Origin of the sequence: Achromobacter sp. Root565, assembly GCF_001427425.1 — a bacterium.
Taxonomy (GTDB): domain Bacteria; phylum Pseudomonadota; class Gammaproteobacteria; order Burkholderiales; family Burkholderiaceae_B; genus Achromobacter; species Achromobacter spanius_D.
In genome coordinates this window covers 1-57,671 of record NZ_LMGO01000006.1, presented here as the reverse complement: position 1 = coordinate 57,671, position 57,671 = coordinate 1, and the positions used below count along the sequence as shown (strand labels likewise).

Sequence of the window (57,671 nt, the reverse complement as noted above, 5' to 3'; positions counted from 1 at the left end):
GCGCTCGCCGGCATTGATGGTGTTGGCAACCAGGCGCAGCACCGCAGGGTGCAGCGGATCGTACAGCGACGCCACGTCGTGGTCGCCACGATCGATGGCCAGTGTGTACTGGATCAGGTCGTTGGTGCCAATGGACAGGAAGTCCAGCGCCTGGGCAAAGGGTTCGATCGCGATGGCGATGGCGGGGACTTCGACCATCGCGCCCACCTCCATGTGAGGCGCATAGGCCTGGCCACGGGCGTCGAGTTCGCGGCGGGCGGCCTCGATGGCGGCCTTGGTCGCCACGACCTCGTGCATGTGCGCGATCATCGGGATCAGCAGGCGCACCGGTCCATGGGCGGACGCCCTGAGGATGGCCCGCAACTGAGTCGCGAACATCTCGGGGCGCGCCAGGCAATAGCGGATGGCGCGCTGCCCCAGGGCGGGATTGGTGGCCACGGTGGCCTCGCCGTCCAGCGTCTTGTCCGAGCCGATGTCCAGCGTGCGGATCGTGACCGGGCGGCCTGCCATCACTTTGACGACCGAGGCATAGGCCTCGTACTGCTCTTCTTCGCCTGGCAGATCTGGCCGGCCCATGAAGAGGAATTCGCTACGGAACAGCCCGATGCCGTGCGCGCCGGATGCCAGCGCCAGCGCGGCTTCGTCCGGCAGCTCGATATTGGCGTGCAGAACGATGTCGATCCCGTCCAGCGTGACGGAGGGTTCGTCGCGCAGAAGGCCGAGCTCGGCGCGCTCGTCGGCGTAAGCGGCCTGGCGGCGGCGGTATTCCTGGAGGATGCGGTCGGACGGGTTGACCACTACGGCGCCGACCGAACCATCGATGATCAGCATGTCGCCGTCACGGACCAGTTCGCGCACGTTGCCCATTGCCACCACCGCGGGCACGCCCATGCTGCGCGCCACGATCGCGGTGTGCGAGGTGGGGCCGCCCAGGTCGGTGACGAAGGCGGCGAAACGTCCGCCGCGCAGCCGCAGCATGTCGGCGGGAGAGATATCGTGCGCCACCACGACCAGGGCGTCGTCGCCGCCCATGTGGGACATATCGGGCAGGATCGCCGACGTGCCGGCCAGGACGTGCAGTACGCGCTCGATCACCTGGCGCACGTCCGCCCCGCGCTCGCGCAGGTATTCGTCTTCCATGGCGTCGAACTGCTGCCCCAGGATCTGGCCCTGCGTCGTCAGCGCCCATTCGGCGTTGTAGTGGCGCTCGGCGATCAGGGCGAGCGTCTGCTCGGCCAGGAGCGGATCGCCCAGAAGCAGGCTGTGCACGTTCAGCATTGCGCCCAGCTCGCGCGGCGCGTCGGCCGGCAGCGTGTCGGCCAGTTGCAGGAGTTCCTGCTGGGCCGAAGCCAGGGCTTGGGTCAGACGGTCGGTCTCGGCGGGCACGTCTTCCGGCGAGATCCGGTAGTGCGCCACTTCAAGGGCTGCGGCCCCCATGACGACGGCGCGGCCGATGGCGTAGCCCTTGGCGACGCCCTTGCCGTACAGACATACAACGGGGCTGGCAGAGCCAGCCCCGTCGGGCGCGCCGAACGCGGGCGCGGGCGAACCGGCCCGTGCCGGGCCGGCTGCTTCAGAAGAATGTCTATTCCTGCTCACCGAATTTGCTGTCGAACAGAGTTTCGATTTCGGAAAGCGCTTGCTCGGCATCGCTGCCGGAGGCTTCCAGCTTGACGGTGACGCCCAGCCCGGCTGCCAGCATCATGACGCCCATGATGCTCTTGGCGTTCACGCGCTGCGCACCGCGCGAAATGAAGATCTCGCTGGCGAACTTGCTGGCAAGCTGCGTCAGCTTGGCGGCGGCCCGCGCGTGCAATCCCAGTTTGTTGCTGATGACAATGTCAGTAGTAGGCATAGGAAAGATGGTGACCGCGGGCTATGCCGCAGTGTTGATCGCAGCCAATCGTCGAACCGATCCTCGGCTTGAAATAATAGCCGACATAATAGGGCAATTTTCTGCCCGTCAGTCTACCCGCAAGACGCCCTGCACCCCGCCGGCAAGCGCCTTTTCGCGGGTTTCCGCCAACGGCAGGTTGCGGTAGGTCAACGCGCGCAGCAGCATCGGGGTGTTGAGTCCCGCGAGCACACAGCACTGGATGCCTTGGGCCTGGGCGTCGGCGACCGCGCGCTTGGAAATATTGGCGGGCGTGGCGCCGATCAGGTCGGTCAGCACCAGAACGCCCGCGCCGTGGTCCTGCTCGAGGATGTCTTTCAGGACGTCCGGCGCCAAGTCGTCCGGCAGATCTTCGGGCAGGATGTCGTGGATCGCCAGCATGCCGTCCAGATCGCCCATGACGTGGCTCGCGCATTCGCGCATTGCCGCGCCCAGGGGCGCGTGCACGACGATCACAATACCCGTGGTCATGTCGGTTCCGAAAAATCAGGCAGCAACGGAGGCGGAGCCGGCGGCCTTGGCCGCCACAGCCTTTTCGAGCGCCTGCACGAACATGCCGGCCACGTCGAAGCCGGTCTGTTCGGCGATTTCCACGAAACAGGTGGGGCTGGTGACGTTGACTTCGGTGACGAAGTCGCCAATGACGTCCAGGCCAACCAGCAGCAGGCCGCGGGCGGCCAGCTTGGGCGCCACGGCTTCGGCGATCTCGCGGTCGCGGGCGGACAACTCCTGCGCGACGCCACGGCCGCCAGCGGCCAGGTTGCCGCGCGTTTCGCCGGCCAGGGGGATGCGGGCCAGGGAATACGGCACGGGTTCGCCGCCGATCAGCAGAATGCGCTTGTCGCCCTCGACGATGTCAGGGATGAAACGCTGCGCCATGATGGTGCGCGCGCCGTTGTCGGTGAGCGTTTCCAGGATGGCGTTCAGGTTGGGATCCTTGGGCTGCAGGCGGAACACGCCCGTGCCGCCCATGCCGTCCAGCGGCTTGACGATGACGTCCTGGTGCTTGTCATGGAACGCCTTGAGACGGGCCATGTTGCGAGTGACCAGCGTGGGCGCGGTGAACTCGCTGATTTCGGTGATCGCCAGCTTTTCCGGGTGGTTCCGGATGGCCGCGCCGCCGTTGAACACGCAGGCGCCCTGCGCCTCGGCGTATTCGAGCAGGTGCGTGGAATACACGTATTCCATGTCGAACGGGGGGTCCTTGCGCATCACGACCGCGCCAAAATCCGCCAGTGGCAGATCCTGGGAGGCGGAATCGCGCCACCAGTCGTGGCCGTGCAGGTCGGCATCGGCGACCAGCTCGATCGGGGTGGTCTGCGCCTTGACGACGCCCGCCTCGATGTAGAGGTCGCCCTGCATGGCCACGCTGAGCGTGTGCCCGCGCGCCACGAGGGCACGCATCATGGCGACCGAACTATCCTTGTACGCCTTGAGCAGCGGCAAGGGATCCAAAACGAACAAAACGTGCATCGCGACACCCTGAACGGACGCCGCCTCCCCTGCTGGGAAGGCGGCTATGCTTTGTGACATCGTAGCGTAGAGCCGGCCAATAAGCGAACCCGCCGGTCACGAGACGGACACGGCGGGTTGCAGGAAGCAAGGCTAAGCCTTGCCTGAACCGGATACGGCGGGCGCTCAGGCTGCCGATTCGGGCTTGCCTGCGGGCACAGCCTTTTTCTTCGGCGCCAGCACCATGACCATCTGACGGCCTTCGAGCTTGGGCATGGCTTCGACCTGGGCAAGCTCCAGGAGGTCGTCGCGCACGCGCTCGAGAACGCGCATGCCAAGTTCCTGGTGAGCCATTTCGCGGCCACGGAAACGCAACGTCACCTTGGCCTTGTCGCCTTCCTCGAGGAAGCGGCGCAGGTTGCGCAGCTTGACCTGATAGTCGCCCTCGTCGGTCGCCGGACGGAATTTGACTTCCTTGACCTGGATGACCTTCTGCTTGGAGCGGGCCTCGGCTTGGCGCTTTTGCTCTTGGTACTTGAACTTGCCGTAGTCCATCAAACGGCAGACCGGGGGCTCGGCGTTCGGCGCGATTTCCACCAGATCCACGTCGTTTTGCTCGGAAAGACGGAACGCGTCGGCAATCTTGACGATGCCCAGCTGTTCTCCCTCCAGACCTATCAGGCGCACCTCGGGGACGCGGATTTCACCGTTGATGCGATTGGCTTTTTCAGTGGCGATGTTGAAAGCTCCTAGAAATGTTAAGCAGCGCTGCTATCAGGTTGATTGACGTCGCGACGGGTGGCAACGTCTTCGGACAACCGGGAGACAAAGTCGTCGAAGGGGATGGCGCCAAGGTCCAGGCCGCCCAGTCCACGTACGGCGACAGTGCCGTTTTGCTTTTCCTTGTCGCCGACGACAAGAATGTACGGCACCTTTTGCAGGCTGTGTTCCCGAATTTTACGAGTGATTTTTTCACCGCGCAAATCGGACTCTACTCTAAAGCCTTGTTTTTTCAGGCTTTGCGTAATTTGGGCTGCATAATCGGCCGAAGGTTCGGAAATGCAGCATACAACTGCTTGCACCGGAGCGAGCCAAGGCGGCATGGCGCCGGCGTGGTTTTCGATCAACATGCCGATGAAGCGCTCGAGCGAACCGAGGATCGCACGGTGCAGCATGACCGGCGGACGGCGCTGGTCGTTCGGGTCCACGTACTCGGCGCCCAGGCGCACGGGCATCGAGAAATCGACCTGGATCGTGCCGCACTGCCAGTGACGGCCGATGGCGTCCTTCAGCGTGTATTCGACCTTCGGGCCGTAGAAGGCGCCCTCGCCCGGCGAGATTTCAAATTCGCAACCCGTGCGGCGCAGGCTTTCCATCAGGGCGGCTTCGGCCGTGTCCCAGACTTCGTCCGTGCCGATACGCTTTTCAGGACGCGTGGCGACCTTGTACAGGACTTCGGTAAAGCCGAAGTCGCGGTAGACCTTCTGCAGCAGGGCCGTGAAATCGGCGCATTCGTCCTGGAGCTGTTCTTCGGTACAGAAGATGTGGCCGTCGTCCTGCGTGAAGCCGCGCACGCGCATCATGCCATGCAGCGAGCCGGAGGGCTCGTTGCGGTGGCACTGGCCGAATTCGCCGTAGCGCAGGGGCAGTTCGCGGTAGGAGTGCAGGCCGGCATTGAAGATCTGCACGTGGCCCGGGCAGTTCATGGGCTTCAAGCCATAGACGCGGTTTTCGGACTCGGTCGTGAACATGTTTTCACGGTAGTTGTCCCAGTGGCCGGTCTTCTTCCAGAGCGAAATGTCCAGGATCTGCGGCGCCTTCACTTCCTGGTAGCCGTTGTCGCGGTACACGCTGCGCATGTATTGCTCGACCTGCTGCCACAGGGCCCAGCCCTTGGGATGCCAGAAGATCAGGCCCGGGGCCTCGTCCTGGAAGTGGAACAGGTCGAGTTCGCGGCCGATCTTGCGGTGGTCGCGGCGCTCGGCCTCTTCGAGCATGTGCAGGTAGGCTTCCTGTTCTTCCTTGGTTGCCCAGGCGGTGCCGTAGATGCGCTGAAGCATCTCGTTCTTGCTGTCGCCGCGCCAGTAGGCGCCGGCCACCTTCATCAGCTTGAAGACCTTGAGCTTGCCCGTGGACGGCACGTGCGGGCCGCGGCACAGGTCGATGAACTCGCCTTCGCGGTACAGGCTGAGCGGCTCGTTGGACGGGATCGAGGCGATGATTTCCGCCTTGTACTTTTCGCCGATGCCCTTGAAGAATTCGACGGCGTCGTCGCGCGACCATTCTTCGCGCGTGACGACTTCGTCTTTCTTGGCCAGTTCGGCCATCTTCTTTTCGATGGCGGCCAGGTCTTCCGGCGTGAAGGGGCGCTTGTACGAGAAGTCGTAGTAGAACCCGTTGTCGATCACGGGGCCGATGGTGACCTGGGCGTCGGGGAAGAGCTCCTTGACGGCGTAGGCCAGCAGGTGGGCTGTCGAATGGCGGATCAGATCCAGGCCGTCAGCGTCCTTGGCCGTCACGATTGCCAGACGGGCGTCTTCCACGATGCGGAAACTGGTGTCGACGAGCTTGGAATCCGAGCCGTCGAACGTCACGCGGCCGCCCAGCGCAGCCTTCGCCAGGCCCGTACCGATCGATTGCGCCACTTCGGCGACCGTTACCGGTCCCGGAAATTGGCGCTGCGAACCATCGGGCAATGTGATCTGTACCATCGGGAGTGCTTCCTGGGGTTCTTGGAACTGAAAAACGAAAACAGAAACGAAAAACGCGGCCTGGTAGCCGCGTTCATTTGATTGTCTTGATGAGTCCTACCGCTGACCTGACACGGTGAAACCCGACGCACGAAAAAACTAACGCGACATGGGGCGAAAGTTCCGGGTCGTAGTTCGTGCGGGCGGGAAAAACATGTTTGGGCCTGTTGGTGCGCGCAATGCGAGGCGCGAATCAAGGTGCAGCAAAACAAATGCAGCCGAAATAGCTGCATGGATCGTTGCCGATTGTAGCACCGTTTGCGCGCTGCCCGTGGTGAAAACGCCACGGAGGATTGCAGGGAGCCCCGGGGGGCCACGGTGAGATGTTTAGCGCTGGTGGATCGGTCTGATTTTGGCCGGTTTTGCGACCCAAACGCGCGCCGAACACGTAATCTGCCCACGAATTTCAGGGCCGCGCACGGAAATGCGCCAGCGACCGCCGCCTCGTGGCTGCGCGGATCGCCCTGGACCCCAATCCGATCGTGGAGCAACGATGAATCGCGTTTCAGAGACTGCAAGCCAGATGACCGGCGGCTCGCTTCACGGCCCGCTTATCGCGCCGGCGGACGGCTTTGAAATCCAAAAGCACCTGTTGTTGTCGCGGCCGCCACCGGTTATCCGCGTCGCGGTCCTGGACGACCATCCTGTGGTTGCGCTGGGCATTGGCGCGTTCCTGGAAAGCCGCCCGGGCTTTCATGTGGTTCACCGCGAAACCTCGGCGCGCGCGCTGCTCGAAAAATTGGCGAAGCATCCCTGCGATGTCGCGCTGATCGACTTCTATCTGCCGCTGGAACCCGTCGATGGCGTCAATTACCTGCGGCGGGTGCGCCGCTATCACCCCAACATGGCGGTCATCACGTTTTCGGCCGGCAACCGCCAGGAGACCGAGTACGCGGCCTATCGGGCCGGCGCTGCAGGCTACCTGGCAAAGCAATGGGGTCTGGTCCTGCTGCCGGACATGATCCGCGGCGTCGTCGAGGCCAAAACGCCTTTCCTGACGGTGGAGGACGGAGAAATCCGCGGCATGGAGCCGACGGCCCCGCACGCGCTGCTGACGACGTCGGAAGTGGAAGTGCTGCGTCACATCAGACAAGGCCTGTCGGTGACGCAGATCGCGGGGCGGCTGGTGCGCAGCAAGAAGACAGTCAGCACGCACAAGCGCCGCGCCATGCGCAAGCTGGGGCTGTCCGATGACTTGTCGCTGGCGCTGTACCTGCGCGACAAATTTGCGGAATGAATGCGCGGCCCCAAAGGGCCGCGCGAGCGATCAGATGATGCGGGAGTACGTGGCGGTGGGAATGGCCGAGCGCAGGTATTTGTCGAAGGCCATGGCCACGGCCCGCACGAAGTACCAGCCCAGGCCCGTGACCCGCAGTTCGCCCAGATGCAGATTCACCAGGCCCAGTTCGGCCAGGCTGGCCACTTGCGAGAGTTCGCGGCTGAAGTAGTCGCCGAACCGCAGGCCATGCTTGGCCTCGATGCGGGCGAAGTCCACGCGGCCCTGGCACATGATGTCCATGATGACTTCGCGGCGGACCAGATCGTCGGGGCTAAGCGCCAGACCGCGCTCGACGGCGAACTTTCCGGATTCGATGGCCGCATAGTATTCGTCGAGAATCTTGGCGTTCTGGCTGTAGGTGTCGCCAATGCGGCCGATGGCCGACACGCCCAGGGCGATGAGGTCGCGGTCCGGCTGCGTGCTGTAGCCCTGGAAATTGCGGTGCAGCTCGCCGCGCTGCTTGGCAATGGCCAGCGCGTCGGAGTTCAGCGCGAAGTGGTCCATGCCGATATACGTGTAGCCCTGCCCCAGGAAGCCCTGGATGGCGGAACTGAGCAGGCCGACGCGCGTGGCGCGGTCTGGCAGGTCGGCTTCTTGAATGCGGCGCTGCGGCTTGAAGCGCTCGGGCAAATGCGCGTAGGCATAGAGCGCGATGCGGTCGGGGCGCAGTGAGATGACTTGCTCGATGGTCCGGGCGAAAGATTCGGTGGTTTGCAGCGGCAGGCCGTAGATGAGGTCCACGTTGACCGACGCATAGCCCAACGCGCGCGCGCTATGCATCAACGCGGCAACGTCTTCGTACGATTGGACCCGATGCACCGCGACCTGCACCCGTTCGTCGAAATCCTGCACGCCGAAGCTCAGGCGGTTAAAGCCCAATTGCTGCAGGAAAGCCAGGCGCTCGGGCGTTGCGGTGCGGGGATCGACTTCGACGGAAATCTCGGCATCGGGCTCGAAGCGGAAGGCGCCGCGCAGGTCGCCCATCAGCCGCGCCAGTTCTTCGTTGGACAGGAACGTGGGGGTGCCGCCCCCGAAATGCAACTGTGACACCGGCACGCCGGGCCCGAGCTCCTGCACATGCAGGGCGATTTCTTGAGACAGGGCATCCAGGTAGCGAGCGGCGCGGTCGTGGTGGCGCGTCACTACCTTGTTACAGGCGCAGTAATAACAAACCGATTCGCAGAAGGGAATGTGTACGTAAAGCGACAGCGGCTCGGCCGGACTGGTTGCGCGCCGCTGCTGCAGGGCGAGGCGGTAGTCCTGCTCGCTGAAGCTGCCGTGATAACGGTCTGCGGTGGGATACGAGGTGTATCGCGGCCCGTTCTTGTCCAACCGGGCCAGCAATTGGGGAGGAAAAAACGGCTCGGCGGTGGCGGGCGCCGGCGATTCCGAAGATTGAGGGCGTAGAGCGGCTTGCATAACCCGGATTATTCGCCTGCCCCGCCCCCGGCACATTGATCTTGCGCAAACGGCGAGCACCGCGTCTGCCGAGGGGCAAAGACTTCCCATACGTGCCTGCCGCAGACCCCGCCCCGTAAAATGCCGCGATTCCCGCAGCAAACAAGGATCATGCAATGGAAACCGAACTGGAAGGCCGCCTGCTGGCCATGCGCCAGGCGCTGGCGATCGCGATCGCCCTGTCCACCCGCAGCAGCCCCCAGGCCACCGACATGGCGCTGGAACTTCTGGGCGACCTGAAGACCAATCTGGACAACACGCCGGCGGACAGTCCATTCGGCAAGCCGGAATGGGTGGTGGGCGCCCACGACGAACTCGACGGCATCGCCCGGCTGGTGCGCGCATTCACGCAAACGCCCGAGCCGGACGACGCCGCCTGACTGGCCTGACCACCAGACGAACAGCGGGGGTATCCCTCACATCGTTTTCCCTGAAAGCGGCGGTTTTCCCTTTTGTTTCAAAGGCGAGGTGCCTATATTGGTGGCCTGACCACCAGGCCAACCCTTTGTGCAGACCGCCCGATGAGCACCTTCCAAGCCGTCGCTGTCACCCGCCTGTATCGCATGATCGCCGACCAGATCGCGGGACGCATCCGGGCCGGAGACTTCCCGCGCGGCCGGCGGTTGCCGTCGGAACGGGATCTGGCCGAACAATTGCAGGTCAGCCGCGCGTCGATCCGTGAAGCGCTGATCGCCCTTGAGATCGAGGGCTACGTTGAAGTCCGCGTCGGCACCGGCGTATTCGTGGCCGACAAGGAAGGCGGCGGCGCCGCGTGGGCGGCCGGGCCGAACGCCAGTGCGGCGCAAAGCGCCGCCGACGACATCGGGCCGTTCGACCTGCTTGAGGCCCGCCTCATCATCGAACCCGAATGCGCCGGCATGGCCGCCCAGCACGCCACGCCCGCCCAACTTGCGGCGATCGTCGAGGCGCATGAGGGCATGTCCCTGACGGATTCGCCGGGACGGCACGACCGCGAGTTCCACGGCACGATCGCCGCCGCCTGCGGCAACGCCGCGCTGGCCGCCGCGGTGGGCCATCTGTGGAACCTGACCCAGTCCAGCTCGGTGTACCGCCGGATGCAGGACTACTTCGTCGACGCCAAGGTGTGGGCCGTTGCCCACGCCGAACATCAGCGCATCCTGACCGCGATCGTGGCGCACGACCCCATCCGGGCGCGCCACGCCATGCACGCACACCTGCTTGGCATCCTGGCGCGCCTGCGCGAGGACTTTGGCGACGTTTCCAACCCCCGAGGCGACCTATGACGACACCCACCCTGTCCATCAACGGCAACCGGCTATGGCAGTCCCTGATGGATCTTGCGCAGATCGGCGCGACGGCCAAGGGCGGCAACTGCCGCCTGGCGCTCACCGCGCTCGATGGCCAGGGGCGTGATCTGGTGACCGGCTGGATGCGCGATGCCGGCATGACGGTGCGCGTGGACCAGGTGGGCAACATCTTTGCCCGGCGCGCGGGCCGCGACGACAGCCTGCCGCCCGTCATGACGGGCAGCCACATCGACACGCAGCCCACGGGCGGCAAGTTCGACGGCTGTTACGGGGTGCTGGCCGGGCTTGAAGTCATCCGCACCCTGAACGACGCGGGCGTGCAGACCGAAGCCCCGCTGGAAGTGGCCATCTGGACCAACGAGGAAGGCTCGCGCTTCGTGCCCGTCATGATGGGTTCGGGCGTATTCGCCGGCAAATTTCCGCTGGAGACGGCGCTGTCGGCCCGCGACGCTCAGGGCATCAGCGTGCGCGACGAGCTTGCCGCCATCGGGTATGCGGGCGCCGATCCCGTGGGCGGCCGCCCGGTCGATGCGTACTTCGAGGCGCATATCGAACAGGGCCCGATCCTCGAGCACGAGGAAAAGACCGTCGGCGTGGTGACGGGGTCGCTGGGCCTGCGCTGGTACGACGTCACGGTGACCGGCATGGAAATGCACGCCGGTCCGACGCCCATGGCGATCCGCCGCGACGCCCTCTTTGCCACCAGCTTTTTGCTCCAGGCTGTCGTGAACATTGCCAACTCCCACCAGCCGCACGGACGCGGGACCGTGGGCGAGATCCACGCCCATCCGGGCTCGCGCAACGTGATCCCGGGCCAGGTGCGATTCACCACCGACCTGCGCCACGAAGACGAGGCGACTTTGACCCGCATGGACCAGGATTGGCGGCGCGTCTGCGACGACATCGCCGTCGCGCACGGCGTGCACGTCGACGTGAAGGACGTGCAGTATTTCCCGCCGACGCCGTTCGATACGGATCTGGTCGACAAGGTGCGCAAGGGCGCCGCGAACCGTGGCCTGCCCGCCATGAACATCGTCACTGGCGCGGGACACGACGCCGTCTACATGGCCGCCGTCGCGCCCACCGCGATGATCTTCGTGCCGTGCAAGGACGGCATCAGCCACAACGAAATCGAAGACGCCCGGCCCGAGCATCTGGAGGCCGGTTGCAACGTCTTGCTCGACGCCATGGTGGCGCGAGCCAATGGCGCCAGTTAGCGCCCTGAATGATTTGACCAAGCCGTAGCCAGCACGCCTGATTCGTCCAACAAAAATGCAAAGGGGAAAAACTTGCAGCCGGACACTCACCGCACCGCCGCCGACCACGCCGCCCTCGCCGCTCTGGCGAAGCACCACTAATTTCTCCGCATTGGTGCGCGGCGCCTTAACCAGCACCTGAACGAAGCATTGTTGCAGCAGCTCCACCCGCAGTACCCGAGAAACGCAGGTGGCATGAGGTTTGCTTGATTCGGCACGGCATTCGCCGCGTCCGAGCGGCCGCCTGTCCGACCCTTTCCAGCCCGGAGGCTCGCAGTGAAATCGAAAAACTGGTTTTCCCTAAGCATCGGCGCAATGGTCCTTGCGGCCGCGCTGCCCGCCACGCAAGCGTTGGCCCAGACCAAGGGCGGCACGCTGAACATGATCGTCCAGCCCGAACCGCCGGTCATCGTGACGGCCATCAATCAGCAGGGGCCGACGCAATTCGTCGCGGGCAAGATCTACGAAAGCCTGCTGACCTACTCCACCGACTTGAAGCCGCAGCCTGGCCTGGCCAAGTCCTGGGAAGCCGCCGCGGATGGGCTGACCTACACCTTCCATCTGCAGGACAACGTGAAGTGGCACGACGGCAAGCCCTTCACGTCCGAAGACGTCGTGTTCTCGCTGGCGGAAATGCTGCCAAAGACCCATGCCCGCGCCCGCGTCATCCTGAACAAGTTCGTCGATTCCGTGCAGGCGCCGGACGCCAAGACCGTGGTCATCAAGCTGAAGACGCCGTTCCCGGCCTTCATGCTGATGTTCGAACCCGGCTTTGCGCCGATGATGCCCAAGCATCTGTATGCCGGCACGGACTACATGACCAACCCCGCCAATCAGAAGCCCGTGGGCACGGGCCCGTTCGTCTTCAAGGAATGGAAGCGCGGCGAATACATCAAGCTGGCGCGCAATCCGGACTACTGGAAGCCGGGCAAGCCCTACCTGGATGAACTGGTGTTCAACGTGATTCCCGATGCGGCCTCGCGTGCCGTGGCGTTTGAGCGCGGCAGCGTGGACGTGCTGCGCGGCGGCGACGTGGACAACGTCGACATCAAGCGCCTGCGCGGCCTGCCCAACGTGGAATACACCACTGCGGGCTGGGAGATGTTCTCGCCGCAGGCCTACCTGATCTTCAACATGCGCAAGCCGCCCTTCGACAATCTGAAGGTGCGCCAGGCGGTCATGGCGGCGATGAACCGCAACATGGTGGTCAACAACATCTTCTTCGGCCTGGGCAAGGTGTCGACCAGCCCGTTCGTGACGACCGAGATGTTCTACGACAAGAACATGCCGCCGATGCCGTTCGACATGAAGAAGGCGCGCGCGCTCATCAAGGAATCGGGCATCAAGCCGGGCGACTACACGATCCGCCAGCTGAGCTTCCCGTACGGCTCGACCTGGGACCGGCTGGGCGAATACACCAAGCAGGCGCTGGAGCAGCTGGGCTTCAAGGTGAACGTGGAATCGACCGACGCGGGCGGCTGGGCCAGCCGCACCGGCAACTGGGACTTCGACCTGACGACCACCTTCACCTACCAGTACGGCGATCCCGCGCTGGGCGTGCAGCGGCTGTACATCTCGTCGAACATCGTCAAGGGATCGCCCTTTGCCAACGTGCAGGGATACAGCAACCCCGAGACCGACAAGATGTGGGAGGCCGCCGCCTCCGAGGTCGATCCGGCCAAGCGCCAGGAGCTCTACACCAAGATCCAGACGACGCTCGTCAACGAAGTCGCCAATGGATTCCTGGTCGACATGGAGTTTCCCACCCTGTCTCGCGCAAACGTGAAGAACCTGGTCAAGACCGCCATCGGTCTGAACGAGTCGTTCGACGACGTCTACATCGAGAAGAAGTAAGCGCTGCCAAGGCGCTGCCGCAGGTTCGTCCGCGGCAGCGCCCGGCTGCGCGATGGGCCCGCTTGCCGCCGGCAAAGCCCGTCCTGAAAGGACCCGAGCATGAGATTCCTGTCTTTCCTGCTTTCCCGCATCGGCAAGGCCCTGGTGGTGGTGCTGGGCGTGGTGATCATCAATTTCTTCCTGATACGGCTGGCGCCCGGCGACCCCGCCGCCGTGCTCGCCGGCCAGGCCGGCGCGGGCGATGCCGCCTACGTGGACCAGCTGCGTGTCGCTTTCGGGCTGGACAAGCCGATCCTGACGCAGCTCCTGCTTTATCTGAAGGGCGTGGTGCAGCTGGACCTGGGCTTTTCGTACCGCAACCACGTGCCGGTGCTGGACCTGATCGTCGAGCGGCTGCCCGCCACCTTTCTCCTGATGTCGTGCGCCTTTGTGTTTTCCATCGTGCTGGGCGTGCTGCTGGGCGTGGTGGCTGCCAAGGCGCGCTACCGCAACAAGCGCCGCTGGATCGACAGCTCGGTGATGACCGGCGCCCTGCTCCTGTACGCCACGCCGCTCTTCTGGCTGTCGCTGATGGGCATCCTGCTGTTTTCGGTGGTGCTGGGCTGGCTGCCGGCGTTCGGCATGGAAACCGTGGGCGCCAACCTGACCGGCTGGGCGCGCGCGGGCGACATCGCCCTGCATCTCATCCTGCCGACGGTGACGCTGGGCTGCTTCTTCATGGCCGTCTATGTGCGGCTGACCCGCGCGTCGATGCTGGAGGTGATCGGCATGGACTTCGTGAAGACGGCCCGCGCCAAGGGCGTGAGCCCCAGCCGCGTGATCCGCGCGCACGTGCTGCGCAACGCGCTGCTGCCGGTCATCACGTTTGCCGGCATCCAGCTTGGGCAGATGGCGGGCGGCGCGGTCCTGACCGAAACCGTCTTCGCGTGGCCCGGCATCGGCCGTTTGATGTTCGACGCGCTGCTGCAACGCGACTACCAGCTCCTCTTGGGCATCTTCCTGGTCACGTCCATCATGGTCGTCGTCTTCAACCTGTTGACCGACGTGCTGTACCGCCTGATCGATCCGCGCATCGGCGCGGGTGCGCAGCAAGGAGCCTCCGCATGAAGTCATTTGCCCAACGCTACATGCGCAATTACGGAGCGGTGGCCGGCCTGGTCATCATGCTGATCGTGGTGGCCGTAGCCCTGGCGGCCCCCCTGCTGTACGAGGAATCGCCCTGGATGATGGTGGCCGATCCGCTGATCCCGCCGTTCACCAATGCGGACTATCCGTTCGGCACGGACATGCTGGGCCGCGACATTACCGCGGGCCTGGTGTGGGGCGCGCGCGTGTCGCTGATGGTGGGCCTGCTGTCGACCGCGGTGGCGCTGCTGTTCGGCATCCTGGTGGGTTCGGTGGCCGGCTATTGCGGCGGCCGCGTGGACGACGCGCTGATGCGCTTCACCGAATTCTTCCAGACCATTCCGCAACTGGCCATGGCCGTGGTGCTGGTCGCCATCCTGAGTCCATCGGTGTACTCGATCATGGGCGCGATTGCCGTGGTGTCGTGGCCGCCGGCCGCGCGGCTGGTGCGGTCGGAGTTCATGACGCTCAAGCAGCGCGAATTCGTGCAGGCGGCCATCGTCATCGGTCAGACGCCAGCGCGCATCGTGGGCACGCAGATCCTGCCCAACGCCATGTCGCCCATCATCGTGTCGGCCTCGTTCATGGTGGCAACTGCCATTCTGACCGAGTCGTCCCTGTCGTTCCTGGGCTTGGGGGACCGGAATCTGATGAGCTGGGGCTTCATGATCGGCGCGGCGCGCACGATGATCCGCGAAGCATGGTGGATGAGCGTGTGGCCCGGCGTCGCCATTTTGCTGACCGTGCTGGCCATCAACCTGATCGGCGAAGGCCTGAACGACGCCCTCAACCCGCAACTGCGCAAGCGCGGCGAATAGGAGGCCGGCATGACTGAAACCGCAGAATCGACGCCGCTGCTGTCCATCCAGAACCTGACCATCGCGCTGCCCAAGGGCGGCGACCGCCCCTATGCCGTCGAGAACGTCTCGTACGACATCCGCGCGGGTGAAATCCTGTGCATCGTCGGCGAATCCGGGTCGGGCAAGTCCATGAGCGCCAACGCCATCATGGGACTGCTGCCCGACTACCTGACGCCGCAGCAGGGGCGCATCCTGTTCCGCGGCCAGGATCTGCTGCAGCTGGACGAACCGGCGCTGCAGGCCATGCGCGGCAAGGACATGGCGATGATCTTCCAGGAGCCGCTGTCGGCCCTGAACCCGCTGATGACGGTGGGCGAGCAGATCAGCGAGGTGATGCGCGTGCATGACGCCTACCCCGGCGCCGAGCGCTTGAAGCGCACGCTGGAACTGCTGGAATTCGTAGGCCTGCCGGATCCGGCGACGCTCTATCACGTGTACCCGTTCCGCTTGTCCGGCGGTCAGCGCCAGCGCGTGATGATCGCGATGGCGCTGGCGCTGGAACCCGCGCTGCTGATCGCCGATGAGCCCACGACCGCCCTGGACGTCACCACGCAGGCGCAGATCCTGGCGCTGATCGCGCGCATCCAGAAGGCCAAAGGCATGGGTGTGATGTTCGTCACGCACGACTTCGGCGTGGTGGCCGAGATCGCGCACCGCGTGGCCGTCATGGAGAAAGGCATCCTGGTCGAACAAGGCCCGGCCAGCGAGGTCCTCAACCGCCCGCGTCATCCCTATACGCAGCGCCTGATTGCGGCGGTCCCGCACCGGCGCGGCGAGGAACGCGCCGGGATCGCGGACGACCGCCCGGTGCTGGAAGTGAAAGACCTGAAAAAGACCTACGTGATCGGCCACGGCTGGCTGGGCAACAAGCGCGAAGTGCACGCGGTGGACGGCGTGAGTTTTGCCGTGCGGCGCGGCGAGACGCTGGGCATCGTGGGTGAATCCGGATCCGGCAAGTCGACCATCGGAAAATGCCTGCTCAAGCTGGTTGGCATCAATGGCGGCCAGTTGCTGTTCAACGGTCAGGACATCGCCACTTTGCCCGAGTCGCGCTTTCGGCCGATGCGGCACGAGATCCAGATGATCTTCCAGGACCCGTTTGCCTCGCTCAACCCCCGCCACACCGTGGGCCGCATCATCAGCGACGGCCCGGTCGCCAACGGCGTGGCGCGCGCGCAGGCCGAGGCCCGGGCGCGCGAGCTGCTGTCGCTGGTGGGCATGGACCCGTCCGCCTTTGATCGCTATCCCAACCAGTTTTCGGGCGGCCAGCGCCAGCGCATCGGCATCGCCCGCGCCCTGGCGCTGGAACCGAAGGTGCTGGTGGCCGACGAATCGGTCTCCGCGCTGGACGTGTCGGTGCAGGCGCAGGTGCTGCAACTGCTGCACGACCTGCAGCAGCGGCTGAAGATTGCGCTGGTGTTCATCACCCACGACCTGCGCGTGGCAGCGCAGATCTGCAATTCGGTGCTGGTCATGCACCGCGGCAAGGTGGTCGAGTACGGGTCACCGGCGCAGATCTTCGACAACCCGCAGCACGCGTACACGCGCCAGTTGATCGCCGCGGTGCCGGGCCAGCATTGGGACCCGACCAAGGCGCAGGCCGCTTGACCGCAATTCCGTCATCGCCAATCAGGAGAACCCCATATGCAACGCCCCGCCGCAATCCCCACCGTGCAGATCGACAACGAGCAGGTCACCGTTACCGAGTGGCGCTTCCCGCCGGGCGGCGAGACGGGTTGGCACCGCCATGGCATGAACTATGTGGTGGTGCCGCAGACCACCGGCCCGCTGCTGCTGGACACGCCCACCGGCCAAGTCACCAGCCAGCTCACCACCGGCGTGGCGTACTACCGGCCGGTCGGTGTCGAGCACAACGTCATCAACCCCAGCGACACGGAATTCGTGTTCGTCGAGATCGAACTGAAGCGGGCATGAGCCCCGCGCATCTGGCATTGACCTGGACGGTCTGAGCGAGGATATCCATGAAGGCGTTTTTTTCCGAAGAACAGCTGCTGCATTCGCCCCGCCAATTCATGCGGCTGGGCCGCATCAGCGCCCCCACCGACCTGCCATCGCGCGCCGAGAACCTGCAGCAGGCGCTGGCGGCGCGCGGCATCAAGGTCGAAGCGCCGGCCGACTACGGCCGCAAGCCGCTCGAACATGTCCACAGCGCGGATTATCTGGACTATCTGCAGACGGCCTTTGCGCGCTGGCAGGCCCTGAAGGCGCCGGGCGTGGATCCCGGGCCGGAAGTGCTGCCCAACCTGTCGCCGTACTACAACGGCCGCATAGATGCCGCCGGGCGCGGCCCCTGCCCCTCGCCGTCCATCGTGGCGCAGACCGGGTACTACCTGAGCGATCTGTCCTGCCCCATCGGGCCGCAGACCTGGCGCTCGGCGCTGCGGTCCACCCATAGCGCGCTGGCGGCGGCGGACCATGTGGCGGGCGGCGGCGGCGTGGCGTACGCGCTGTGCCGGCCGTCTGGCCATCACGCCCATCGCGACCGCGCGGGCGGCTTCTGCTACCTGAACAGCAGCGCCGCCGCAGCGAGCCGGCTGCTGCAGACGTGGTCCAAGGTGGCGGTGCTGGACGTGGACGCGCACCACGGCGACGGCACGCAAAACATCTTCTATCACCGGCCGGACGTGATGACCGTGTCGCTGCATGCCGATCCGGCCGGCTACTACCCCTTCTACACCGGCTACGCGCACGAACGCGGGTACGGCGCGGGAGAAGGCTTCAACCTGAACCTGCCGCTAGCGCACGGCTGCGGCAACCCGGAATTCCTTCAGGCACTGGATACGGCCCTGGACGCCCTGGCGGGATATGCGCCAGAGGCGCTGGTTTTGCCGCTGGGGTTCGACACCTACAAGGACGATCCCATCAGCGTGCTCCGGCTGGACATCGACGCCTACCGCGACATCGGCGCGCGCGTCGCCAGCCTGGGCGTGCCGACGGTGGTGGTGCAGGAAGGCGGCTACATGGTCGAGGCGATCGGGCCGGCGCTGGATGCGTTCCTTGAGGGCTTTGGCCGTGGCGGCAAATGAAGGCGCGCGCCAGACCGGCATCCTGCTGTTCTTCGCCGCGCTGGTGGCCTTTGCCACCTTCGACGCGGGCGCCAAGCAGTTGCTGGAACGCTATCCCGCGCCCTTCCTGAACGTGATGCGCTACCTGGCGGTGGTGACGCTGGCGATGGGCATGCTGTGGCGCCACGGGCGCGGCCTGCGGCTGCGCGACGCGCCGGAAAAGCCGCTGCTGGTGCTGCGCGGCGTCATGCTGGCCACGGTGGCGACCTGCTTCATGACCGCGCTGATCTGGATGCCGTTGTCCGAAGCCACCGCCATCTACTTCACGGCGCCGCTCATCATGGTGGCGCTGTCGCCGTGGATGCTGGGCGAACGCGTCCGTCCGGCGCAGTGGGGCGCCGTCGCCGCCGGCTTTGCCGGCATGCTGCTGATCGTGCGGCCGGGCGGCGACCTGCCCCTGCTGGGCACGCTGCTGATGGCGGTGTCGGCCGTCAGCTACGCGATCTTCCAGGTGCTGACGCGCAAGCTGTCGGACAAGGTGCCGGGGCCGGTGCAGTATGCGTACACGGCGTACATCTGCCTGATCGTGACCGCGCTGCCCGCGCCCTTCTTCCTGCCCGACCCCTGGCCCGGCGCGGCGGACACCGCCATCATCCTTGCGCTGGGCGCGTGCAGCGGCCTGGCGCAGATCCTGCTGATCGCCGCCTTCCAGCGCGTGCCGGCCGCGACGCTTGCGCCCCTGAACTACTTCCAGCTGCTGCTGGCGCTGGGCTTCAGCACGTTCTGGTTCCAGCGCCCGCCAGACGCGCTGGCGCTGGCGGGCATGGGGTTGATCATCGCGGCCGGGATCTTTCTGGCGCGGCGCCCGCTCAGAACTCCATCGACGCCGACAACATGAACGTGCGCGGCGCGCCCAGCGCCAGGCTAGACAGCTGAGGCATGCCCCAGTACGCCTTGTTCGTCAGGTTGTTGATGGCGGCGCGCAGCACCACCGGGCGGTCGGCCACCCGCGTGGCATAGCGTGCGCCCACGTCGTACGTCGTGCGGCCGCCCACCGACAGCGAGTTGTCCGCGCTGATGTACTGCTTGGACACCGAGGTCGCGTTGGCGGTCAACGTCAGCCCCTGCACCACCGGCACGTCCCATTCCACGCCGAGCTTGCCCTGCAGCCGGGGGATGCCGGTGGCCTGCTTGCCCTCATTGGCCGCGACGGCGGCTTTGGTGACCTTGGGATCGATGTAGGCGACGCCGCCGATCAGGCGCACGCCACGCAGCGGTTCGCCGAAGAAGCCCCATTCCACGCCCTGGTTGCGCTGCTCGCCGCCGAACGAGAACACGTTCGTGACCGGATCGGTGTAGCTGCTGGGCCGGTTGATTTCAAACAGCGCCAGCGTATGGGTGAAGTCGCCCAGGTCGACCTTCAAGCCGATCTCCTTCTGCTTGGTCTTGAAGGGCGCAAAAAGCTCGCCTGCGTTGGCCGCGGTGGCGGGCGCGGACTGCCCCTTGGAGAGACCCTCGATATAGTTGGCGTACACCGAGATGTTGTCCGTGGCCTTGACGAGCAGCGCGGCGGCGGGCGTCGTTGCGTGCGCGTCATAGCGGCTGGTGCGCGCGCCGGTGGCAACGCTGAAGCTGTCGGTGCGGACCTCCTGGCGGCGCGCCCCCAGCGTCAGTTGCACCCGGTCCTCGGCAAAGGACAGGGTGTCGGCCAGGCCATAGCTGATCATGCGCGTCTTGCTGTGCATGATCGGCGGAAAGACGCCGGCGGGCGCCGGCCCCCAGACCGGGTTGTAGATGTTGGTGACCCAGTCCGCGCCGGGCACCGAGCGGCGGCCGTAGTCGTGCTGGTCGTCGGAGTAGTACGTGGCGTTCAGCACCCACTGGTGCTTGATCGCGCCGGTCTGCAGCTTGCCGCGCAGGCCCGCGTCGCCGGAGGTCTTGTCCACCTCCATGTTGAGCTGCCCCATCGACGTGCGGAAGTCACCGGCATCGTTGAACACCTGCGCCGACATGGCGCCGCTGTAGGTGTATTCGGAACGGCTGGTGCCGATGGCCGCAAACGCCATCAGCTTGTCGGTGACGTCGAATTCGCCGCGGATCATAGCGCCGCGGTCCTGATTCTTCACATAGGCCCAGTCCGGATTCAACAGGGTTTCGGGCTTGGGCGGCTTGGGCACGCCGATGCCGGGCGCCAGGTTGATGCCGCGCGTCACGCCGTCGATGCGCTCATCGGTGTCGTACAGATCCGCGGAAATGCGGACCCGCTCCCCGCGCCAGTCCAAGCCCAGCGACGCCAGTTGCGCGCGCTTTTTCTGGTCGTCGACCGGGCCGTCGCCGTTGCGGTACATGCCATTGAACCGGATGCCGAACTGCTGGTTCTCGCCGAAGCGCCGTCCCATGTCCAGGTGCCCGCCGAATTGCGAGTCCGACATGTAGGTGGCGGTCAGGCGCGTCAGGGGATCGGCGCCGGCCCGCTTGGACACCAGATTGACCGTGCCGCCGACCGAACCGCCAGGAGGCATTCCGTTCAGCAAGGCGGACGGGCCCTTCAGCACCTCGATCCGCTCGAACATCTCGGGCGAGGTCCGATAGTACGGCGCCATGCCGGCCAGTCCGTTGAACGTCATGTCGGTGGTGGCTGAAGCGAAGCCGCGGATCGAGTAGTTCTCGCTCCACGCGCCCGACACGCCGTTGCTGAAGACCGACGCGTCGGTGCGGGCGATGACATCAGTGATGTCCTTGGCCTGCAGGTCCTCGATGTACTTCTCCGTGTAGTTGATGACGGAGAACGGCGTGTCCATGAAGTCCTTGTCACCCAGGAAGCCCACGCGGCCGCCGTACGTGACCTGACCGCCGGCGTAGGGCGTTGCGGGCGCCTCCTGCGATTCGGCCTGGCCCGTGACCGTCACCGTGGGCAGGGTCTTCACGCCCGCCTCCTGCTGCGCCCAGGCGGGCGCAGCAGCCACGACGCCCAGCGTGAGGCCGAACACGGCGGCAATGAGAGGGTTCAAGGAAAAGGCGGGCTTTGCCTGCCCGGCCAGCGGCGAAGGACGTGCGACGCGGCCGCTATGGCGACGTTTGCTCATGGAATGCTCCGTTCAGTTGAGCTGGGGACCGCCCGGCAATCCGGGCGACTGGGAATCATTTACGTTTGAATCGGCAATGACGCGCGGGGCGTCGCGAAGAATCAGTTCCGGTATGGCCTCATGACTTCGTCGATCATCAGATGCAGCGACTTCACGCTGGCGGCGGTGACGTACCAGGCTTCGGCGTCGGCAAAGACCACGCGGCCGTCGCGCCACGCGGACGTCTGGCGCAGCAGCGGGTTGCTCAGCGTCTCGGCGTTCAGGGCCGGGCGGCGTTCCATCACGGCAGTGCGGTCGACCACGTAGACGATGTCCGGGTTGGCCTGCTGGATGAATTCGCTGGAGATCGGCTGGCCATGCAGGCCGCCATCGGCCAACGGACTGGCGGGCTTTACGCCCAGCGCCTTGAAGATGAAGCCGTAGCGGGATTGCACGCCGAACGAGCTGAAGGCGCCGTTGTTGTGCAGCACGACGAGCGCCGTCTCCCGACGGTCGCGGATCAGCGCGCGCGCCTCCTCCACCTTGGCATCCAGACCGGCGGCCTTCTGGCGCGCAAGGTCTTCCTTGCCGAAGATGCGACCCAGCGTCAGCAGATGGTCCTTCACGATCTCGATGTGATCGGCCTGGCTGTCGCGGTAGTCCACGTCGAAATGGATGGTGGGCGCGATCTGGCTCAGCTCTTTGTAGTGGTTCGCCTGCAGCGAGGTGATCAGGATGAGGTCCGGCTTGGCCGCATATACGCGCTCCAGATTCGGCTGGACGATGGCGCCCATGTCCTGCACTTCGGGCGCGTCGCGGTAGCGGGCCAGAAAGTGCGGCACGAAGTCCTTGGGCATGCCCACGACGGGGACGCCCAGCTCGTCCAGGAAATCGACTTCGTTCATGTCCAAGGCAACCACGCGCTGCGGCAGCCGGTCGATCACGGTCTCGCCCAGCTTGTGCTTGACGGTGATGGGGGCATAGGCATTCTGCGATGGTGCATTCGCGGGTGCGGCGGATGCGGCAGCCGGCGCCGAGGCGGCCTTGGGCGCGTCCGTGGCTTGGCCGCAGCCGTACAGCGCCGCCGTTGTGGCCATTGCAGCGGCAAGCAGCAGCGCCCTCGGCCAGTGCGACAGGGTCATTTCAGTTCTCCAGGGGGATTGAAGTAGTTGCACAGGCGACCGCGATCGCCCTGCGTGATCTCGAAGTCCAGTCCATACAGTTCGCGCAGCCGGTCTTCGGTCATGACCTCGTGCACCCCGCCCGCGCAATGCACCGCCCCGCCCTTCAGCGCCACGATGTAGTCCGAATAGCTGGCCGCGAAATTGATGTCGTGCACCACCAGGATCACCGTGCGGCCGTGCTCGTCGCACAGGCGGCGCAGCGCGCGCATGATCTGCACGGCGTGCCGGATATCCAGGTTGTTCAGCGGCTCGTCCAGCAGCAGACAATCGGTCTGCTGCGCGATGGTCATGGCCATGAACGCCATCTGACGCTGGCCGCCGCTCAGCTCGTCCAGGTACGCGTGGCGCAAGGGCTCCAGTGACAGAAACGCGATGGCTTCGTCGATTGCCTGCCGGTCCTGCGGCGTCAGCGCGCCACGGCTGTAGGGAAAGCGCCCGAAGGCCACCAGGTCTTCCACCGTGAGCCGCAGGTTGAAGTCGGGCGATTGGCGCAGCGTGGCGACGCGGCGCGCGTAATCGGCGCGGCGCATGTCCGCCACGCTGCGGTTGCCGATGAAAACGCCGCCCTGCGTCGGCGCCAGCAACCGCGCCATCATCATCAAAAGCGTGGTCTTGCCCGCCCCGTTCGGACCGATCAGCGACGTCAGCCGGCCCTCGGGGAACTGCAGGCTCACGTCGCGCAGGACGGCCTTCGCGCCGTGGCTTTTGGAGAGATTTCTGGTCGTGATCATGCCGTGCCCCGCGTGCGCGCCATCAGCGCGAGAAACCAGCCGCCGCAGACCAGGTTGACCAGGATGCCGACGGTGGTCTTGTAGTTGAAGATGTGCTCGACCGCGAGCTGAGCCAGGATGAACATCCCGACGGCGATGGCGCTGCCGGTGGGCAACGTGACGCGGTGCCGGCGCGTGCGCGCCAGCGCATATGCGGTGTTGGCCACGAAGATGCCCATGAACGCCGTAGGTCCCAGCAGGCTGGTGGAAACGGCGACCAGCACCGCGATCAAGGCCAGGTGCAGTTGCACGGCGCGCGGATGATCCACGCCCAGCGACATGGCCTGGTCCCGCCCCAGCGACAGGACGTCCAGCGTCGGCAATTGCCTGCGTCCGGCCAGGCATATAGCGGCGACGATGACAGCGGATACCAGCAATTGCGCTGGCTCGGCCTTACCGAACGAGGCCTGGGTAAAGCCGAGCAGGATCGAGAACTCGCCCGGACTGGTCTTCAGTTGCACGAACTGCGTGAAGGTGCCGATCACCATGGTCAGCACCAGTCCCACCAGCAGCAGGAAATACACGTTCTGCCTGTCGTGGCGGAACAGCCAGCGATGGAGAATCCACGAATACGCCAGCATCACCAAGACTGAGACCAGGAAGTTGCCGTTCGGCCCCAGCAGCACCAGGCTTTGCGTGCCCAGCGCCAGAATCATCACGGACTGCAGCAGCAGATAAACCGCCTCGTAACCCATGATGGCGGGCGTGAGGATCCGGTTGCCGGTCAGGGTCTGGAACACAATCGACGACCACGCGATGCAGACGCCGCCGATCACCATGGCCGCCAGCCGCGCGAGGCGTTTGGGGATGACGTAGTCGAAGTCCAGGCCCGACCGGAAGAAAACGAACACCATGGCCAGCACGATGACCGCCAGCCACACGACCCTTCGGGAAGCGGCGCGTCTCATCGGTGCTTCCAGATAATCAGCGCCAGGAACAGGACGCCGCCCACGCCCCCCGCCGTCAGGCCGATAGGCACTTCGAACGGATGAATCAGCACGCGTCCCAGGATGTCGCAAACCAGCAGCAGCGACGCGCCGCCCAGCGCCACGACGGGCAGCGTGCGGCTCAGGTTGTCACCGTAGTGGAGCGCGACCAGATTGGGCACGACCAAACCAACGAATGGAATAGCCCCAACCGTGATGACCGTGGCCGACACCGTGACGCCCACCAGCATCAGACCCAGCGCGACGGTGGCCGGATAGTTCAGTCCCAGGCTTGCGGCCATGTCCTCGCCCATGCCGGCCACCGTGAAGCGGTGCGCGTACAGGTAAGTCAGCACGACGATCGGCAGGATCAGAAAGATGATCTCGTAGTTGCCCTGCACGATCTTGGAGAAGTCGCCCAGCAGCCAGCCCTGCATGCTTTGCAGGATGTTGTTGCGGTAGGCATGGAATTCGGCCAGCGCGCTCAGCACGCAGCCAAACATAAGACCCATCACGGGCACCAGCACCGTGTTCTTGAACCGGATACGGCGCACGATCATGACGAAGGCCAGGCTGGCGGCAAAGCAGAACGCCAGCGCAAACGCCATCCGCCCGCCCGGCCCCATTGACGGCGCCACCGTCAGCGCAACCAGGATGCCGAGCTTGGCGGCGTCCAGCCCGCCGCAGGTGGCCGGTTCGACGAACTTGTTGCGCACGATGTGCTGCAGGATCACGCCGCACACCGACAGGCCGACGCCGGTCAGCACCAGCGCGGCCAGCCGAGGCAGGCGGCTCGCGGTCAGCGTCAGCCACGCGTCGCCCGACAGCGTGAACAGCTGCGTCCAGGCCAGCTGCCGCGCACCGACCAGCAGGGACGCGCCGCACAGTGCGACGAACAGCACCGACAGCCCGGCACGCATCAGACGCGGTCTCCCGCGATGCGCCAGCCCTTGGCGGCCTGCCGCTGCTCCAGGAATTGCGCATACCGCCCGCCGCTTGCGCGCAGCGCCGCCGGCGCGCCCGCTTCGACGATCCGGCCGTCCTCCAGCACCGCGATTTCATCGGCCATCGCCACCGTCGACAATTGATGCGCAATGACCACCAGGGTGCGCTTGCCGCGCAGCCGCGCCAGCGTGTCGGCAATGACGGCCTGGTTGCCCGCGTCCAACGCTGCGGTGGCCTCGTCCACCAGCAGGATGGGCGCGTCGCTGATCAGCGCACGGGCAATGGCGATGCGCTGGCGCTCGCCGCCGGACAACCGCGTGCCGCCCTCGCCCACCGGCGTGTCCATGCCGTGCGGCAGGCGCGCGGCGATCTCGTCCACGCCCGCTTCCCGCGCGGCTTGCAGGACATCGGCATCATTGCTGCCCGGCCGGCCAGCGCGGATGTTGTCGGCGATGCTGCCGGTAAAGAGATAGTTGTCCTGGAAAATCTGGCTGATCTGGCTGGCCAGCTGCGCGCTGGCGATCTGCCGCACGTCGACGCCGCCGACATGCACGCTGCCTTGCATCACGTCGAAGAATCGCGCGATCAGCCGCGCCAGCGTCGTTTTGCCGGACCCGGATGCGCCGATCAGGGCAATCATGGTGCCCGGCTCGATACGCAGGCTCACGCCGAGCAGCACGTCCGGCGCATCTTGCGCGTAGCGAAAGCGCACATCGCACAATTCGATGGACGCGTCGCGCGGCGTCTGCGGGGCGGCGGGCTCGGGCAGCGGCGCCACGGCAAAGAGCGCGTCGATCGCGTCAAGCTGCGCGCGCGCGCCGCGCAGAACCTCGCCATAGCCGGCAACCTCAAGCAAGCCGTCGATGTAGCGGACAGCCAGCAGCATCGCGACGATGGCCGCCACCACTTCGCCGGTTGCAGCGCCAGCGCCCAGCAGTCCGTTGAGCCAAAAGGCCGCCGCGAACAGCAACCCGGCAAAGACGGACTGCACCGCCCAGACGTTGAGCACGGCCGCGGCCGCCGACAGCCAGATCAGGCGCACGCCCGATTGGCGTTGCGCATCAAGGGATTGCTCGAAGCGCTGCATGCCGCCGCCCTGCGCGCTGAACGCGCGCAGGACCGACTGCGCCTGGGCAAACTCCACCACGCGCTGGCTGGTTTCCGCAAAGCGCTGGTGAAAGACCGTGTCGGCTCGGCGCGCCAGCCGCGCCGTAAGTGCCAGCACGCCCGCCAGCAGCGGCAGCGCCGCCAATGCGATCAGTCCCAACAGCCAATGCTGCGCGAACAAGGCCCCGCCCAGCACAAGGGGTGCGGCCACGCCCGCAATCAGCGGTGTGAAGACGTGCGCGGGCAACTGGGCCACGCTCATCATGCCCTGCGTGACGACATGGCCGAGACGCGCGGTGTTGTGCGGCGTGAACCAGCCCACCGGCAGGCGCGCGACATGGTCGCCCAGCCGATGACGGCCGCCTTGCAGGATCGCGACGCCCACGCGCACCCCCGCCCGCTCGACCGGCAGGCGCAGCGCCGCGCAACACGCCACCCCGGCGAGCAGCGCGGCCAGCCACGGGATGGCCTGGCGTGCATCGCCGGTCAGCAGATGCGTGAGGAGCGGCGCCGTGGCCGCCATGGTCAGCCCGCAGGCCAGCCCGTAGGCGACCGCCAGCCGCGCGTAGCGGCGCAGCACGTGAACCTCATTGCCAAGCAGGCGCACCAAGGTCTTCAGCATGCCGGCTCCTCTTGCGGCGTGGCCATCGCATAACCACCCTGCTCCCAAAGCCGCGCGTAGCTGCCGCCTTGCGCCAACAGCGCGTCGTGCCGCCCCTGTTCGGCAATAGCCCCGTCCTCCAGCACCAGGATGCGATCCGCATGCACCACCGTGTCCAGCCGGTGCGCGATCACCAGCAGCGTGCGCCCCTTGGCAAAGCGCGACAGCACTTCCTGGATAGCGGCCTCGTTGCCGGCGTCGGCCGCCGCCGTGGCCTCGTCGAGCACCAGCACCGGCGGGTCGAGCAGGACGGCGCGCGCGATGCTCACGCGCTGGCTTTCACCGCCGGAGAACTGCGCGTCTTCGCCGATAACGGCGTCGTAGCCGCGCGGCAATGCCAGGATGCGTTCGTGGATGTTGGCGGCTCGCGCGGCGGCCTCGACCTCCTGCTGACTGGCACCCGGCCGGCCCAGCGCGATGTTGTCGCGCACGCTGGCGTGGATCAGCCGAACCTCCTGCAGCACGAAGCCGATGCGCCGGTAAAGCTGGGCGCTCTCGATCTGCCGCAGGTCCGCGCCGCCGAGCGTGATGCGCCCTTGTGCCGGGTCGAAGAACCTCAGCAGCAGACGGGCAAGCGTGGATTTGCCCGCGCCGGACGGGCCGACGATGGCGGTCACCGTGCCGGGCGCCAGCGTGAACGTGATGCCGGACACCGCCTCGTGGCCATCGCCGTAGCGGTAGCCCACGTTTTCAAACCGGACTTCGTGGCCTTCGGGAAGTTGTCCGCACCCAGCCGGCGGCGTCTCCAGAACAGGCGTATTCATAAGCGCCAGCACACGCTGGGCCGCGCCCTTTGCGCTGCCCAGATCGTGCAGCAGCGTGTGCAGCAGGAGCATCGGCGCGCAGATGCCTGGCGCCACTAGCGCGAAAGGCAGCACGTCCAGCGGCGCCATCCAGTCCAGCGCCACGAACAGCGCGCCCGCGCCGAGCACCACGCCCAGAACCGTGACCGGCGCGATCAGCGCGTGCGCCCGCGCCATCGCCGCGACCAGCGGCCGGGTAAAGTCGGCAAAGGCCGCGGCAAAGCCGTCCACGGCGTCCCGGTAGCCGCGATGCGCCTTGCCGGCATCCCCAAACGCCTTGACCACCGGAATGCCATTGACGAATTCGACGGTCGCGCCGTTCAGACGGCCAAGGCGTTCCATGAACACCGGCATGTTCGCGCCGCCGGCCTTCATGGCGCGACGCAGAAAGAGGAAGAAGCCCGCGAACGGCAGCAGCGCCACGATGGCAAGGCGCCAATCCTGCGCGAACAGGTAGGCCGCCGACGCCAGGATCGCGCCCGCGGCGCGCCCCGTCGCCGTGAAGAAATGCGCGGTGAGGCTATGCAGGGTCGCGATGTCGTCCTGCAAGGCCTGCTTGACCTCGCCCGACGCCCGATCCGTGAACCAGCCCAGTGGCGCTTGGGCCAACCGCCGGGCGCCGGCCACGCGCAGGTGATGCGTGATCCGGTTGTCTGCCAGGTGGGCGGTCAGTTCGCCGGCGGACACCAGCGCCAGGCCGATGAGCAGGCAAGCAATGGCGGCGGCGACGCCCCACCCCATTCCCGGCCCGGGCGTCGTTGAAGCGGGACCCTTCAGGACCAGGCGGGCGATGTGCGCGATGGCGGCCAGCGGCGCCAGCGTAAGCATGGTGCCCACCGCGGCAAGCGCGGCTGCGGCAATGAGTTGCCCGCGGATCGGGGTCAACACCAGATTGAGCGGGCCGGGCTGTTGAAGGTGGGCCGGCGCGGCTCCGGAAGTGCTCATGAACGAAGTACCAGGACGGAGTTGATAATTATTTGCATCACTATAAACTAAATTCTTGAATTAGTTGCATGGCAATAAACTAAATAATTTCGGGACGGGTTAAAGTGCGGGATAGTCCACGCGACAAACAGGGATCAGACATGCAGCCAGAGCGCCGCCCCGCGCGGGGACGCCCTCCCACCATCACCCGCGAGCGCATCGCCGACGCCGGCATCGCCGTAGGCTTGCCCAACATCACATTCGTCGGCGTCGCCGCGGCACTGGGTGTCAGCCACATGGCGCTCTACAAGCACGTGCCCAGCCTTGAAGAGCTCAAACGCCTGGTCGCCGAGGAAATCTTCAAGCGCTGGCAGATTCCTCAGGCCTGTAGCAACGATCGCGGGGATCTCAAGGACTATCTGACGGTGTTCGCGACGTCGGTGCGCGAGTTCGTCAAGGCGCACCCGGGCGTGACGCCCTTCGTGATCCGTCGGCTGGCCGCGACGCCGTCGATGCTGGCCAAGATCGACGGGCACCAGCGCCATATCGCACAGGCCTACGGCATCTCAAAGGAGCAGTCTCGGATCCTGCTCGCGACCGTGGCGTTTCACGGCCTGGCGGTGGCGGACACGGTGTATTCAGTCGCGGGGCTGGAGCCTGTCGTCGACGCCGCGCGCGCGGCGGAAGAATCCGAGATGGAAGTGGAACTGGATCAGGGCATGCAGGCGCTCATCATCGGCCTGATGGCCATGCTGGATGGCGCTTAGCTGGTTTCGCGCTGGACCAGCTTGAAACCCAAATCCACGTGCCGCTCAGGCACCGGTTCGCCCGCCAGATGCTGCATGAGCAGTTGCGCGGCGGATAGCCCGATCTGGTAGCGCGGCGTGGCAATGGTGGACAGCGGCGGCGTGGTCCAGGCCGTGCCCGCCAGGTCATGAAACCCGACGATGGCCATCTGCGCCGGCACTTGCAACCCATCCCGGCCGCATTGGAACACCGCCCCCTGCGCCAGGTCGTCGTTGCAGAAGAACACGGCGTCGCAATCGGGATGGCGCGCATGCTGGTCCTGCATCAGCGCGGCCCCCAGGCTGATCGATGATTTTTCCGGCGTCATGATTTCCAGCGTCGAATCGTACAGGCCCGCGTCGCGCAGCGCCTGCCGGCACCCTTCGCAGCGGCGCAGCGAACGGGGATCCAGCTGCGCGCCTATGATGCCGATGCGGCGGTAGCCGCGCTCCACCAGATGGCGGCCGGCGGCGTAGCCCGAGTCGAATTGCGAGAACCCGACGCTCATGTCGTCGTCGCCATCCAGCGTCTCGATCGTGTGCACCGTGGGGATCCCCTGCGCGCGCAGCAATTCCCAGACGCCCGGATTGTGGTCGATGCCGGTCAGCACCAGCCCGTCGGGCGAGTGCTGCAGATACTTGCGCAGCAGCGCTTCTTCCTCGTCCGGCGAGTAACCCGTCACGCCGATCAGCATGTGATAGCCGTGCTGGTCCAGCACGTCCTTGATGCCCGTGATGATGTCCACGAAGACCACGTTGCTCAGCGACGGAATCAGGACCACGATGGTCTGCGACCGCGCAGACGCGAGTGCGCTGGCGGCGTGGTTCGGCACGTAGCCTAGTTCCTGGCACACCCGCGCGATGTGCTGGCGCAGTTCTTGCCCCACTTTGTCCGGCGTGCGCAGCGCCCGCGAGACCGTGATGGCGCTGACGCCGACGCGCCGCGCAACGTCTTGCATGGTGACGCGGCCAGCGCGCGAGCTTCGGGGTTTACGAACGGACATGGACCCTCGCGGTAAGTGCAAGCGCGTAGTCTGACCGAAAAAAAGACGCTTGCCAAAGCAAAAATGTTAGCGCTAACATGATCCACATCAAACGACTAAAAAAACTCCGGGAAACGGAGAGGAGACAACCATGCAAGCTTCCCCCCTGGGGCGGCCGGGGCCATCGCGCCCCGGCCGGTCGCCGCTGGCCCGCGCCGCGGACTGGTGTTTTGTGCTGCAGACGTGGCTGATGGTGGCCTGTCTGATCGTGATGGTCGTGCTGCTGTTCGGCAACGTGGCGCTGCGCTATCTCTTCAACTCCGGTATCAATGCTTCCGACGAGGTCTCGCGGCTGGCCTTTGTCTGGATGATCTTCCTGGGCGCGGTGATCGCGCTGCGCGAACACCAGCACATCGGGGTCACCATGATGGTCGAACGCTTCGGCCCGGGCGCCCGCCGCGTGTCGCACATTGCCTGCCAGTTGATGATCCTGTGGGTGCTGTGGCTGATGGCCGAGGGCGGCTGGGTCCAGACAGTGATCGGCATGGACACCGTGCTGCCCGTCACCGGCATGCCGCTGGCCGTGTTCAACGCGGCGGGGCTGTATGCCGCCGTGGCGATGGGCATCCTGACGCTCATCGACCTGGTCCGCGTGATTGCGGGCGGACCGCTGCCGGCGGAATCCAGTCCGGAAGACCCGGCGGTCTGAACCGGCCCCTCCCCGCCCCCAACCATCCGCCTGGATATCCGCAATGATCCTGACCGTCTTCCTAGTCGTGCTGCTGGGGCTGATCGCCCTGGGCATGCCGATCGCCTTCGCGCTCATCATCAGCGCGATCGTCATGATGTTCCAGCTGGACTTCTACGACACCCAGCTCCTCGCCCAGAACATGCTGTCCGGCGCCAACAGCTTCACGCTGATGGCCGTGCCGCTTTTCATGCTGGCCGGCGAACTGATGAACGCCGGCGGCATTTCGCGCCGCATCGTTCATCTGGCCAACACGTTCGTGGGCCACATCCAGGGCGGCCTGGGTTACGTGGCCATTTTCGCCAGCGTGCTGCTGGCATCGCTGTCGGGCTCAGCCGTGGCCGACGCCGCGGCGCTGGGATCGCTGCTGATCCCGATGCTGCGCGAAAAGGGTTATGAGGCCGGCCAGGCGTCGGGCCTGATCGCCGCCGGTGGCATCATCGCGCCCATCATCCCGCCGTCGATCTCGTTCATCATCTTCGGCGTCGCCACCAATGTGTCGATCACCAAGCTGTTCTTCGCCGGCATCGCGCCGGGCCTCATGATGGGGCTCACGCTGGTGGCCGTCTGGACCTGGGTGGCGCGCAAGCATGGCAGCATCAACCCCGCGCCACGCGAACCCTGGCGCAACCGCCTGAAGGCGCTGCGCGGCTCGCTGTGGGCGCTCTTTCTGCCGGTCATCATCATCGGCGGCCTGCGGGGCGGCATCTTCACCCCCACGGAAGCGGCCGTTGTCGCCGCCGTGTATGCGCTGCTGGTCAGTCTTTTCGTCTACCGCGAGATCGGCTGGCGCGATCTGGGGCCGCTTTTCATCAACGCCGCGCGCACCACGGCGGTGGTCATGTTCCTGGTGGCGGCCGCCATGGTCTCGTCCTACATGATCACGCTGGCCGACCTGCCGCAGGACCTGATCGCGCTGCTGGAACCGGTCATGGATCAGCCCAAGCTGCTCATGTTCGCGCTGCTGATCCTGCTGACGCTGGTGGGCACGGTGATGGATCTGACGCCCACCATCCTGATTCTCGCCCCTGTGCTCATGCCCGTCGTCATCAAGGCGGGCATCGACCCCGTCTACTTCGGCGTCATGTTTGTCATGGTTGGCAGCGTAGGCCTGCTGACGCCCCCGGTGGGCACCGTACTCAACGTGGTTTGCGGCGTGGCCCGCATCAATATGGAAACCATCTGCAGAGGGGTGTGGCGCTACGTCGTGGCCTACACGCTGCTGCTGGTCCTGCTGGTGATCTTCCCCGAACTGATCACCGTACCCGCACGCTGGATGCACTAGCGGCACTTGAACCCCCCCGAGGAGAAACACCATGATCAAGCAATTCAAGACCCGCATTCTTGTCCTGGCGACGGTGCTGTCCTGCACCGTCGCCGGGGTGGCCGCGGCCGCGGACGTCAAACCGCGCCTCATCCGCTTCGGCTACGGCCTGAACGAAGAAAGCGTGCAGGGCCGCGCGGCCCGCCATCTGGCGCAGGAACTGGAAAAGGTCAGTGGCGGCAAGCTCAAGATGCGGACCTTCGGCTCGGCGAACCTGGGTTCCGACGAACAGATGCAGAGCGCGCTGGTGGGCGGCGCGCAGGAAATGATGGTGGGGTCGACCGCGCCGCTGGCGGGCATGGTCAAGGAGTTCGGCGTGTTCGACCTGCCGTTCCTGTTCAACAGCGAAAAGGAAGCCGACGCGGTGCTGGACGGCCCGCTCGGGCAGGACCTGCTGAAGAAGCTTGAGGCCAAGGGCATCGTCGGCCTGGTGTACTGGGAAAACGGTTTCCGCAACATGACCAATTCCAAGCGCCCGATCACGCGCGCCGAAGATTTGCAGGGCATCAAGCTTCGCGTCATGCAGAACCAGATCGCGCTGGGCGTGTTCAACACGCTGGGCGCCAACGCGGTGCCGATGCCGTTCTCGGAATTGTTCACCGCGCTGGAAACGCGCACGGTGGACGGGCAGGAAAACCCCATCACCACGATCCAGAGCAGCAAGTTCTACGAGGTGCAGCCCTACCTGACCATCACGCGCCACGTCTACACGCCGTGGGTCGTGCTGGCTTCCAAAAAGTGGTGGGACACGCTGTCGCCCGACGAGCAAAAGCTGATCCGCCAGGCCGCCGCGTCGTCGCGCGACTTCGAACGGCAGGACAGCCGCGCCGATTCCACCAAGGCCATGGGCACGCTTGAAAAGAACGGCATGAAGATCAACACGGTCACGCCGGAAGAAGTGGCCCGCATGCGCCAGAAGGTGCAGCCCGTGGTCGACAAGTACACCCAGGAGCTCGGCCCCGAACTGGTCAAGCAGCTGAACGACGAAATCCAGAAGGCGCGCAACTAGCGCTTTTGGTGGCCCGGATCCGCTTTTGGTCCGGGCCCGTATGCAACCGAAGCGAGACAGCCATGTCCCAGACACCCCGCCGACTGCGCAGCCAGAAATGGTTCGACGATCCCTCGCACGCCGACATGACGGCGATCTACGTCGAGCGCTATCTCAATTACGGCCTGACGCGCCAGGAACTGCAATCGGGGCGGCCGATCATCGGCATCGCACAGACGGGCAGCGACCTGGCGCCCTGCAATCGCCATCATCTGGCGCTGGCCGAGCGCATCAAGGCAGGCATCCGGGACGCCGGCGGCATTCCGATGGAGTTCCCGGTGCACCCGCTGGCCGAACAGGGCCGGCGGCCCACCGCGGCGCTGGACCGCAATCTGGCGTATCTGGGGCTGGTGGAAATCCTGCACGGCTATCCGCTGGATGGCGTGGTGCTGACCACGGGCTGCGACAAGACCACGCCCGCATGCCTGATGGCCGCGGCCACCGTGGACATCCCGGCTATCGTGCTATCCGGTGGGCCCATGTTGGATGGCTGGCATGAGGGGCAGCGCGTGGGATCGGGCACCGTCATCTGGCACGCACGCAACCTGATGGCCGCGGGCAAGCTGGACTACGAAGGCTTCATGACCCTGGCCACGGCATCGTCGCCGTCAATTGGCCACTGCAACACCATGGGCACCGCCCTTTCCATGAATTCGCTGGCCGAAGCGCTGGGCATGTCGCTGCCCACCTGTGCCAGCATTCCCGCACCGTATCGCGAGCGCGGCCAGATGGCCTATACCACCGGCATGCGCATCTGCGACATGGTGCGCGAGGACCTGCGGCCGTCGCACATCATGACGCGGCAGGCGTTCGAGAACGCCATCGTCGTCGCCTCGGCGCTGGGCGCGTCCAGCAACTGCCCGCCCCACCTGATCGCGATTGCGCGCCACATGGGCGTCGACCTGAGCCTGGACGACTGGCAGCGGCTGGGCGAAGACGTGCCGCTGCTGGTCAACTGCGTGCCGGCAGGCGAATACCTGGGCGAAGGCTTTCACCGCGCGGGCGGCGTGCCGGCCGTGCTGCACGAACTGCTGGCGGCGGGCCGTCTGCATCCTGACTGCGGGACCGTGTCCGGCAAGACCATCGGCGACATCGCCGCGGCGTCGAAGACGCACGATGCGCAGGTGATCCGAAGCTGCGACACGCCGCTCAAGCACCGCGCCGGCTTCATCGTGCTGTCGGGCAACTTCTTTGACAGCGCCATCATCAAGATGTCGGTCGTGGGCGAGGCGTTCCGCCGCGCGTACCTGTCGGAGCCCGGCTCGGAAAACGCCTTCGACGCGCGCGCCATCGTGTTCGAAGGCCCTGAGGATTATCACGCCCGCATTGAAGACCCGGCCCTCAACATCGACGAACACTGCATCCTGGTCATCCGCGGCGCGGGCACCGTGGGATACCCCGGCAGCGCGGAAGTCGTGAACATGGCGCCGCCGGCGCACCTCATCAAGCGCGGCATCGACTCGTTGCCCTGCATGGGCGACGGCCGCCAGAGCGGCACGTCGGCCAGCCCTTCCATCCTGAACATGTCGCCGGAAGCCGCGGTTGGCGGCGGGCTTGCCCTCCTGCGCACGGGCGACCGGATCCGCGTGGACCTGAACCAGCGTTCGGTCACCTTGCAGGTCGACGAATCAGAACTGGAACGGCGCCGCCAGGAACCGGCGTACGAAGCGCCGCCGTCGCAGACGCCTTGGCAGGAGCTCTACCGGCAGACCGTGGGACAACTATCCACGGGCGGATGCCTGGAGGCGGCGACGCTGTATTTAAAGGTGGTGGAGACGCGCGGGGATCCGCGGCATTCGCATTGAGGGGTGCGGCGGGTGCGGGCTATTTACGCGAAGGCGTGTCGGCCGGGCCGGTGGCCTGGCCATTGCCCCCGCCATCGGCATGCGGGCTGGGCCGGCTGAGCACGTAGGCCGCGCTGGCCAAGAAGAAGATGCCCACGCCGATGGCCAGCAATGGCGACGGATTCGCGCTCCAGTAAAACAGCACATAGCCCGCGGCCATGCCCAGGCTGGCGTACGTCTTGCCCTTGCGCGACACCGCGCCCTGTTCACGCCAGGCGCGCAGCGACGGACCGTAGGTGGGGCTGTCCAGCAACCATTTCTCGAGCCGGGGCGACGAGCGCGAAAAGCAGCCAACCGCCAGGATCAGGAAGATCGTCGTCGGCATCACCGGCAGAAAGGCGCCAATGACGCCCAGCGCCAGCATCAGGCAGCCCAGGCATAACCAAAGTGCTCTCATCATGATGGTGTGCAGGATATCGCAAATGGGCTGACGGGGAGCCGGCCGGTTTCCTGCGCCGCGCCGCTCACGATGCCGCGGGCTCCGGCATCCTGGCGCGCAGCATCCTGACAAAATCCGGATCGGGGCTGCCTCCCGCGGCGCGCGATTTGTGAACCATGGCCCACGCCTCGCCATACTGGCCGCGCCAATAATAGGCCGTGGCCCACGAGGCATACAGGTAGCCCTTGTCGGGCTCGACGGCCTCGCCCTTGCGGTACCACTCATCGGAACGCGTCGTGGCGGCAATGCGCGCCTCGGGCGGCAACGTCTTGTCCTCGGCCGCGCAACGCGCCGCAATCCGGCCCGCGTCCGCATGGATGCCGCGAAACGCCGGCGGATTCAGGCTGATCGCGCGGTCCATCATGCTCATCGCCTGGCAGATCTTGCGCTGGCTTTCCAGGACGACCGCAAACCCCGCGTATACCTCGGGGTTGTCGGGATTGAGCAGCCAGGCCTGATTGAAACGCCGCATGGCGGACCCGGGCTGGTCTTCACGAAAAAGGCGATAGCCCTCTTCGACCCGCGCCTGCGCCGCCGCCGATGACGAACCAAACGTCTTCACGGCCTCGGCAGCCTGCTGCTCATCACTCGCACGCAACGCAGCCGCCGCGCGGCGATCACCGCCGGCATACATCGGCGCCTCGGCGCTGGCCGATTGCGCCGGCGCTGGCATCTTGATTACGCAGCCGGGCAACCACAGCAACTGAGCCAGAATGAACGCCTTCAACGTGAATTGCATGGGCGGGCTTTGAATTGAGAAAGAGGGAATATACCTGCGTGGGTATTGAGGCAAGAACGCGCGCCGAAAAGCAAAAAGCCGCGAAGTCATAAGACTTACGCGGCTTTTCAGGTCTGTGTCCGACTAGCTCTATCGAACACACCTTTGCAGGAATTTGGTAGGCGGTATTGGAATCGAACCAACGACCTCCACGATGTCAACGTGGCGCTCTAACCAGCTGAGCTAACCGCCTGCAAAGAAGAAGAATTATATAGTGCTTTTTTAAACTGTGCAAATCGTCTTGAATGATTTTTTGCGGTGTTTATTGCGTTTCCAGGTATTCAACATTTGCCTTGCGGCTTTGCCAAACTGCCCTTTCCACACGCGCACTAAATGCGCTACAGCACTACTTTTTTTCCTTCAATTTCGTGTCTGCGTCATGTGCCGCAGCAACGAAGAACGAGATTCTATCAGAACTTTTTATTCCTTGCTCGACTTCGACGCCACTACTCACATCAACCGCCCACGGCCGCACCGACTCAATGGCCGCGCCCACGTTTTCCGCATTCAATCCGCCGGACAGGATCAACGGTCGGGACATGGGATCGGCACGCACATCGTCCAGCAACGCGTAGTCGAACCCATGCCCGCTGCCGCCGTAACCGGCGCTGTAGCTGTCGAACAACCATCCCGCCGCCTGGCCGTACGCGCGGCAAGTGGTGGCGAGGTTTTCCGCCGTCTCCAGACCGGGCGCCCCGGCACGAAACGCGCGCAGGTGGCGATGCCCGTAGCGCGCGCATTCCAGCGGCGTTTCGTCGCCATGAAATTGCAGCAGGTCGGGGCCGACTTCGCCGAGCACGGTGCGGATTTGTTCCTCTTGCGCATTCACGAAAAGCGCGACGACGTCGACAAACGCCGGCACCCCGCGGCGCAACTGCGCAGCGCGCGTGGGCGTGAGGCAGCGCTTGCTCTTGGGATAGAAGACAAAGCCGATCGCATCGGCGCCGGCTGAAACGGCGGCTTCAATATCTTCTTCGCGGGTCAGCCCGCAGATCTTTATGCGTGTACGCATGGCATATTCTGGAAGTGTCGCCCCGCGGCGACGGGCTGGGTCAGTATATCCGTCCGCGCAAGGGGCCCGCGTCACAGACCCGAGTCTGAAACCCTATCCGCCGCGCGCGCCCAGCGTCGCCACCATGTTGTCGAAGCTGCCCTCGGCCATGCGGAACCAGGGGACCTGTGTGTTGCGGAAAGCCAGCATGCTGTCGTAGAGCTTCTTGAACGTCGCGTCGTTGGCGCTCAATTCATTGCAGGCCGCCAGCGTGGCGTCATGCGCGGCTTGCAGCACCGGCCGCGGATACGCCTTCAATTGGGCGCCCTGCGACGCCAAGCGGCGCAACGCATCCGGATTGTTGGCGTCAAACGTGGCGATCAAGTCGTTGCACGCAGCGGCGCAGGCCAAAGACAGTGCGGTCTGATAGGACTTGGGCAGTTCGCCATAGGCGTCCTGATTCACGTACAGCGACAACTGCTGCGTGCCGGCCCACCAGCCCGGAAAGTAGTAGTTCCGCGCGACCTCGAACAACGCGAACCGTTCGTCGTCGAACGGGCCGATCGTGGCCGCCCCATCCACCAGACCTTGCGCCAGCGCGGCATGCACCTCGCCGGCGGGAATGTCGACGGGCGTCGCGCCCAGTCGCGACAGAATGTGGCCGGTAAAGCCGTCCGCCGCCACCTTCAGGCCGCGCAGGTCATCAACGGTCTTGATTTCGCCACGAAACCACCCGCCCATCTGGGCGCCGGTATAGCCGCACGGAAAGTTCAGGATGCCGAATTTGGCGAAGGCCTCCCGCGTCAGCGTCAGGCCCTCACCTTTACGCATCCAGGCGTTCATCTGGCGCGTGTTCAGACCAAACGGCACGCCGCCGTCAAAGCAAAGCGCGGGATCGGTACCGAAGTACCGGGCCGACGCCGCATGGCCGCATTCGACAATGCGGTGCTGAACCGCCTCCAGCGCCTGCCCCGGCTGGAACAACTGGCCGGCCGGAAAGACTTCAATGTTGAAGCGCCCCTCCGTGACCTCGGCCACATAACGCGCGACGTCGGCAGCCCCCGCGAACAGCGCGGCCGCGTCGGCCGAAAAATCCGAAGCCAGCCGCCATGTCAGGTTGGGCGCATCCTGCGCAATGGCGGGAGCCGCCAGCACGGCGCTGCCGGCGGCGGCGCCCAGGGCGGTCTGCTTCAGAAACGCGCGGCGTTGCATGGCGCATGCCTCCAGAAAGGCGCGGGTTTCCGCCGGCTGCGCGGCGGCTTCCCTAATAGGATTGAGTAAAGGGCGACAGCAGCGACGCCCCGCCGTCGAGTTCGCGTAGCCCGAAGACCTCGGGATAGTCGATGGCGGCAAGGTACAGGCCGTCCGGCGCAAAGGTGGGCGCGCCGCGTTTACGGTCGCGCCACGCCAGAAGCTGCGTCATCCAGTCCACCGACTCCCTGCCCTGCCCGACCTGCAGCAGCGCGCCCATGATGTTGCGCACCATGTGATGCAGAAACGCGTTTGCCTTCAGCGTGAAGACGAGGAACGGCCCGCGCTCTTCGATCTCGAGGCTGTGCATGTGCCGCACCGGATGCTTGGCCTGGCATTGCGAGGAACGGAAGCTGGAAAAATCATGCTCGCCGACCAGCGCCTTTGCGGCCTCGCGCATGGCGTCCACATCCAGCGGCTGAAAACACCAGCCCGCACGTCCCGCCCACAGCGCCGGACGCACCCGGCCTCGCCAGAGCAGATAGACGTAGGTGCGAGCGCGCGCCGAAAAGCGCGCGTGGAATTCGTCGGAGACTTCCTCGGCCCATTGGACCGAAATGCTGGGCGGCAGAAACGCATTGACGCCACGCACCCAGGATTCCGTCTTGCGGCTCAGCGCGGTGTCCAGATGGACCACCTGCATCGCGCCATGCACACCGGTGTCGGTGCGCCCGGCGCAGATCGTGGACACCGGCTCGGCGACGCCACAGAAACTGGCCAGGGCGGACTCCAGCGAGTCCTGCACCGTTTGCCGGTGCGGCTGTGTCTGCCAACCCTGCCAGGCGGAGCCGTCATACGCCAGCCCCAATGCAACTCTAGACATGCTTCAAACCCGAGGACCGCCGATACGGCGCGGTTCGTCCGTGGGCGGTACGTCCAGGTCGAGATTGATGGTGTCGAGCTTGCGGTTCAGCGCTGCCGTATCCAGCGCCGGCTCGTTGTACGTGTAGTTGTCCTCGTCATCGTCGTCGCGCCGCGCGCCAGCCCGGCGCAATAGCCAGGCGATGGCGAAGGCGACCAGCGCCAGCACCGCGGTAACGATCACGAGAAGATTGTCGGCCAGCCAGCCGGGCATGCCCGTTTGCACGGTTTTATCCGGAAGCGTGCCGACGGGCTTGTCGGCGTCCGCAGGCGTGGAACCCGTCGCGCCGGGGGTGCCTGCTGCGTTGGAGGAACTTGCTGCGTTGGGGGTACTTGCTGCGCCCGGAGTGCCTGCTGCGCCCGGCGTGCCTGTTGCGCCCGGCGTGCCTGCTGCACCCGGCGTGCCTGCTRYGCCCGGYGTGCCTGCTGTGCCCGGCGTGCCTGCTGTGCCCGGCGTGCCTGCTGCGCCCTGCGTGCCTGCTGCGCCCGAAGTGCCTGCTGCGCCCKGCGTGCCTGCTGCGCCCGRMGTGCCTGCTGCGCCCGGCGTGCCTGCTGCGCCCGGCATGCCTGCTGCGCCCGAAGTACCTGCTGCGCCCGAAGTGCCTGCTGCACCCGGCGTCCCAGTTGCACCCGAAGTGCCTGCAGCACCCGAAGCACCTGCCGAGCCCGAAGCACCTGCCGAGCCCGAAGCACCTGCCGAGCCCGAAGCACCTGCCGAGCCCGAAGCACCTGCCGAGCCTGGAGCACCTGCCGAACCCGGCGCACCTGCCGAACCCGGGGCACCTGCCGTACCCGAACCGCCTGCTGCCCCCGAAGCACCCGAAGCACCCGTCGCACCTGCTGCACCGGCAGCACCCGCCGCACCAGCCCCGGCCGCGCCAGACTGTTGCGCAACAGCCTTGGTCAATTCGTCCACATTGCTTTGAAGCTGGTTAACGCGCCCTTGCGTGTCCGCCAGCGCACGGTCGGCGGACGTCTTGGCATCTGCCTGCGCCTCGGCCTGCGCGGCTGCGCTGTCCTGGACCTCGCCGGTCGACAGGCGCACCCGGTCTTGCGTCGGCGCGGCGGTGGCGACACCGGTATCGGCCGGCGGGGCGACCGTGCCGGAGGCGGCGTCCTGCCCCTTGACCACCGAGGGATTCGACCCCGCCGCGGCCCCCACGCGGCCGCGGTACTTGGCATAGGCCTCGGCATGCTCGTTGAAGATGCGGCGGGCTTCGGCCGGATCGATGGCGCGCACCGTGGCGGCGTCCGGAATCTTGAGCGTCTGGCCGGAACGCACCAGATTCATGTTGTTCTGAATGAAGGCCTGCGGATTGGCGCGCCACAGCGCGACCAGCATCTGATAGACCGACGCGTTGGGCACCGCATTGCGCTGGGCAATGGCAAACAGATAGTCGCCCGACTTCACCGTTACCGTGCCCGACGTGCCGCCCGTACGGCCTGGGGAACCCACGGCGGCGGGCGTGACATCGGCGCTGGTGCCGCGCAGCGGCACCAGGATGCTGACCTGCACCTGCCGCTGTCCCGAGCTGGAATTGATGTCGAGCAGCAGATCCACGGCCCCGCCCGCCGGCGCCTGCGTGGACCGCACCCGCAGATTCTTGCGCGTCGGGTCTATCCCGTCTTCAACGCGAACCACCATGCTGGCAAGCGGCACCGGCGGCTTGACGCCCGCGCGCTGCCAGGCGGCTTCGTCGGCAATGGAAACCTTGAGTGAACTGATTTCTTCGGGCGTCAATTCCTGCAGACCAACGGTCGCCTGCAGCGGCGCGCCCGGTACGGAAACGACGCGCGAATGCCCGACGCGCATGGCCAGCGCCGAACCGCAGACGCTTGAGCCGATCGCCAGCGCAATTGCCCACTGAAGGGCTTTCAAACGGCGGGCATGCTTCACGTGGCGCGAACGCTGGGTCATAAGCTGGAATTCCGTTCTTGTAATCGAATTACGGGCCTGGGCCCATTCGCGCCATTTGCAGCGCAAAAAAGTGCCTCAATTCACCCGAAAAGTGTAATGGATCGAGCGCATTTCACAAACCTGAACGGGGCGCGAACGTTGGCCGGCGGGCACACGCGGCGCCTTTTTCGGACAGGACGCGCGCCGCGCGCAACCGCGCTGCGCCACGATGGTGCGCCCCGGCCTTCCCCACCGGCCCACTGCGCGCCAAAAAACAAGGGCACCCGAAGGTGCCCTGACTGCATCGTTGCGTGAAACGGGCGGCTGAAACACCAGCCCGTCCTGGCATCAGGCTTCGTTCAGCGCAATGCGCAGCATGCGGCGCAGCGGCTCGGCCGCGCCCCACAGCAGTTGGTCGCCCACCGTAAAGGCGCCCAGGTATTGCGAACCCATCGACAGCTTGCGCAGGCGGCCCACCGGAATGTCCAGCGTGCCGGTGACAGCCACGGGCGTCAGCGCGGAAACGGTGGCTTCCTTGGTGTTGGGAACAACCTTGGCCCACTGCGTGCCCTGCGCGATGAGGGCTTCGATCTCGTCCAGCGGCACGTCGCGCTTGAGCTTGATGGTCAGCGCCTGGCTGTGGCAGCGCATGGCGCCGATGCGAACGCACAGACCGTCGATCGGGGTCGGCGCCGTGCCGAAGGCAGCGCCGCGGCCCAGGATCTTGTTGGTTTCGACTTCGCCCTTCCATTCTTCCTTGGACATCCCGTTGCCCAGGTCCTTGTCGATCCAGGGAATCAGGTTGCCGCCGAGCGGCACGCCAAAGTGTTCGTGGGGCAGCGCAGCGTCCTTTTGCTTGGCCAGCACGCCGCGGTCGATTTCCAGGATGGCCGAGGCCGGGTCGTCCAGCAGGGACTTGACCGACTGGTTGATCTCGCCGAACTGGGTCAGCAGTTCACGCATGTGCTGCGCGCCGCCGCCGGACGCGGCCTGGTAGGTCATGGAGGTCATCCATTCCACCAGGTCGTTGTTGAACAGGCCGGCCAGACCCATCAGCATGCAGCTCACGGTGCAATTGCCGCCGATGAAGTTGCGCACGCCGCGCTTCAGGGCCGCGTCGATCACCGGGCGGTTGACCGGGTCCAGCACGATGATGGCGTCGTCGGCCATGCGCAGGGTGCTGGCCGCGTCGATCCAGATGCCGTTCCAGCCCGCGCCGCGCAGCTTGGGATAGACCTCGGACGTGTAGTCGCCGCCTTGCGCCGTCACGATGATCGGCAGTTTTTTCAGAGCGTCAATGTTGTAGGCGTCTTGCAGCGGACCTGCGCCCGTCGCCCACGTGGGCGCGGCGCCGCCAGCGTTGCTGGTGGAGAAAAACACCGGTTCGATCAGTGCGAAGTCGTTCTCGTCGCGCATGCGTTGCATGAGCACCGAGCCGACCATACCGCGCCAGCCGACAAGGCCTACTGCTTGATTCATTTCAATCGCTCTTTAAAGGGGGTGGCAAGATAGGGAGGGGAAATTTCGTGCAATTCAACAATTTATCAGAATGCACGCAGGGATGTTGCACCGCAGCTGGAAAAAAACGGGGCCGCAAGCTTGGGAGGTCAAATCCGGCGCATGGCGGCAACATCGATGAACGATCCCCAAAACAGAGGGGCCACCCGCCGGGCGGCCCCTCTGTATATATACAGCTGCACGCTTGTAACGCTGCACGCGGCAAACAGGACCGCCTCACAGCGGTCCAGCGCAGGGGATCAGGCCAGGGCCTTCAGGACGGCGTCGCCCATGCCTGCGGTGCTGACCTTCGTCGTGCCGGGTTCGAAGATGTCGGCGGTGCGCAGGCCGCTGGCCAGCACGCTGCGCACCGCCGCTTCGATGCGGTCCGCCTGCGGCGCCAGGTTCAGCGAGTAGCGCAGCAGCATGGCGGCCGACAGGATCGTTGCCAGCGGATTGGCGATGCCCTGCCCCGCGATGTCCGGCGCCGAGCCGTGGCTGGGCTCGTACAGGCCCTGGCCGCCGGCGTTCAGCGACGCCGAGGGCAGCATGCCGATGGAACCCGTCAGCATGGCCGCTTCATCGGAAAGAATGTCGCCGAACAGGTTGCCCGTGACGATGACGTCGAATTGGCGCGGGTTGCGCACCAGCTGCATGGCCGCGTTATCGACATACATGTGCGACAGCTCGACATCCGGGTACTCGCGCGCCACCTCGATCACGATGTCGCGCCAGAACTGCGAGGTCTCGAGCACGTTGGCCTTGTCGACGCTGCACAGCTTCTTGTTGCGCTTCTGCGCCGATTCGAAGCCAATGCGCGCGATGCGGCGCACTTCGGATTCGGCATAGCGCATGGTGTCGTAGCCTTCGCGCTCGCCGCTAAAGGCGCCGTCCGGCGACGAACGCACGCCGCGCGGCGTGCCGAAATAGATGTCGCCGGTAAGTTCGCGGATGATCAGGATGTCCAGGCCCGACACGATCTCGGGCTTGAGCGACGACGCGCTGGCCAGTTCCGGATACAGAATGGCCGGACGCAGGTTGGCGAACAGGCCCAGCGCCTTGCGCAGGCCCAGAATGGCTTGTTCCGGACGGAACTCGCGCGGCAGGGTGTCGTACTTCCAGTCGCCGACCGCGCCGAACAGCACGGCGTGCGATTCCTTGGCCAGGTTCAGCGTGGCGGGCGGCAGCGGATGTTCGAACTGGTCGAACGCCGCGCCGCCGACGGGCGCCTGCTTGATATCGAAGGGCACATCCAGCGCCTTCAGGACGCGCACGGCCTGTTCGACGATTTCCGGGCCAATGCCGTCACCCGGCAAGACTGCGATGTTGTGGGTCATTGAATAGCGATCCTGTGACGATGGTTTGATCAGGCGATGGGGCGGCTTTCCAGCCACGGATGACGGGCCAGGCGCTCGGCCTCGAAGGCGCGGATCTTGTCCGAATGGCGCAGCGTCAGACCGATGTCGTCGAAGCCGTTCAGCAGGCAATACTTGCGGAAGGGTTCGATGTCAAAACCCATGGCGCGGCCGTCCGCGGCGATCACGACCTGGCGGTCGAGGTCGATGTTCAGCTTGTAGTTCGGGAACGCCTTCACTTCGTCGAACAGGCGCGCCACTTCCAGCTCGGACAGCACGATCGGCAAGAGGCCGTTCTTGAAGCTGTTGTTGAAGAAGATGTCGGCGTACGACGGCGCGATGATGGCGCGGAAACCGAACTGCGTCAGCGCCCAGGGCGCGTGCTCGCGGCTGGAGCCGCAACCGAAGTTCTTGCGCGCCAGGAGGACCGAGGCGCCCTGGTAGCGCGGCTGGTTCAGCACGAAATCCGGATTGAGCGGACGCTTGCTGTTGTCCATGCCCGGTTCGCCATGATCCAGATAGCGCAGCTCGTCGAACAGGTTGGGGCCGAAGCCCGTGCGCTTGATGGACTTGAGGAACTGCTTGGGGATGATGAGGTCCGTGTCGACGTTTTCGCGGTCGAGCGGCGCCACCAGGCCTTCGTGAGAGGTAAATGCTTGCATGATGTCTACTCGGTGCTTGTCGCTTAACGGAACGTGCGGACGTCGACGAAATGGCCGGCGACGGCCGCGGCGGCGGCCATGGCCGGGCTGACCAGGTGAGTGCGCCCGCCCTGCCCTTGCCGGCCCTCGAAATTGCGGTTCGAGGTCGAGGCGCAGCGTTCGCCGGGTTCGAGGCGGTCGGCGTTCATGGCCAGGCACATCGAACAGCCCGGTTCGCGCCATTCAAAGCCGGCTTCGATGAAGATCTTGTCCAGACCTTCGCGTTCGGCCTGCTGCTTGACCAGGCCCGAGCCCGGCACCACCATGGCCTGGCGCACATTGGACGCCACGCGCTTGCCGCGCGCCACAACAGCCGCGGCGCGCAGGTCTTCGATGCGCGAGTTCGTGCACGAACCGATGAACACGCGATCCACGCGGATGTCGGTCAGCGGAGTATTGGGCTTCAAGCCCATGTATTCCAGCGCACGCTCCATGCCGCTGCGGCGCACGTCGTCTTTTTCGCGGTCGGGATCCGGCACGCGGGAATCCACCGGCAGCACCATTTCCGGCGACGTGCCCCAAGTGACCTGCGGCTTGATGTCGCGCGCATTGACTTCAACCACGGTGTCGAACTTGGCGCCTTCGTCGGTGTGCAGGGTGCGCCAGTATTTGACGGCCTGATCCCAGACGACGCCGGTGGGCGCGAACGGGCGGCCGCGGAAGTATTCGACGGTCTTGTCGTCGACGGCAACCATGCCCGAACGGGCGCCGGCTTCGATCGCCATGTTGCAGACGGTCATGCGGCCTTCGACGGAGAGCGCGCGGATCGTGCTGCCGGCAAACTCGATGGCGTGGCCCGTGCCGCCGGCCGTGCCGATGATGCCGATGACGTGCAGCACGACGTCCTTGGCCGTACAGCCGAAGGGCAGTTCGCCGTCGACCTTGATGAGCATGCTCTTGGCTTTCTTCATGAGCAGCGTCTGCGTGGCCAGCACGTGCTCGACTTCGGACGTGCCGATGCCGAAGGCCAGCGCGCCCAGCGCGCCGTGCGTGCTGGTGTGCGAGTCGCCACAGACCACGGTCATGCCCGGCAGGGTGGCGCCCTGCTCCGGCCCGATGACGTGGACGATGCCCTGGCGCAGGTCGTTCATGCGGAATTCGGTGATGCCGTACTTGCCGCAGTTGGCGTCCAACGTGTCCACCTGCAGACGCGAGATCGGATCGTCGATGCCCTGGGCGCGGTTCATCGTGGGCACGTTGTGATCGGCCACCGCCAGGTTGGCGCCGGTGCGCCACGGCTTGCGGCCCGCAATCGTCAGCCCCTCGAATGCCTGCGGGCTGGTGACCTCGTGCAACAGGTGCCGGTCGATATAGAGCAGACAGGTGCCGTCTGATTCCTGGTGGACGATGTGGGCGTCCCAGAGTTTGTCGTAAAGGGTTTGGGCCATGGATGCGCTCTGCAAATAGACAATCCGGCTCGAGCCTGGCGCGGTGGGTAAAACGCTTCCCTGCCGCGCCGGCTGCTGCGGCATGAGAGGAATTATGCCCACCCACCAAACCTAGTACAAGCACACCTTATATACCAGTACTACCACTACCATGCTGCCCACCCCGCCGAGGGGATTTGGCGGGCTGTATCGACTTGTTGCATAACGAGTTAATCAACTTGCGAATTACGTGATCGATACAAATTGGTAAACAAAATAGATACAGAACTCTCAAATAGATATAATCGCCTCGTGCTCCGAAAGCGTTCACTTCGAAATAATGCGTAATAATCCGTATTAATAGATATAAAGAACTTTCGGTAAAGCGATGTTCGTGCAAATTCGAAGAAGTAGTTAGATGTTGCGCGAAATTCACCTTATGGACCGCCAGTAACAATCCTCAAGACTTAACAAATCTTGACTCGCCAAAACTGACATTTACATACAACATGGCGGCCATTCAATCTCAACTTGACTCGCGAATAATCACTATGGCTTCGTTTTTGCTCAAAAGCACGACCTCGGTCCTTGCCCTTGCATTTGCTCCCGCCGTTTTTGCACAGTCTGCGACGCCCGCCGCTGCCGCACCCGCCGGGCAACCGCAAGTGACGTTGAATCAGATCGTTGAGCAGACCCTGCTCAGCAATCCCGAAATCCAGGCCAAGTACCACGACTTCCAGGCTTCCCTGGAAGGCCAGGCCGTCGCCCGCGCTGCTTACTTCCCGCAGATCAATGCGCAGGGTTACCTGGGCCGCGAATGGCGCAACAACGTGCCCGGCGTCGGTTCGCAGAGCTGGAACCGTCCGGGCTGGAGCTTTGAGCTGCGCCAGCTGATTTTTGACGGTTTCCGCACCACCAACGACGTCAAGCAGGCCGGTTTCGACAAGCTGTCGCGCTTCTATGACGTGCTGGCCACCAGCGACAACACCGCGTTCACGGCCGTGCAGGCCTATATCGACCTGCAGCGCTACCGCGACATGGAGCTGCTGGCCCGTCAGAACTACTCGCTGCACGAAAGCACGCTCAAGCAGATTGGCGAGCGCACGGAATCCGGCGTCGGCCGGCGCGTCGACCTGGAACAGGCCGGCGGCCGCCTGTCGCTGGCGCAGACCAACCTGATGACCGAAACGGCCAACCTGCTGGACGTGCAACAGCGCTTCCAGCGCGTGACCGGCGCCTTCCCGCCTGAAGCAATGCTGCCGGCGCCCGACATCACCGACAAGCTGCCCAAGGCGCCGGGCAACTTCAATGAATCGCTGCGCCGCAATCCCAGCTTCCTGTCCAAGCAAGCCGGCCTGCAGGCCGCTCAAGCGGGCGTACAGTCGTCCAAGGGCGCGTTTTCGCCGAAGTTTGAATTCGTCGCCAACTCGGGCCGTGACCAGAATGATCCGACCCCGCAAAGCCGCGATATCCAGAGCTCCAGCGTTCAGGTTGTGATGAGCTACAACCTCTATCGCGGCGGCGCGGACTCCGCCCGCGTGCGCCAGACCGCCGCCCAGTCCTACGCCGCCCGCGACATCCGCGACTACACCTGCCGCAACGTGCAGCAGGACTTGGCCGTGGCTTGGAACAACATCACCAGCCTGAGCCAGAAGCTGCCCTTCCTGCGTGATCACGAAGTGGCCACGACCAAGGTGCGTGATGCGTACGCGCAACAGTTCCAGATTGGCCAGCGCTCTCTGCTGGACCTGCTGGACACCGAAAATGAACTGTTCGAATCGCGCCGCGCACTGACCAATGCCATTTATGATCTGCGTCTTGCGCAGTACCGCTGGCTGGCCCTTTCCCACACCCTGCTGCCGGCGCTGTCGCTGCAGCCCGCGCGCAATGAGATGCCCGAGGAAAACGGCAAGCTGGAAGTGTCGGACGAAGTGATCAAGCTGTGCAATTCGACCGTTCCGGATACCGCCCGACTGGCTCCCGTGCGCGTGCATTACAACGAAGGCACCCTGCCCCCCACGCTGGTGCCGATGAACGCGCCTGCCGCCCGACCCTGATCGGAGCAGGCCGCAAGGAGGCCCAATGGCAAACAAGGGCAATGATTTCTCCCAGTTGGACGCGGACTTTGTCCGCGTCCTTGAAGACTTAATTGACGCGTTGATCGCCAATGGCACCTTGCGCATGACGGACCTGCCTGTCCAGGCCCAGCAAAAGCTCACCCAGCGCAAGCAGCAGCGTGCGCGCCTCTCGGAACACCTCGACCTGTTGGATGACGAAGATGGACAAGTTATCTGAGAAGGCCGCCCGGGATTGGCGTGCTGATGCCCGCGCCGCGCACGACGACCCGCTGCTCGATTGCCTGGTTGAAATCACCCGCCTGCACGGCGTGACGGCCACCGCGCAAGCCTTGTCGGCCGGCCTGCCGCTGGAAGAACACCGCCTCACGCCCGCCCTGCTGCCTCGGGCGGCCGCGCGGGCGCAGCTTTCCGCGCGTGTGGTCAAGCGTTCACTGGATGCCATCTCGCAGGATCTCCTGCCCGCCATCCTGCTGCTCAAGGGCGAACGCGCGTGCCTGCTGCTCAAGAAGGACGGCGGCAAATTCCTGGTCAGCCACCCCGAACTGGGCGGCAGCTCCATCGAAATGGAACCGGCCGAACTGGCTGAGCAGTACAGCGGGCTGGTGTGCTTCGTCCGCCCGCAATTCCGCTTTGACGCCCGCGCCCCGGAAGTCTCCAAGGTGCGCGAGCGCCACTGGTTCTGGGCGGCCATCATGGAGAACCGCAGGCTGTACCGCGACGCCCTTGTCGCGGCGCTGCTGATCAACGTGTTCGCCATGGCGATGCCGCTTTTCACCATGAACGTGTACGACCGCGTGGTGCCGAACAACGCCGTCGAAACGCTGTGGGTGCTGGCCATCGGCATCACGCTGGTGGTGATCTTCAACATGATTCTGAGCACGGCGCGGTCCCATGTGGTGGACAGCGCCAGCAAACGCGTCGACGTGCGCCTGTCCGCGCAGATCATGGAACGCGTGCTGGACCTGCGCCTGGAAGGCCGCCCGGTATCGGTCGGATCCTTCGCGGCCAACCTGCGCTCGTTCGAATCCATTCGCGACTTCATCGCATCGGCCACCATCACCACGCTGGTCGACCTGCCCTTCATCCTGCTGTTCCTGGCAGCCCTGGCCTGGATATCGCCGTGGATGATCCTGCCGCCGCTGGTCGCAATCGTGCTGATCCTGCTGGTGTCGCTGGCCGCGCAGGCGCGCATGGAAGCGCTGACGATGGCCTCGTTCCAGGCCTCGTCGCAGCGCAACGCCACGCTCGTCGAAGCGCTGACCGGCCTGGAAGCCGTCAAGACGCTGAACGCCCAGGGCGCGATCCAGCGCAACTGGGAGCGCGCGACGGAATTCATCGCGCAGACGGGCGGCAAGCTCAAGCTGATCTCGTCCTCCACGGTCGGCTTCGTGCAGGCGGTCCAGCAGCTCGTGTCGATTTCAGTCGTGATCATCGGCGTGTATCTGGCCCAGGAATCGGCGCTGTCGATGGGCGGCATCATTGCCGCGTCCATGATCGCCGGCCGCTGCCTCGCGCCGCTGGGTCAGGTCGCGGGCCTGCTGATGCAATACCAGAACGCGCGCACGTCGCTGGGTTCCATCGACAACTACATGAAGATGCCGATCGAGCGCCCGGCCGAGGCCGAGTTCCTGCATCGCCCCGTGTTCCACGGCGGCCTGGAATTCCGCGACGTGTCCTTCGCGTATCCCGGCAGCACGCAGCCGGTGCTCAAGAAGGTGTCGTTCAAGCTCAAGCCCGGCGAGAAAGTCGGCATCATCGGCCGCATCGGCTCGGGCAAGACGACGCTCGAGAAGCTGGCGCTGGCCCTGTATCAGCCCACGGAAGGCGCCGTGCTGCTGGACGGCGTGGATGTGCGCCAGATCGACCCGGCCGACGTGCGCCGGGCCATTGGCCACGTTCCCCAGGATCCCCTGCTCTTTTACGGCAGCCTCAAGCACAACCTGGCGATGGGCGCGCCCTATGCCGACGACGCCAGCATCCTGGCGGCGGCCAACATGGCCGGCGTGACCGAGTTCGCCAACCTGCATCCCAATGGTTTCGACATGATCATCGGCGAGCGCGGCGAATCGCTCTCCGGCGGCCAGCGCCAATCGGTGGCCGTGGCCCGCGCGCTGATCAACGATCCGCCGATCCTGCTGCTGGACGAGCCCAGCAGCAACATGGACCACCAGAGCGAGGCCCAGCTTCGCAAGCGCCTGGGCGAAGCCAGCGCAACCAAGACGATCCTGCTGGTCACGCACCGTACCGCGCTCCTTGAACTGGTCGACCGCCTCATCGTGATCGACAACGGCCATATCGTGGCCGACGGTCCGAAGGAACAAGTTGTCGAAGCCCTGCGTCAAGGACGCGTTGGACGCGGAAGCTGAGAAAACCATGCTGAACAATCCTGGAGCCCCCAAGCACGGTTTCTTTGGCAACCTGCTGCGCGCCCCGCGCAACCTCTTTATATTTTTCTTCGATCGTCTGCTGGAAGGCGCCGACAAAGGCAAGCCCGCGCAGCGTTCCGACTACATCGGCAATGCCGAATGGGTCATTCACGAGGCCCAGGCCCGCGGCGCGCGCATCCTGCTGTGGACCTCGCTGCTGGCCACCCTGGGCCTGCTCATCTGGGCCGGCTTTGGCAGCATTGACGAAGTGGTCCGCGGCGAAGGCAAGGTCGTGCCGTCCCGCCAGGTGCAGATCATCCAGAGCCTGGACGGCGGCATCGTCGAGGAAATCCTGGTGCGTCCCGGCCAGGAAGTCGAGGCGGGTCAGGTCCTGCTGAAGATCGACTCCACCCGCTTCAATTCGTCGTTGGGCGAGAACAACGCCGAGTACCTGTCGCTGCTGGCCAAGGCGGCCCGCCTGAAGGCGCTGGCCACGGGCGAACCGTTCGTCACGCCCGAGGAAGTGCTCAAGCAGGCGCCCGGCCTGGGCGAGATGGAACGCAACGCCTTCCAGGCGCGCAACACCGAGCTCAATGCCACCGTCAACGTGGCCCGCGAACAGCTCAAGCAACGCCAGGAAGACCTGCGCGAAACCATCGCCAAGCGCGACCAGGCATCGGCAAGCTGCGGCCTGACCTCGCGCGAGCTGCAGGTGACCCGGCCGCTGCTCAAGAGCGGCGCCGTATCCGAGGTCGACCTCTTGCGCCTGCAGCGCGATGTGGCCCGCTATTGCGGCGAGCAGAAAGGCGCCGAGGCGCAGATTGACCGCTTCCAGGCGTCCATCAAGGAAGCCGAAAGCAAGATCCAGGAAGCCGAGCTGAACATCCGCAACCAGGCGCGCAGCGAGCTCTCGGAAACCAACACCAAGCTTGCGACGCTGCGCGAAGGCAAAGCCGCGCTGGTCGACCGGGTCAAGCTGGCCGAAGTGCGCGCCCCGGTGCGCGGCACCGTCAAGACGCTTTTCAACAACACGGTCGGCGGCGTGGTGCAGCCGGGCAAGGACATCATCGAGATCGTCCCCAAGGACGACACGCTGCTGCTTGAAGTGCGCATCCAGCCGCGCGACATCGGTTTCCTGCACGCGGACCAGAAGGCCGAAGTCAAATTCACGGCCTACGACTTCGCGATCTACGGGGGCCTGGAAGGCCGCGTGGAACAGATCGGCGCGGACACCGTGACCGACGAGAAAGGCAATTCCTACTACGTCGTGCGCGTGCGCACCGACCGCAGCACGGTAGGCGACAAGCTGTTGCCCATCATCCCGGGGATGGTGGCGGAGGTTCATATCCTGACAGGCAAACGCACGGTGCTCCAGTACCTGCTCAAGCCCATTCTGCGGGCGAAGTCCAACGCCTTCACCGAACGTTAATGGAGAGCTTCAAGGCCTTATGAAACCCATTCCCGTCCTGTTGATTACGCATGACGACCTGCTCTGGCAGCACTGGCGCGCGCTTGACCCGGCACGTTGGATGGCTGCCCGCGGGCGAGGCCTGGCGGATCTGCAACGCTGGCGAGAACAAGGCCGCACGCTGGCAGTGCTGGATGCCGACGTGCCCAAGCTTCCTTCCTGGCATGATCCGTCCTGGGCGCCGACGCTGGCCGGCCTGCATGTCGTGGTCGCCAGCGCCAGCCCCAACGACGAGCAAGGCACACAGGCGCTGGGCGCTGGCGCGCACGGCTACTGCCACAGCTATGCGCAGCCGGCCGCAATGGCGCAGGCCCTGGAAGTCGTCGCCTCCGGCGGCATATGGATGGGACGCTCCCTGGTGTCCCGCCTGCTCAAGCTTGTAACCGAGCGGGCCCAGGACGCCCACGCCTGGGACGGCGGCCGGCTCACCGAACGCGAAATCACCGTTGCTCGCTACGCCGCCAGCGGCCAGGCCAACGCCCAGATCGCCGAGGCGCTGGGCATCACGGAGCGCACGGTCAAGGCGCATCTGTCGGCGGTTTTCGACAAGCTCGGCGTCACCGACCGCCTGCAGCTTGCCCTGCTGGTTCACGGCATTTCCGCACCCACCGACGCGCGCAGCAAAATCACTGCGTAAACCTGTCCTCAAGGACAATATCCGCCGCCATCGGCGACCCGTAGTATCTGGCCATCTTGGATAACTCCCTGAAACGGAACCAACATGGCCAACTCCTCTCCCGCAGTCGTCAACGAAATCTCCGGTCGCGCGTGGATACGCAATAGCGACGGTTCCCTGACCGAACTGCATCAAGGCAGCAAAGTCCCCGCCGGCAGCGACATCGTCACTGCCTCGGGCGCCACGGTTTCGCTTCAGGTCGAAAACGGCATGCCGATCGTCATCGGCGAAGGCCGCGAAGTCGCGGTCAACGGCGACATGACCGGCCCGCTGGCCGATCCCACCGAAGCTGCCGTCGCACCGCCCTCGGGCACCGATTCCGACCGTCTGCTGGCCGCCCTGCAAGCCGGCCGCGACCCGTTCGATGAGTTGGATCCCACGGCCGCGGTCGTGGCCGGCGGCGGCGAAGCCGGCGGCAGCAGCTTCGTGCGCCTGGCCCGCATCCTGGAAACCACCAGCCCGCTGGACCTGGCCTACCCGAACCCGGCGCGTGGCGACGCCGTGCTGACCCGCGTGTCGGGCGCCGCCCTGACCGGCGACGACGGCGACGCCGCCGCCACGCCCACGACGCCCACCACGCCCGCCAACAACGCGCCCAATGCGCTGAACGATGCCGGCGCCGGCAACCAGGGCGCGCAAGTGCGCGGCAACCTGCTCGCCAACGACTCCGATCCCGACGGCGATCCGCTGGCCATCACCTCGATCAACGGCCGTCCGATGATTCCGGGCGGCATTTCGGTGCTGGGCTCCACGGGCGGCACCTTCGTCGTCCAGCCCGACGGCAGCTACGTCTTCACCCCGGGCGGCCAATACGACCACCTGGCCGTCGGCGAAACCGCCACCAGCACCATTTCCTACACCATCACCGACCCGAGCGGCGCGACGTCCACCGCCACCGTCGTCGTGACCATCACCGGCACCAACGATGGCCCGGTCTCGTCCGCGCTGACCAACCAGACCGGCGTCGATGCCCAGACCGACGTGCGCTACGACGTCTCGGACCGCTTCTCCGATCCCGACACCAGCGACAAGCTGACCTACTCGGCCACCGGCCTGCCGCCCGGCCTGACCATCGACCCCAACACCGGCATCATCACTGGCACGATCGATCACTCCGCCTCGCAAGGCGGCGCCAACGGCGTGTACACCGTGGTCGTGACCGCCAAGGACCCGTCCGGCGCGTCGACCTCGCAGGAATTCAAGTGGGACGTGACCAACCCGGCCCCGACCGCCGTCAACGATAGCGGCACGACCGACGAAGACACGTCGCTCAACGTCAACGCGCAGAACGGCGTGCTGGCCAACGACAAGGATCCTGACGGCGACACGCTGACCGTGTCGCAAGTGAACGGCAATGCGGCCAACGTGGGTACGGCAATCACCGGCTCGAACGGCGGCACCTTCACGCTGAACGCCGATGGTTCGTACAGCTTCAACCCGGGTTCGGCATTCCAGAACCTGGGCGTCGGCCAGACCGCCACCAGCTCGATCAGCTACACCGTCTCCGACGGCCAAGGCGGCACGTCGACGGCCACCCTGACGGTCACCGTCACGGGCTCCAACGACGCCCCGACGCTGACGCCGGAAGTCACGTTGGCCGACCAAGCCGCCAACGATAGCGACGCCATCACCCCGGTCGACGTTTCCGGCCAGTTCCGCGACGTCGACAACGGCGATGTGCTGACCTACTCGGCCACTGGCCTGCCGCCCGGCCTGACCATCGATCCGGCCACCGGCATCATCTCCGGCACGCTGGACAAGTCGGCTTCGCAAGGCGGCGACCACGGCGTCTACTCGGTCACCGTCACGGCCACCGACAAGAGCGGCGCCTCGGTGTCGCAAGACTTCTCGTGGGACGTCAAGAACCCGGCCCCGACCGCCGACAACGACCAGGGCGAAACCAACGAAGACACGGCGCTGAACGTCAGCGCCGATAACGGCGTGCTGGCCAACGACGTGGATCCGGACGGCGACGCGCTGCACATCTCGCTGGTCAACGGCCAGGCGGCCAATGTCGGCACAGCTGTTGCCGGCCTGGGCGGCGGCACCTTCACGCTGAACGCGGACGGTTCCTACAGCTTCAATCCCGGCGCCGACTTCCAGAACCTGGCCGCCGGCGAACGCGCCACCAGCTCGATCACCTATACGGTGTCGGACGGCGAAGGCGGCACCAGCACCGCCACGCTGACGGTTGCCATCTTCGGCACGAACGATGCCCCCACGGCCACGCCCCTGGACAACCAGAGCAGCATGGACGGCGACACCGTCAACTACAACATCGCCGGCTTCTTCAGCGACGTGGACAACGGCGACGTGCTGTCGTACACGGCCGACTTCCTGCCTGACGGCCTGACCTTCGACGGCACGACCGGCACGTTCTCCGGCACGATCACGCACTGGGTCTCCGATCACACCAACATGGGTGTGAAGGGCGAATACCGCATCAATGTGACGGCCACCGACAAGTCGGGCGCCACGGTCACCCAGAGCTTCATCTGGAAGGTGGGCAACCCCGCGCCGGTCGCCGCTGACGACAGCAACGCCACCACCGAAGACCACGTGCTGGTGGTCGACCATCGGGCCGAAGGCGTGCTGGGCAACGATAGCGATCCGGACGGCGACGCCATTCACGTCTCGCACGTCAACGGCAACACCGCGGGCGTGGGCTCGGCCGTGACCGGTTCCAATGGCGGCACGTTCACGCTGAACGCCGACGGCACTTACACGTTCAACCCGGGTACCGCTTTCCAGCATCTCGGTGCGAACCAGTCGGCCACCACTTCGATCACGTACACGGTGTCCGACTTCCAGGGCGCCACGAGCACGGCGACGCTGACGATCACGATCACCGGCACTAACGACACCCCGATCCTGACCCCGGGCGTCACGCTTGACGATCAATCCGGTAACGACGGCCAGGCCATCACGCCGGTCGACATCTCCGGTCAATTCTCGGATGTGGATACCGGCGATGTGCTGACGTACTCGGCCACTGGTCTGCCGCCCGGTCTGACCATCGATCCGAAGACCGGCATCATCTCCGGCACGCTCGACAAGTCGGCCTCGCAAGGTGGCAATGAAGGCGTTTACGCCGTCACCATCACCGCGACCGACAAGAGCGGTGCCTCGGTGTCGCAAGACTTCTCGTGGGACGTCAAGAACCCGGCCCCGACGGCCGTCAACGACACGGACAGCACCAACCAAGGCGTCAACCTTACTGCTGATGCCGCGCACGGCGTGCTGGCTAACGACACCGATCCGGACGGCGACACGCTGCAGGTTTCGGCCGTCAACGGCCAAGCCGGCAACGTGGGCGCAGCGATCACCGGTTCCAACGGTGGCACCTTCACGCTGAACGCTGACGGTTCGTACTCGTTCAATCCTGGTTCGGCCTTYAACAACCTGGGCGCAAACCAGACGGCTACGTCGTCGATCACCTACACCGTCTCCGATGGCGAAGGTGGTACGTCGACCGCAACCTTGACGGTCACGATCACGGGCACCAACGACACCCCGATCCTCACCCCGGGCGTCACGCTGGATGACCAATCGGGCAACGACGGCCAAGCCATCACCCCGGTCGACATCTCCGGTCAATTCTCGGATGTGGATACCGGTGATGTGCTGACGTACTCCGCCACCGGCCTGCCCCCGGGCCTGGCCATCGATCCCAAGACCGGCATCATCTCCGGCACTTTGGACAAGTCGGCTTCGCAAGGCGGCAATGAAGGCGTCTACGCCGTCACCATCACSGCGACCGACAAGTCCGGCGCCTCGGTGTCGCAAGACTTCTCGTGGGACGTCAAGAACCCGGCNATTCTCGGACGTGGATACGGGCGACGTACTGACGTACTCGGCCACCGGCCTGCCCCCGGGCCTGACCATCGATCCCAAGACCGGCATCATCTCCGGCACTTTGGACAAGTCGGCTTCGCAAGGCGGCAATGAAGGCGTCTACGCCGTCACCATCACCGCGACCGACAAGAGCGGTGCCTCGGTGTCGCAAGACTTCTCGTGGGACGTGAAGAACCCGGCTCCGACCGCCGTCAACGACACGGACAGCACCAACCAAGGCGTCAACCTCGCCGCCGATGCCGCGCACGGCGTGCTGGCTAACGACACCGATCCGGATGGCGACACGCTGCAGGTTTCGGCCGTCAACGGCCAAGCCGGCAACGTGGGTGCAGCGATCGCGGGTTCCAACGGTGGCACCTTCACGCTGAACGCCGATGGCTCGTACTCGTTCAACCCCGGTTCGGCTTTCAACAACCTGGGCGCCAACCAGACCGCTACGTCGTCGATCACCTACACCGTCTCGGATGGCGAAGGTGGTACGTCGACCGCAACCCTGACGGTCACSATCACCGGCACCAACGACACCCCGATCCTGACCCCGGGTGTCACGCTTGACGATCAATCCGGTAACGACGGCCAGGCCATCACCCCGGTCGACATCTCCGGTCAATTCTCGGATGTGGATACCGGTGATGTGCTGACGTACTCGGCCACCGGCCTGCCCCCGGGCCTGACCATCGATCCCAAGACCGGCATCATCTCCGGCACKYTSGACAAGTCGGCTTCGCAAG

At 65.4% G+C, this 57,671-nt stretch carries 47 protein-coding genes, 1 tRNA gene and 1 pseudogene (1 of these 49 running past the window's edge); 23 read left to right on the top strand and 26 right to left on the bottom strand.

Going from position 1 to position 57,671, the window contains the following annotated elements; translation table 11 throughout:
- From ptsP to thrS, 6 genes are all read right to left on the bottom strand, one after another.
- A protein-coding gene (ptsP, locus tag ASD71_RS21635) for a phosphoenolpyruvate--protein phosphotransferase (protein ID WP_056570544.1) crosses the window boundary here: on the bottom strand, positions 1-1,488 show its 5' portion. It extends 222 nt beyond the left edge of the window; 1,488 of the gene's 1,710 nt are visible here — the first part of the coding sequence; its start codon is at positions 1,486-1,488; its stop codon lies beyond the left edge, outside the window.
- Between the two features lie 97 nt (positions 1,489-1,585).
- Entirely contained in the window at positions 1,586-1,855 is a 270-nt protein-coding gene (locus tag ASD71_RS21630; protein ID WP_056569687.1) for an HPr family phosphocarrier protein, read from the bottom strand.
- A gap of 108 nt (positions 1,856-1,963) precedes the next feature.
- A complete protein-coding gene (locus tag ASD71_RS21625) occupies positions 1,964-2,365 on the bottom strand; it encodes a PTS sugar transporter subunit IIA (RefSeq protein WP_056569684.1) in 402 nt (133 codons plus the stop codon).
- A gap of 15 nt (positions 2,366-2,380) precedes the next feature.
- Positions 2,381-3,367, bottom strand: a complete 987-nt coding sequence (gene gshB / locus ASD71_RS21620) for a glutathione synthase (protein WP_056569683.1) — start codon at positions 3,365-3,367, stop codon at positions 2,381-2,383.
- A gap of 165 nt (positions 3,368-3,532) precedes the next feature.
- Positions 3,533-4,084 carry a translation initiation factor IF-3 gene (gene infC, locus ASD71_RS21615; protein ID WP_082579018.1) on the bottom strand — a complete coding sequence of 184 codons (552 nt, stop codon included), beginning with the start codon at positions 4,082-4,084 and terminating at the stop codon, positions 3,533-3,535.
- 20 nt (positions 4,085-4,104) lie between these two features.
- Positions 4,105-6,057 carry a threonine--tRNA ligase gene (gene thrS / locus ASD71_RS21610; RefSeq protein WP_056569677.1) on the bottom strand — a complete coding sequence of 651 codons (1,953 nt, stop codon included), beginning with the start codon at positions 6,055-6,057 and terminating at the stop codon, positions 4,105-4,107.
- A 562-nt stretch (positions 6,058-6,619) separates the two neighbouring features.
- Between thrS and ASD71_RS21605 the strand changes: the two genes are divergently transcribed.
- Positions 6,620-7,333: a response regulator transcription factor gene (locus tag ASD71_RS21605; RefSeq protein ID WP_056569674.1), complete on the top strand. Its 714-nt coding sequence runs from the start codon at positions 6,620-6,622 to the stop codon at positions 7,331-7,333.
- 30 nt (positions 7,334-7,363) lie between these two features.
- On the opposite strand, the gene hemN is transcribed toward ASD71_RS21605, so the two are convergent.
- Complete coding sequence (hemN, locus tag ASD71_RS21600; RefSeq protein WP_082579017.1) at positions 7,364-8,794, bottom strand: oxygen-independent coproporphyrinogen III oxidase; 1,431 nt, start codon at positions 8,792-8,794, stop codon at positions 7,364-7,366.
- Positions 8,795-8,949: 155 nt separating this feature from the next.
- Here hemN and ASD71_RS21595 point away from each other — a divergent pair, with 155 nt between their 5' ends.
- The 10 genes from ASD71_RS21595 (at position 8,950) to ASD71_RS21550 (ending at position 19,141) form a co-directional block, all read left to right on the top strand.
- Positions 8,950-9,213, top strand: a complete 264-nt coding sequence (locus ASD71_RS21595) for a hypothetical protein (RefSeq protein ID WP_056569666.1) — start codon at positions 8,950-8,952, stop codon at positions 9,211-9,213.
- Positions 9,214-9,354: 141 nt separating this feature from the next.
- Positions 9,355-10,098, top strand: coding sequence for a FadR/GntR family transcriptional regulator (locus ASD71_RS21590; protein WP_056569663.1), 744 nt, complete (start codon positions 9,355-9,357; stop codon positions 10,096-10,098).
- A complete protein-coding gene (locus ASD71_RS21585; RefSeq protein WP_056569660.1) occupies positions 10,095-11,339 on the top strand; it encodes a Zn-dependent hydrolase in 1,245 nt (414 codons plus the stop codon). The genes ASD71_RS21590 and ASD71_RS21585 overlap by 4 nt, the downstream gene beginning before the upstream one ends.
- A gap of 315 nt (positions 11,340-11,654) precedes the next feature.
- Entirely contained in the window at positions 11,655-13,232 is a 1,578-nt protein-coding gene (locus ASD71_RS21580; protein ID WP_056569658.1) for an ABC transporter substrate-binding protein, read from the top strand.
- Between the two features lie 99 nt (positions 13,233-13,331).
- Positions 13,332-14,339, top strand: a complete 1,008-nt coding sequence (locus ASD71_RS21575) for an ABC transporter permease (protein WP_056569653.1) — start codon at positions 13,332-13,334, stop codon at positions 14,337-14,339.
- Positions 14,336-15,175 carry an ABC transporter permease gene (locus ASD71_RS21570; protein ID WP_056569649.1) on the top strand — a complete coding sequence of 280 codons (840 nt, stop codon included), beginning with the start codon at positions 14,336-14,338 and terminating at the stop codon, positions 15,173-15,175. Before ASD71_RS21575 ends, ASD71_RS21570 begins: the two co-directional genes overlap by 4 nt.
- A 9-nt stretch (positions 15,176-15,184) precedes the next feature.
- Positions 15,185-16,825, top strand: a complete 1,641-nt coding sequence (locus ASD71_RS21565) for an ABC transporter ATP-binding protein (protein ID WP_056569645.1) — start codon at positions 15,185-15,187, stop codon at positions 16,823-16,825.
- A gap of 36 nt (positions 16,826-16,861) precedes the next feature.
- The gene (locus ASD71_RS21560) at positions 16,862-17,152 is read left to right on the top strand and encodes a cupin domain-containing protein (protein ID WP_056569641.1); all 291 of its coding nucleotides are present in this window, start codon (positions 16,862-16,864) and stop codon (positions 17,150-17,152) included.
- 47 nt (positions 17,153-17,199) lie between these two features.
- The gene (locus tag ASD71_RS21555) at positions 17,200-18,264 is read left to right on the top strand and encodes a histone deacetylase family protein (protein ID WP_056569638.1); all 1,065 of its coding nucleotides are present in this window, start codon (positions 17,200-17,202) and stop codon (positions 18,262-18,264) included.
- Positions 18,227-19,141 carry a DMT family transporter gene (locus ASD71_RS21550; RefSeq protein WP_056569635.1) on the top strand — a complete coding sequence of 305 codons (915 nt, stop codon included), beginning with the start codon at positions 18,227-18,229 and terminating at the stop codon, positions 19,139-19,141. Before ASD71_RS21555 ends, ASD71_RS21550 begins: the two co-directional genes overlap by 38 nt.
- Here the strand turns inward: ASD71_RS21550 and ASD71_RS21545 are convergent.
- The 7 genes from ASD71_RS21545 to ASD71_RS21515 form a co-directional block, all read right to left on the bottom strand.
- Entirely contained in the window at positions 19,113-21,329 is a 2,217-nt protein-coding gene (locus tag ASD71_RS21545; RefSeq protein ID WP_056569631.1) for a TonB-dependent siderophore receptor, read from the bottom strand. The two genes, ASD71_RS21550 and ASD71_RS21545, sit on opposite strands and share 29 nt — an antisense overlap.
- Positions 21,330-21,430: 101 nt before the next feature.
- A complete protein-coding gene (locus ASD71_RS21540) occupies positions 21,431-22,450 on the bottom strand; it encodes a siderophore ABC transporter substrate-binding protein (RefSeq protein ID WP_056569628.1) in 1,020 nt (339 codons plus the stop codon).
- Positions 22,447-23,223, bottom strand: coding sequence for an ABC transporter ATP-binding protein (locus tag ASD71_RS21535; protein WP_056569623.1), 777 nt, complete (start codon positions 23,221-23,223; stop codon positions 22,447-22,449). The genes ASD71_RS21540 and ASD71_RS21535 overlap by 4 nt, the downstream gene beginning before the upstream one ends.
- Positions 23,220-24,170, bottom strand: a complete 951-nt coding sequence (locus tag ASD71_RS21530; protein WP_056569619.1) for an iron chelate uptake ABC transporter family permease subunit — start codon at positions 24,168-24,170, stop codon at positions 23,220-23,222. The genes ASD71_RS21535 and ASD71_RS21530 overlap by 4 nt, the downstream gene beginning before the upstream one ends.
- Positions 24,167-25,108: an ABC transporter permease gene (locus ASD71_RS21525; protein ID WP_056569616.1), complete on the bottom strand. Its 942-nt coding sequence runs from the start codon at positions 25,106-25,108 to the stop codon at positions 24,167-24,169. The genes ASD71_RS21530 and ASD71_RS21525 overlap by 4 nt, the downstream gene beginning before the upstream one ends.
- The gene (locus ASD71_RS21520; RefSeq protein ID WP_056569614.1) at positions 25,108-26,862 is read right to left on the bottom strand and encodes an ABC transporter ATP-binding protein; all 1,755 of its coding nucleotides are present in this window, start codon (positions 26,860-26,862) and stop codon (positions 25,108-25,110) included. The genes ASD71_RS21525 and ASD71_RS21520 overlap by 1 nt, the downstream gene beginning before the upstream one ends.
- On the bottom strand, positions 26,856-28,649 hold the full coding sequence (locus tag ASD71_RS21515; RefSeq protein ID WP_056569611.1) for an ABC transporter ATP-binding protein: 1,794 nt from the start codon (positions 28,647-28,649) through the stop codon (positions 26,856-26,858). The genes ASD71_RS21520 and ASD71_RS21515 overlap by 7 nt, the downstream gene beginning before the upstream one ends.
- Before the next feature lie 140 nt (positions 28,650-28,789).
- On the opposite strand from ASD71_RS21515, the gene ASD71_RS21510 reads away from it, so the two are divergent.
- Complete coding sequence (locus ASD71_RS21510) at positions 28,790-29,395, top strand: TetR/AcrR family transcriptional regulator (RefSeq protein WP_056569608.1); 606 nt, start codon at positions 28,790-28,792, stop codon at positions 29,393-29,395.
- Here ASD71_RS21510 and ASD71_RS21505 read toward each other — a convergent pair.
- The gene (locus ASD71_RS21505) at positions 29,392-30,417 is read right to left on the bottom strand and encodes a LacI family DNA-binding transcriptional regulator (RefSeq protein WP_056569605.1); all 1,026 of its coding nucleotides are present in this window, start codon (positions 30,415-30,417) and stop codon (positions 29,392-29,394) included. The two genes, ASD71_RS21510 and ASD71_RS21505, sit on opposite strands and share 4 nt — an antisense overlap.
- 130 nt (positions 30,418-30,547) lie before the next feature.
- Here ASD71_RS21505 and ASD71_RS21500 point away from each other — a divergent pair, with 130 nt between their 5' ends.
- From ASD71_RS21500 to ASD71_RS21485, 4 genes are all read left to right on the top strand, one after another.
- Positions 30,548-31,105 carry a TRAP transporter small permease gene (locus ASD71_RS21500; RefSeq protein WP_056569602.1) on the top strand — a complete coding sequence of 186 codons (558 nt, stop codon included), beginning with the start codon at positions 30,548-30,550 and terminating at the stop codon, positions 31,103-31,105.
- Between the two features lie 43 nt (positions 31,106-31,148).
- Complete coding sequence (locus tag ASD71_RS21495; RefSeq protein WP_056569601.1) at positions 31,149-32,429, top strand: TRAP transporter large permease; 1,281 nt, start codon at positions 31,149-31,151, stop codon at positions 32,427-32,429.
- Positions 32,430-32,460: 31 nt separating this feature from the next.
- Entirely contained in the window at positions 32,461-33,477 is a 1,017-nt protein-coding gene (locus ASD71_RS21490) for a TRAP transporter substrate-binding protein (protein ID WP_056569598.1), read from the top strand.
- A 62-nt stretch (positions 33,478-33,539) separates the two neighbouring features.
- Positions 33,540-35,321: an IlvD/Edd family dehydratase gene (locus tag ASD71_RS21485; RefSeq protein WP_056569595.1), complete on the top strand. Its 1,782-nt coding sequence runs from the start codon at positions 33,540-33,542 to the stop codon at positions 35,319-35,321.
- Between the two features lie 19 nt (positions 35,322-35,340).
- Here the strand turns inward: ASD71_RS21485 and ASD71_RS21480 are convergent, their stop codons facing one another.
- The 11 genes from ASD71_RS21480 to leuC form a co-directional block, all read right to left on the bottom strand.
- Positions 35,341-35,760: a YbaN family protein gene (locus ASD71_RS21480; RefSeq protein ID WP_200949462.1), complete on the bottom strand. Its 420-nt coding sequence runs from the start codon at positions 35,758-35,760 to the stop codon at positions 35,341-35,343.
- Positions 35,761-35,824: 64 nt separating this feature from the next.
- Positions 35,825-36,538: a tetratricopeptide repeat protein gene (locus ASD71_RS21475; RefSeq protein ID WP_056569592.1), complete on the bottom strand. Its 714-nt coding sequence runs from the start codon at positions 36,536-36,538 to the stop codon at positions 35,825-35,827.
- Positions 36,539-36,693: 155 nt separating this feature from the next.
- Positions 36,694-36,770: transfer RNA gene (locus ASD71_RS21470), tRNA-Val, on the bottom strand.
- Positions 36,771-36,923: 153 nt separating this feature from the next.
- Positions 36,924-37,589, bottom strand: a complete 666-nt coding sequence (locus ASD71_RS21465; RefSeq protein WP_056569589.1) for a phosphoribosylanthranilate isomerase — start codon at positions 37,587-37,589, stop codon at positions 36,924-36,926.
- A 93-nt stretch (positions 37,590-37,682) separates the two neighbouring features.
- Positions 37,683-38,780 carry a TRAP transporter substrate-binding protein gene (locus ASD71_RS21460; RefSeq protein WP_056569585.1) on the bottom strand — a complete coding sequence of 366 codons (1,098 nt, stop codon included), beginning with the start codon at positions 38,778-38,780 and terminating at the stop codon, positions 37,683-37,685.
- A 52-nt stretch (positions 38,781-38,832) separates the two neighbouring features.
- Positions 38,833-39,642 (bottom strand): tRNA pseudouridine(38-40) synthase TruA, encoded by an 810-nt coding sequence (gene truA / locus ASD71_RS21455; RefSeq protein ID WP_056569581.1) that lies wholly within the window; start codon positions 39,640-39,642, stop codon positions 38,833-38,835.
- 3 nt (positions 39,643-39,645) lie between these two features.
- Positions 39,646-41,598 carry a FimV family protein gene (locus tag ASD71_RS21450; protein ID WP_056569578.1) on the bottom strand — a complete coding sequence of 651 codons (1,953 nt, stop codon included), beginning with the start codon at positions 41,596-41,598 and terminating at the stop codon, positions 39,646-39,648.
- A gap of 327 nt (positions 41,599-41,925) precedes the next feature.
- Positions 41,926-43,056: an aspartate-semialdehyde dehydrogenase gene (asd, locus tag ASD71_RS21445; RefSeq protein WP_056569575.1), complete on the bottom strand. Its 1,131-nt coding sequence runs from the start codon at positions 43,054-43,056 to the stop codon at positions 41,926-41,928.
- 278 nt (positions 43,057-43,334) lie between these two features.
- Positions 43,335-44,411 carry a 3-isopropylmalate dehydrogenase gene (gene leuB / locus ASD71_RS21440; protein ID WP_056569572.1) on the bottom strand — a complete coding sequence of 359 codons (1,077 nt, stop codon included), beginning with the start codon at positions 44,409-44,411 and terminating at the stop codon, positions 43,335-43,337.
- A gap of 29 nt (positions 44,412-44,440) precedes the next feature.
- On the bottom strand, positions 44,441-45,091 hold the full coding sequence (gene leuD, locus ASD71_RS21435; RefSeq protein ID WP_056569570.1) for a 3-isopropylmalate dehydratase small subunit: 651 nt from the start codon (positions 45,089-45,091) through the stop codon (positions 44,441-44,443).
- 23 nt (positions 45,092-45,114) lie between these two features.
- Positions 45,115-46,518, bottom strand: coding sequence for a 3-isopropylmalate dehydratase large subunit (gene leuC / locus ASD71_RS21430; RefSeq protein WP_056569565.1), 1,404 nt, complete (start codon positions 46,516-46,518; stop codon positions 45,115-45,117).
- Positions 46,519-47,048: 530 nt separating this feature from the next.
- Between leuC and ASD71_RS21425 the strand changes: the two genes are divergently transcribed.
- From ASD71_RS21425 to ASD71_RS28430, 7 genes and pseudogenes are all read left to right on the top strand, one after another.
- Entirely contained in the window at positions 47,049-48,554 is a 1,506-nt protein-coding gene (locus ASD71_RS21425) for a TolC family outer membrane protein (protein WP_056569562.1), read from the top strand.
- A 25-nt stretch (positions 48,555-48,579) separates the two neighbouring features.
- A complete protein-coding gene (locus ASD71_RS21420) occupies positions 48,580-48,792 on the top strand; it encodes a hypothetical protein (protein WP_056569559.1) in 213 nt (70 codons plus the stop codon).
- Positions 48,776-50,941, top strand: a complete 2,166-nt coding sequence (locus tag ASD71_RS21415) for a type I secretion system permease/ATPase (protein ID WP_056569556.1) — start codon at positions 48,776-48,778, stop codon at positions 50,939-50,941. The genes ASD71_RS21420 and ASD71_RS21415 overlap by 17 nt, the downstream gene beginning before the upstream one ends.
- Positions 50,942-50,948: 7 nt before the next feature.
- Positions 50,949-52,370: an HlyD family type I secretion periplasmic adaptor subunit gene (locus tag ASD71_RS21410; protein WP_056570542.1), complete on the top strand. Its 1,422-nt coding sequence runs from the start codon at positions 50,949-50,951 to the stop codon at positions 52,368-52,370.
- A gap of 19 nt (positions 52,371-52,389) precedes the next feature.
- Entirely contained in the window at positions 52,390-53,046 is a 657-nt protein-coding gene (locus ASD71_RS21405; protein ID WP_056569554.1) for a response regulator transcription factor, read from the top strand.
- Between the two features lie 84 nt (positions 53,047-53,130).
- A pseudogene (locus ASD71_RS21400) lies at positions 53,131-56,900 on the top strand (retention module-containing protein); the annotation flags it as partial.
- Between the two features lie 11 nt (positions 56,901-56,911).
- Positions 56,912-57,671 (top strand): putative Ig domain-containing protein (locus ASD71_RS28430; RefSeq protein WP_235512309.1); only part of this gene is annotated, 760 nt, incomplete at its 3' end.

What these genes read in the sequence shown, in the direction of transcription:
- ASD71_RS21630 (WP_056569687.1), bottom strand. Translation starts at nt 1,855, where the DNA reads ATGCCTACTACTGACATTGTCATCAGCAACAAACTGGGATTGCACGCG.
- ASD71_RS21625 (WP_056569684.1), bottom strand. Translation starts at nt 2,365, where the DNA reads ATGACCACGGGTATTGTGATCGTCGTGCACGCGCCCCTGGGCGCGGCA.
- gshB (WP_056569683.1), bottom strand. Translation starts at nt 3,367, where the DNA reads ATGCACGTTTTGTTCGTTTTGGATCCCTTGCCGCTGCTCAAGGCGTAC.
- thrS (WP_056569677.1), bottom strand. Translation starts at nt 6,057, where the DNA reads ATGGTACAGATCACATTGCCCGATGGTTCGCAGCGCCAATTTCCGGGA.
- ASD71_RS21605 (WP_056569674.1), top strand. Translation starts at nt 6,620, where the DNA reads ATGACCGGCGGCTCGCTTCACGGCCCGCTTATCGCGCCGGCGGACGGC.
- hemN (WP_082579017.1), bottom strand. Translation starts at nt 8,794, where the DNA reads ATGCAAGCCGCTCTACGCCCTCAATCTTCGGAATCGCCGGCGCCCGCC.
- ASD71_RS21595 (WP_056569666.1), top strand. Translation starts at nt 8,950, where the DNA reads ATGGAAACCGAACTGGAAGGCCGCCTGCTGGCCATGCGCCAGGCGCTG.
- ASD71_RS21590 (WP_056569663.1), top strand. Translation starts at nt 9,355, where the DNA reads ATGAGCACCTTCCAAGCCGTCGCTGTCACCCGCCTGTATCGCATGATC.
- ASD71_RS21585 (WP_056569660.1), top strand. Translation starts at nt 10,095, where the DNA reads ATGACGACACCCACCCTGTCCATCAACGGCAACCGGCTATGGCAGTCC.
- ASD71_RS21575 (WP_056569653.1), top strand. Translation starts at nt 13,332, where the DNA reads ATGAGATTCCTGTCTTTCCTGCTTTCCCGCATCGGCAAGGCCCTGGTG.
- ASD71_RS21570 (WP_056569649.1), top strand. Translation starts at nt 14,336, where the DNA reads ATGAAGTCATTTGCCCAACGCTACATGCGCAATTACGGAGCGGTGGCC.
- ASD71_RS21565 (WP_056569645.1), top strand. Translation starts at nt 15,185, where the DNA reads ATGACTGAAACCGCAGAATCGACGCCGCTGCTGTCCATCCAGAACCTG.
- ASD71_RS21560 (WP_056569641.1), top strand. Translation starts at nt 16,862, where the DNA reads ATGCAACGCCCCGCCGCAATCCCCACCGTGCAGATCGACAACGAGCAG.
- ASD71_RS21555 (WP_056569638.1), top strand. Translation starts at nt 17,200, where the DNA reads ATGAAGGCGTTTTTTTCCGAAGAACAGCTGCTGCATTCGCCCCGCCAA.
- ASD71_RS21550 (WP_056569635.1), top strand. Translation starts at nt 18,227, where the DNA reads ATGCGTTCCTTGAGGGCTTTGGCCGTGGCGGCAAATGAAGGCGCGCGC.
- ASD71_RS21545 (WP_056569631.1), bottom strand. Translation starts at nt 21,329, where the DNA reads ATGAGCAAACGTCGCCATAGCGGCCGCGTCGCACGTCCTTCGCCGCTG.
- ASD71_RS21540 (WP_056569628.1), bottom strand. Translation starts at nt 22,450, where the DNA reads ATGACCCTGTCGCACTGGCCGAGGGCGCTGCTGCTTGCCGCTGCAATG.
- ASD71_RS21535 (WP_056569623.1), bottom strand. Translation starts at nt 23,223, where the DNA reads ATGATCACGACCAGAAATCTCTCCAAAAGCCACGGCGCGAAGGCCGTC.
- ASD71_RS21530 (WP_056569619.1), bottom strand. Translation starts at nt 24,170, where the DNA reads ATGAGACGCGCCGCTTCCCGAAGGGTCGTGTGGCTGGCGGTCATCGTG.
- ASD71_RS21525 (WP_056569616.1), bottom strand. Translation starts at nt 25,108, where the DNA reads ATGCGTGCCGGGCTGTCGGTGCTGTTCGTCGCACTGTGCGGCGCGTCC.
- ASD71_RS21520 (WP_056569614.1), bottom strand. Translation starts at nt 26,862, where the DNA reads ATGCTGAAGACCTTGGTGCGCCTGCTTGGCAATGAGGTTCACGTGCTG.
- ASD71_RS21515 (WP_056569611.1), bottom strand. Translation starts at nt 28,649, where the DNA reads ATGAGCACTTCCGGAGCCGCGCCGGCCCACCTTCAACAGCCCGGCCCG.
- ASD71_RS21510 (WP_056569608.1), top strand. Translation starts at nt 28,790, where the DNA reads ATGCAGCCAGAGCGCCGCCCCGCGCGGGGACGCCCTCCCACCATCACC.
- ASD71_RS21505 (WP_056569605.1), bottom strand. Translation starts at nt 30,417, where the DNA reads ATGTCCGTTCGTAAACCCCGAAGCTCGCGCGCTGGCCGCGTCACCATG.
- ASD71_RS21500 (WP_056569602.1), top strand. Translation starts at nt 30,548, where the DNA reads ATGCAAGCTTCCCCCCTGGGGCGGCCGGGGCCATCGCGCCCCGGCCGG.
- ASD71_RS21495 (WP_056569601.1), top strand. Translation starts at nt 31,149, where the DNA reads ATGATCCTGACCGTCTTCCTAGTCGTGCTGCTGGGGCTGATCGCCCTG.
- ASD71_RS21490 (WP_056569598.1), top strand. Translation starts at nt 32,461, where the DNA reads ATGATCAAGCAATTCAAGACCCGCATTCTTGTCCTGGCGACGGTGCTG.
- ASD71_RS21485 (WP_056569595.1), top strand. Translation starts at nt 33,540, where the DNA reads ATGTCCCAGACACCCCGCCGACTGCGCAGCCAGAAATGGTTCGACGAT.
- ASD71_RS21480 (WP_200949462.1), bottom strand. Translation starts at nt 35,760, where the DNA reads ATGATGAGAGCACTTTGGTTATGCCTGGGCTGCCTGATGCTGGCGCTG.
- ASD71_RS21475 (WP_056569592.1), bottom strand. Translation starts at nt 36,538, where the DNA reads ATGCAATTCACGTTGAAGGCGTTCATTCTGGCTCAGTTGCTGTGGTTG.
- ASD71_RS21465 (WP_056569589.1), bottom strand. Translation starts at nt 37,589, where the DNA reads ATGCGTACACGCATAAAGATCTGCGGGCTGACCCGCGAAGAAGATATT.
- ASD71_RS21460 (WP_056569585.1), bottom strand. Translation starts at nt 38,780, where the DNA reads ATGCAACGCCGCGCGTTTCTGAAGCAGACCGCCCTGGGCGCCGCCGCC.
- truA (WP_056569581.1), bottom strand. Translation starts at nt 39,642, where the DNA reads ATGTCTAGAGTTGCATTGGGGCTGGCGTATGACGGCTCCGCCTGGCAG.
- asd (WP_056569575.1), bottom strand. Translation starts at nt 43,056, where the DNA reads ATGAATCAAGCAGTAGGCCTTGTCGGCTGGCGCGGTATGGTCGGCTCG.
- leuB (WP_056569572.1), bottom strand. Translation starts at nt 44,411, where the DNA reads ATGACCCACAACATCGCAGTCTTGCCGGGTGACGGCATTGGCCCGGAA.
- leuD (WP_056569570.1), bottom strand. Translation starts at nt 45,091, where the DNA reads ATGCAAGCATTTACCTCTCACGAAGGCCTGGTGGCGCCGCTCGACCGC.
- leuC (WP_056569565.1), bottom strand. Translation starts at nt 46,518, where the DNA reads ATGGCCCAAACCCTTTACGACAAACTCTGGGACGCCCACATCGTCCAC.
- ASD71_RS21425 (WP_056569562.1), top strand. Translation starts at nt 47,049, where the DNA reads ATGGCTTCGTTTTTGCTCAAAAGCACGACCTCGGTCCTTGCCCTTGCA.
- ASD71_RS21420 (WP_056569559.1), top strand. Translation starts at nt 48,580, where the DNA reads ATGGCAAACAAGGGCAATGATTTCTCCCAGTTGGACGCGGACTTTGTC.
- ASD71_RS21415 (WP_056569556.1), top strand. Translation starts at nt 48,776, where the DNA reads ATGGACAAGTTATCTGAGAAGGCCGCCCGGGATTGGCGTGCTGATGCC.
- ASD71_RS21410 (WP_056570542.1), top strand. Translation starts at nt 50,949, where the DNA reads ATGCTGAACAATCCTGGAGCCCCCAAGCACGGTTTCTTTGGCAACCTG.
- ASD71_RS21405 (WP_056569554.1), top strand. Translation starts at nt 52,390, where the DNA reads ATGAAACCCATTCCCGTCCTGTTGATTACGCATGACGACCTGCTCTGG.